This is a genomic window from Candidatus Nanopelagicales bacterium (genome assembly GCA_028687755.1).
In the GTDB taxonomy this organism is placed as follows: Bacteria; Actinomycetota; Actinomycetes; order S36-B12; family S36-B12; genus UBA11398.
Genome location: JAQTZL010000009.1, coordinates 1 through 57671, shown reverse-complemented (window position 1 = coordinate 57671; position 57671 = coordinate 1). Strand labels below are relative to the sequence as shown.

The window sequence follows — 57671 nt, the reverse complement described above, 5'->3', positions numbered from 1 at the left end:
CTGTCGACAGCAGCGATGTGGGTCTGAACTTCTTCTTGACACCATACGCCAAGATCAGCAACATCCGAGGAAAGATTGACCCCGGGAATCAATTGCACGAAGAGCATCCCGAACTGAAGTTCTCCACAAGTACCCTACTGGCTCCTATGGCCGAGCTAGATGATCCCAAGAGGATATGTGAATTGAGCTGAAACTTGAGGCACCGTAGAACGGTTTGTAGCTATACAAATACGCTTCGGAAGAGCTTGAGTTTAAACAGTTCAGTTATGTCCCTCCTCCTCGAAAGAGGTTGAGAAAAACTTCCTTAATTGCAGGAAAAAGCTTAGAGCTTCAAACACCAAGCGTAGGTGGCGACACACACGTGGCCTGAGTAACTATCAGGGTAAGGTAACAGTTTTGAAGATTGCTCAACCTGCAGCCGATCTACTCACCGAGTAGCGGGCTCAACGACTATCGAAAGCACAGCTAAGCTGGAAGCGAGTAGAGTAGAGACCAAGTGGTCTCGAAATAGGAAGCACCCCACCTGTTGATACAGAGGGTGATGACATAGTCTAGACTTCAGGGAAATCCTGAAGCTGCACGTTATGGTGCGGGTCAAGAAGAGAGTGACCGCTGTGAAGCGACACAACGACCTTGACTGAAGATTTCGAGGGTTCATCAGTATCCAGAACGGACATACGATCGCCGCTGATGGCTATCACCAGCCCATCGTCCGAACAGGGTATGAGTATATCATGCCCTACAAAGTTGGTAAGCTCTACTGCGCAAAAGCAGAAGGTGACGGCACTGTCATAGAGAAGACCGACAAACTCATCACCGTTGAATATAAGACAGGCAAGGTGGTGGGCTATCGCATCGGTAACACCTACGGCCGCATGGAAGGCTCTGTCTACAAGCACAGCATCGCCACCACACTGGACAAAGGCAAGAAAGTCTCTAAGGACGACATCATCGCCTACAACACGGGTTTCTTTGAGCCAGACTGGCTGAACCCGTCCAGACTGATCATGAAGTTCAATCAGGCTATCACTGTGGCACTGTCCATGGAAGACTCGGTGTACGAAGACTCGTCAGCTGTGTCCCCCAAGCTCAGCAAAGAAGCTTCTACGTCCTACATCAAGGAGAAGATCTTTGTTCTGGAGTTCCAGAAGAACATCATCAACCTCCTTCCTGAAGGCAGCAAGGTCACACCCAACGACGTGCTCTTTACTGTGGTGGACGAAAACGCTGATTACTCCAACCTCTCTGAATCCAGCATCGAGATGCTGAAGCACCTGTCGAACGTCTCACCCAAAGCCAAGATGGATGGGACTATCTTCAGGTACGAGATGAAGTACAACGGTGAGCTGAGTGACATGTCTCCGACTGTCAAGAAGCTTGCGCAGCAGATGGACAAACAGCTCTACGAAGAGACCAGGCACACCTTCGAGGAGAGCAAGACCAACCGTGAAAACAGCGAGTACCGCTCTGAGGGCAAGAACCTCTTACCTAACACGTTCGAGCTGAAAGTCTTCATCGAGACCAAGCTGACCCAGGCTGTGGCAGACAAGGGTGTCTTCGGATCACAGATGAAGTCTGTGGTGTCCGATGTCTTCAGGTCTGACATCCGCACAGAGTCTGGTGACCCTATCGACGCCAAGTTCAGTTACGTGAGTATCGTGAACCGTGTGACAGAGAGTCCTATCCTGATGGGGCTGGCTGGACGGATCATGAAGAAAGCCTCACGACAGGTGGCAGACATCTACTTCGGTAGTTAAGTAAGACAGATGCACGGGTGCTTGGCACCCGTGCATCTGATCTCTTTTTAAATACATGTATACTTACTGAACATATTCTACTGATCTCACCGCGTTTGACGGTTAGCAGTGGAGGATAAAGGAGTTCAACATGACACAAGGATCGACAACAGCCCCGTTCAACGTCAGTGGAAAATTGATAGTCCGGTCAAATATGGATTCGACAAACGGGCATTCACTGGTCTCCAACCGAGGTGAGCACCAGTTCCTGGACGCAAAAAGTCTGGCTGGTGATCTGACTGCATCCAAAGTGTATCTGGAGAAGCGCACAGACTGTTACAAAAGGTTTGTAGCAGGGTTGAACCTGGTAACAGTGGGTGCGGGAAACGCCATCAAGTTTGAAAATGGCAAGACCGCGCACTTCCTTTTGAACGGGAAGATTGCCCTGGCTGATGCCGACCCAGGCAAGCAGCAGGAACCTCTGGTGTTTCAAACCTGGGAACAGTTTGCGGCATACTACTTGGCCACACACTGGTAAACCGCCAGGAAAGAAGACCGCCCCTGGGTGGTTTTTCTTTTTTGCTAATCGACATTGCTCTCTAGGAGATTTTTTGATTTCTTAACAAAGGACACCCCATGCCAGCCACCTACCCTCTTGACACGTCAGGTGTCAGTCCACTGAACCGTGTGACCAACGAGCTGCACACTGTCTCGGAGGCACAGTTCCGTGACTACCACTTTCTGGTGCCGAACTTTGCCCCGTTCTACGTGGACAACTTTGGCATGAGCCTGATCGTCAACAACGTCGAAACACCTCTGGTGGAAGACGTGGACTTCAGCTTTGCCTTGCCCTATGTGACGGGTACACGGATCACAGGCAAACAGATGTATGGCTCACTGACCCTGCACAACCTGGACGCCAATGGTATCTTGAAGATCACAAGCTACCAGACCGTTGGTGGTGACAAAGTGGTCGATCGCAACTTGGTGCTGACCATGTTGGCTGAGAAGGCCTACAACCCACGTACGACCGTCTTTGACCTGATCGCTAACTTGCCGACGTCTTGGCCTCCCACACCCCACTACCAAGACTACAGTTCGTTCTACGGTCAAGAACAACTGGTGGCAGTTCTGCAAGAGATCGTTAACGCGATCGCCAACAACGCGAGCTTCACCAGTGCCACGATCCAGAACTTCTTGAGCGACTTCAACTCAGGTACATCGACCAACTACATCCGCAAGTCCGGCGACGCCATGCTAGGGCCCTTGGAACTTCCAGGTATGCCTGGTCAACCTGAGCACGCGGTCAACAAAGCCTACGTGGATCAGCTGATCTCCGCAGGGCAAGACGTTGCTTCTTTGTTGGCCAACTACGTGACCAACGATGTTTACCAAAGTGGCATGGATACCAAGCTGGACAAATCCGGCGGTATCATGACAGGAGCACTTTCTGTGGTAAACCCGACCGACAACGCTCACGCTGTCAACTTGGGCAACTTGTCTGCTGCGATGCAAACTCTTCAGGCCCAGATCACCGCCATCGAAGAAGCCGCCGGAACCACAGACGGAGGCTATGTGACCAAGGCACAGTTTGACGCAGCTATCCATGAAATCATGGGCTACGTCTCTGGTAAAGTTCGATAAGACATGCAAACATCCTTACTGTACACGCCGTCTGCTAAACAGCAGCAGCTGATAGCACTCTATTCTGACATGGTCTTGAGTGGTTACACCACAATCAAGGACGTGCACATTAAAACCGTGTTCAGCGACATGGAAATCAGGTTCTTTAAAAAACCAGTGAAAGGTGCTCTGCTGTCGGTAGGCGCGCAGACGCTATTGGACTACGGCTGCGGCGGTAGCAATTATCTAAGTTCTGGATTTCAGGGTGATTTGTCAGCCAAGGAATACTTCGAGCTTAAGGACGTGTATCGTTACGAACCATCGAGAAACATAGACGAGCGACAACCAGCTGACGCTGTAGTTTGTTTTGATGTCTTAGAGCACATTTTTGTCGCTGATATACCCAGGGTAGTGAGAGAGCTTTTCAGTTTGACTAAAAAGCTTTTGATCGTTAACGTGGCGTGTTACAAAGCCGCGGCAACATTACCAAACGGTGAAAACGCGCATATAACCGTGCGACCTCCATTTTGGTGGAAGGGGGTATTTGACACCATAGCCGTTGAATATCCGGACATCGAGGTTAAGTTATGGTGCTCCGAAGCTTGGAGAAAACCAACGTCATTTAAAGCTTACCGAGCTTTGGATTGGGTTGATTCCGCTACGTTTGAGGTTCCTGTAATTTGGTCAAAAAGTTAACCACATCCCCCTTCTGGTCTACCCATGGCCAGAAGGGGGTGGAGGTATTTCAAATCAAGTGGCAGTCATTTAACGCGTATTCTCTTTTTTGTTGTTTTTTACAAGGAGTCATGATGAAACTCACAGCCGGCGATCGACGTGGTCCTCTTTATCTGGAACGGGATCCACTTGTAGCGGCAGAAGCCGCCACGAAAAACTACGTGGACAGCACCGTCTACGCCCACAGCGAGAACACCGCTCTTCACCTGACTCAGACTCAGAAAGACCTGCTGGACAGTCTGAATGTCGATGTGGCTGAGCTGAACTACCTGAACGGCCTGACCGGCAACGTTCAGAGTCAGCTCGATACCAAGCTGAACAAGTCCGGTGGCACCATGACCGGCACCCTGGTCCTGGCAGCTGACCCTCTCAATGACAACGATGCAACAACCAAGGCCTACACCGACGCTGGTTTGGCATTGAAGTTTGACAAAACCGGTGGCACGGTCACCGGTTTCATCACCCTGCACGCCGCTCCCACTAACACCATGCACGCTGCTAACAAGCAGTACGTGGACACAGGTCTGAGTTCTCATGCTACCGACACAGGACTCCATCTGGTTGAAGGTGAGCGTCTTTGGTTGTCCGCCGTTGTCGCGGGCGTGACGTCCACTGAAGTCAACCGACTCGCAGGTGTGACCTCGGGTGTTCAAGAACAACTGGACAGCAAACTGGACAAGTCCGGCGGCACGATGACTGGGTTCGTCACTCTGCATGCTGCTCCCACAGACAACATGCATCCTGCGACCAAGCAGTACACCGACACTGGTCTGAACACCAAGTTCGACAAGTCCGGTGGTAATCTGACTGGCTTTGCCACGCTGCACGCCGATCCGACTGCCAACATGCATGCTGCTACCAAGCAGTACACGGACGCAGGTCTGTCGACTCACGCCGGTGACGACACCCTTCACCTGACCAGTGAACAGAATGCGTTCTTGGACGCTGTGACAGTGTCGGCTACTGAAGTCAACCGTTTGACTGGCGTGACCTCCGATGTCCAAAGCCAGATCGACTCCAAGTTCGACAAGGCTGGTGGCACTATCACCGGTGACGTGACTGTGGCCCCTGGCTACGCCATCTACGTCAGCAAGACCGCTACCTCCAGCAACGAGCTGGTGAACAAGGCCTACGTCGACGCTCTGCAAGTCGGTCAGCGCTGGGAAGACCCGATCGTGGCCGCCAACCTGGTGTCCGCCAACCTGGGCGTTCCGCCTGTTTCCCCTGTCGAAGGCGATGTCTACATCGTGCCTGATAACGGGTCCGGACTTTGGGCCGCTCTGCGTAAGCGTGCTGTTACCTACCGTGACGGCAGCTGGGTGGACATCCTGGGTCGCGACGTGGCCGCCGGTGACCGCTTCGGTGTGGTTTTCTCGACAGCGACCGCGGCCGGTGCCGACCTGAACGGTTCCCAGAAACGCATCATCAAGGTGATGTCGATCGGCGCGGGTCCTACCGAAGTACTGGGTGAAGCTGTTCAGATCAGCTCGACGACACTGGTGTATGCACCGCTGGCACCTAACTTCGGCGTGACATACACCTACAAGTCTGCTGACTCGTGGGCACCCACCAACACCTCTGTGAACATCGCGGCAGGTGATGCGCTGGAACTCACTTCCAACATGCTCCACGTTCGCGTGGGCACTGGTCTGATCATCGGTGACGACAAGGTCCGCATCAATGTTGACAGTGCGTCGGCTGTCATCGTGAACGGTGAGAACCAGCTCTCTCTGGAAGTTGATGAAGCCACGCTGACTCAGTCTGGCGCCTATCTGCATATCGCAGACGCGGTCATGCTGAAGGTCAATGACTCCGTACAGAAGTCTGGTACCAACACGGTGTCTGGCTCCATCACTGTCACCGGTGCCGGCGCGCTGTTGCGTTACACCAACGCTCCTCTGGTCGGTGATGATGTCACCAACAAGACCTACGTTGACACAGCGGTCACTGGTGTGGCTGACGATCTGAGCGCCCTGACGCTCATCGTCGACGCACTCAACACTGACCCCACGACCAAGACCTATGTCGACAATCAGGACGCCCTGAAGGTCAATAAGGCTGGTGACACCCTGACCGGCTTCTTGGTACTGCACGCTGCGCCTGAAAGCGCTATGCACCCCACCAACAAGCAGTACGTGGACACCAATCTGTCTACGCACGCAACCGACACCGATCTGCACATCAGCCCCATCGAACGCAACTGGCTGTCTTCCATCGTCGGTACAGTTACCTCTGACCAAGTGAACTACTTGTCTGGTGTGACATCGGACGTGCAAGACCAGATCGACAGCAAGGTGGCCATCGGTGGTGACACGATGACAGGTCCTCTGTACCTGCACGCCAACCCCACCGGCAACCTGATGGCTGCTCCTAAGCAGTACGTCGACGCTGTTGCTGCACTGAAGTTTGACAAAACCGGCGGTGAAGTCACTGGGTTCATCACCCTGCACGCTGACCCCACGCTGAATCTGCACGCTGTGACCAAGCAGTACGCAGACGCAGCTTTGACCGGCCACGCCTCTGACGACGCCCTGCACTTGACCTCTGGTCAGAACGCTTTCCTGGACGCACTGACGGTTTCTGCCACCGAGGTGAACTACCTGGGTACAGTGTCTTCCAACGTACAGGATCAGCTGGACAGCAAGCTGAACAAAGCCGGTGGCGAGATGTCCGGGTTCATCACCCTGCACGCTGCGCCGACTCTGGATCTGCATGCCTCTACCAAGAAGTACGTGGACGATGCTGCTGCTCTGAAGGTCAACAAAGCTGGCGACACTCTGACTGGCTTCTTGACGCTGCATGCTGCGCCAACTGACGCCATGCACGCCGCCAACAAAGAGTTCGTGGAATCGGCCATCACTGCCGCAGCCGCATCTCTGGGTGGCGATGTGAGCACCAAGGTGTCCAAGTCCGGTGACACGATGACTGGGCCGCTGCTCCTGGCCGCTGATCCTGTTGCAGATCTGGGCGCTGCTACCAAGCAGTTTGTGGAAGCTCAGGTTGACGGTGCACGCGAAGCACTGGAAACCACTATCGGCACTGTGCAGACCAACGTGTCTACGCTCCGCAGTGATGTGGATGGTCTCCTGGTTGACCCAGTGACCAAGACCTACGTTGACTCTCAGGACAACACACGTTTGGCGAAGTCCGGCGGCACCATGACAGGGTACATCACCCTGCACGCCGACCCTTCTTCCGCCATGCACCCCACGACCAAGCAGTATGTGGATGCTGTCGCACAAGGTTTGATCAACAAACCCTCCGTGCGTCTGGCTACCACCGAAGCCTTGGCTGCTACCTACAGCAACGGCACCTCTGGTGTCAACGCCACACTGACCGGTACCGCTAACGGTGGCCTGGTGGTTGACGGCAAGGTGGTCGCAGTCAATGACCGCATCTTGGTGCGTCTGCAAGCTGCAGCTATCCAGAACGGTGACTACACAGTACAACAGACTGGCGACGCTGGCACCCCCTTCATCCTGAAGCGTGTGGTGACTGCCGACGAGTCTTCCGAGATCCCACGCAGCTACTTCTACGTCTTTGACGGCGATACGCTGAAGGGTACTGGTTGGACATTGGTGGTGCAGAACCCCGTGACCTTCACCATCGGCACTGACGACATCAGCGTGAACCAGTTCTCCGGACAAGGTTCCTTGATCGCTGGCAACGGCCTGACCATCTCTGGCAACACCATCCAGATCAACTCGGCCAACACACAGCGCATCATCGTCAACGCTGACAACATCGACCTGGCTACTACTGGTGTCACACCTGGTACTTACACCAAGGTTGTCATCGACGGCTACGGACGCGCCACCGCCGGTTCCAACCCAACCACGCTGGGTGGCTACGGCATCACTGACGCACAAGGACTGAACAGCTTCTTGACAGACATCTCCCTGATGGGTGGTGACGAAGGTGGCGGTGGCTTGATCGCCCTCGACGCTGTCAACATGAAGATGGTTCGTCGCACGCTGTCGACCACCGGCATCGGCATCTCTGTCAGCAACAATGGCACGGGCATCGGTGGTGATCTGTCGATCAGCTCCAACGCTACACCTGCCAACACTGGCAACACTTTGGTCTCTCGTGACAGCAATGGCGACTTTGCTGCGCGCGAAATCACAGCTGCACTGAAGGGCAACGCTGACACAGCTACCAAGTTGGCCACGTCTCGCCAGTTCAGCGCTGACTCTGTCGACATGTCCGCACCGGCTGTCTCGTTCGACGGCTCTGCGAATGTGACGTTGGTTCCGGTGTTGAAGGCAAGCGGCATCACCGCTGGCACCTACACCAAGCTGACGGTCACCAACAAAGGTATCGCCACCGGCGGTGAAAACCCCACCACACTGGCTGGCTACGGGATCACAGACGCTGCAACGATCACTCAGTTGCAAGAAGAAGTGGCTCTGCTCCGTACGCAACTCACTGAGCTGTACAGCTACGTGATGGCTCGCATGTAAAGCAAAATAGAATAGCTCTAGAAGGCCTGTAAAGGCCTTCTAGAGCGTTCTTATCTTATTACCTATACGAAGGTATCAAAAGTCGTTCAAAGCTTCTGTGAGGGCTTTAAATGAGCCACAGAAAAACATCAGCTGCGCAAACAGAGCATTGTAGAACTCGATCAACTGAGCTGTGGTGTGGATGCACTCCATCAGTTCCTTTTTGGCGGTGTTGTTCTTCACCAAGACACCGGACTGGATGTTGTGCTCGATCAGCAGGTCTACCATCTCCACCAACCCACGACTGTCTTTGTCGATCTTCTTCAAACGAGCTTCAGAGAGGACATCATTCAGGTTGCGAAGCTGCTCGTAGATCTTTTCCAGATCGGCAAAAGACTTCAGCACGTCTGAAGGGTTGGTTTTGCTTTTGTTGGACGAAGCCGTGAAGTAAGAAGCCATCTCCTTCTTCACTTTCTCCAGACGCTTCTCTTCGTCTTTGAACTTGTGGTAGCCGTAGATGCTTTCAGCACGTTCATCGCTGTACTCGTTGATGAAGGTAGCCAGGACCATGCGCAGACGCTCTGTGGCTTCATCTGTCATGGCTGAGACAGAGATAGCGGCATCTGTCAAGTCCTTCAGGTAGTCCACATACAAACCGCTGAACGATTCAGGTTTGGAGATGATGACGTGCTTGAAGTTGGCGAATGAGGTTTCCTTGGCTTTAGCCAGTGTTCGGTGCTTGGTGCTGACCGCGTCAAACACCACTTTGTCGGGGGACTGAAGTGTGACCATGTTGGCCAGATTCAGTGCGGTGTCTTTGATCTGTCCCAGAAAGGTGGAGATGCTTTCGGTAGCGAAGACTGCGCCGGTCTTGTGCCGCGCCATGAACTGGGTAGCGGTCAGTGCGGGAACAAGCGGATCGGCTTTGGTGAAGAGTGACATGGTGAGTTTCCTTTGTTGACCCGTGTGACCGGGATAGACGAATCACAAAATCTAAGCCCTTACACCTGTTATGCAGGTGTAAGGGCTAGAGTGGCTTAAGGGTTGCTGAGCAGGTAGCGGAGACGCAACTCGTCGTTGTCGGCAAATGTGCCGAAGGTCAGACCGAAGATGGTGGGTAGCACTGTGCCCGAGTAGACTTGACCGTACGCAGTGCTTGCGGTCACGTACTCCTGCACCTTGATCTGGTAGGTCACTGCCAAATAGTCTTCAGCGTCTGGGTCTTCTTTCACACCCAGATACAACTTCTCATTGTTCACATTGGCTTCACCGGGTACGTAGATCTGTACCTGAACGATACCGCCGTTGGTGGTGATGGTCCCAGAGGTGTTGCTGATGAGTGCAACAGGTCCGTGAGGGTTGTAGAACGACCAATACAGCGTTGTGCCGACAGGATAGTCCGATGTCTCGATCTCGAACATCGCTGACTGACCCTTAACCCAGCTGCACTCAGGAACATCGATCCAGACGTTGCTGAGAAGCTTCTTGCGACTCATGAAGTACAAGAAGGCGTCGTACTGCATCATGCGGTTGCTGGGAAGCACCTTGGGCAACTCTTTGCACCTGAACTGTGAAAGCAGCTCTTCCAAGATGTTCAGCACCAGCTGTGTCTGCCCCAGTGTGATTGCAGACTTGATGCGCTCCAGATAGTCCACCACAGGCTCAAAGCCGTAGATGTCATCCAGCAGATGTCGGTGAACCGTAGGCAGGTAGTCAGCCGGTTTGTTCTTGACGTTTGCCCAGTCGATAGGACGATTGTCCTGCATGACAGTTTGGTACAGGTTTGCGATCGCCGCAGAACTGTGTGCGTAGGGACCACCCAGAGCCTGGTAAGTCACAGTGACATCTGGACCCACCGCTGGGTTCAGAATCAAGATGATCTCAGCGATCTCTTTGCTGTACCGAAGTGTGGCTTCTTGATGCAGCTCAGCAACTTGGTAGTCGATACCACGCTGAAGAACTGTGGCACCAGACTTGACCAGAGGACTGTTAGGACCACAGACAAATGGTCCGTGTCGAGTGGCGACGGCTCGGACAGGTGTAGAGCCGAGTGTGTGAAGCTCATCAGGGATGAGGTTGTTGGGGTTCTGACCTGTGGGGTCAAGATCCAACGGAAAGTTAGCAGGCATAGATATTCCCTTTATCGATACGGATGTACTCGGCCACAGCGCCAGATTGCTTGACCACTTTCTTGACCACCTTATCTGGCGTGATGATGTCGTCCTCGTCCTCGTCGATCACGTTGACAAAGTATCCGATTTCTTCGTAGAAGTTGTGGCACTGCTCAGCACAGTACAGCTCTTCGTCAGAGGTACCGAACTGGAACATGTTCTTGACCATGTCCAACAAACTGTAGTTCTTGCCGAGGTGTTTCAACAACGTGTGGACATTGTTTTTACGCTCTTGAACGTTGGCCCTGTAGAGATAGAAGTTGCCCAGCATCCAGAGCGGCATCATGCGCACTGTGGGAGACGTAGCCTCCACAGCAAAGACCTGATCACCCAGGCGCACAGCAATGGCCGTGTGTGAGTAGGTGGCTTTGAAGAACACCTGGTAAAAGTACAGGAGAAAGGTGAAGATCGAGGTGATCTTGTTGATGCGCCAAGCCAGGAGATCCCCTGTTTGGATATCATCAGCTACCTCGCTGTAGAAGAAGTACTTCTCTACGTTGGGTAGGTTGCTGGAAGCTTTGACCATAAGAGAGACTCCTTGAAAAGTAGATCACAGAATTCCCGGGCTATATTCATGTTCTGATAGTTTTTTACCAAGGACAAACCATGAAACACATCTTGAGTATGCTCCTGCTGACGGTGACTCTGTCGCTGAACGCGTGGGCGGCACCCGATATCCCAGTCAAAGCGTGGGGCTTTGTCCCCATTATCAAACAAGAAGTTACAAATCACTTCCCTGAAATCCCTTACCCAGAATACGTACCGGCTCTGATGGAGAAAGAAAGCTGTATCACCCTTAAACACAGTCGATGTTTCAGTTCCACAGCTCAATTGAAAACCGATCGTGAAAAAGGTGTAGGTGTCGGCCAGATTACCATCGCCTACAACAAAGATGGATCTGTCAGGTTTGACAAGCTGAGTGAGATGACCGAGCGGTACAAGAAAGAGCTACCCAAGATCAACTGGAACAACATCAGAGAGAAACCAGAAGCTCAGGTGAGGATCATGGTTCTGATGCTCAGAGATGACTACAGGGCGCTGTACAACGTAGAAGACGAGTATCAGCGCACAGCCATGATGGACGCAGCTTACAACGGTGGTCGTGGCTCTGTTCACAAAGAAAGACGCATCTGTGGGATGGCCAAGAACTGTGACCCTGATATCTGGTTTGGTCATGTAGAGCGATACTGCTCTAAGAGCAAGAAACCAATGCCAGCTTACGGCAACAGAAGCATCTGTGATATCCATCGAGACCACGTGAAGAGCGTGATGAAGAGCAAACTTCCCAAGTACGTGAGAGCGAAGTTTTTGGACTAAGACATCTACCCTACCAGGATCACTCCTGGTAGGGTAGAGCTTATTTACGCTTTGATGTAGTAGTAGCGGCCCAGACGTTCTTCAGTCTCCAGGTTAGGGAGATAGAAGTTCACGCCAGAGGGGCCGCCGCCGAAGCTAACACCTTCGTAGTAGGGAGAAAGATCTGTCACACCGTTTGCGATAGGTGCGTGGTAGATCTGAGTTTGACCCTCTTGAAGAGAATCTACCCCACCGACCACGTAGAGGTTGTTGTTGGACGCAAACACCATCGGGTCACTCAGCTCTAAGTTGAGGTAGTATTCTTCGGTCCACGTGCCGAGCATGTTGCCAGAAGTAATTTCGCCTGAGCGAATAACGGACTGTGGGTAACCATAGGCGTCCTTACCGCCGATGAGAAACACTTTGTTGTTCAGAACGATAGTGCCAGCATACATGACATCGCTACTGATGTAAGAGTTTTCATCAGCAGGAACCAGTGTCCACGTGCCGACATTGCCGCCGCTGTCAATAGGGGCATTCATGGTGTTGGCGACAACGTCCATCGCGTCGTTCATGCCGCCGACTATATGAACACGATCGCTGAGAACCACCAAATGCCCGCCGCGAATAGGTTGCGCCAGTGGTGATTCGGCGGTCGCTGTGGTAAAGTTGACCACCCCGTCCGAGTCTATCGGGTAAGAGACAACAGTTGCGACGGTGACGTCGTTTACAGACCCGCCGAAGAGGTAGAGCTTAGCGCCGATAACTGCGGCACTGAAATCAACGTAAGTGTTGGGCAAAGTTGCAACTTCTGAGAAAGTTCCGAGAGTGCCGTCTGAGTTGATAGTCGCGGTAGAAACTTTGTTAAGTGCACCCACGGTGCTGTTAAAGCCACCAATCACATAGACCCGACTCTTGGTAAAAACGGACTGTGTGTTGGCGGCCGCATACGGCAGTGTCACGGCTTGAGAGGTGAAGGTGCTAATTTCGCTCACACCGTTGATGGTCGCGCCATATATGGCAGAGGATGGAGTACCGTTCACATACCCACCAAGAGTGTAGACACGATTCTTGGTGACGATGACGGAAGCTGCACTGATGGAAACCGGCAGGGACTCCCCATATGGCGACCACATCTGCCATCCACCGGTGCTTGGACCAGTGTAAATGTCGGACTGCTGCTCCCAGGGTCTGCCGGCGCCAGCGATAGTTGTTCCGGACACTGCTTTGTCACGAACGTAGTAGCTGGAATAGTCGTTTTGACCACCAAGGAACGCTGTTCGATAAATAACGGACGAGTTAGATCCGTTAACAGCGCCGCCAATCGAGTAAACGTAACCTTCTGTGACCGCCACCTGACTATCGACGACCGTGAACGGAAGAGCTGCACCGCTTGCCCAAGAAGACAGTGAGCCATTGGTTTGGATAACCGCGGAATACACGGAGGTACTCGGACCGCCGTCCACGATTCCACCGATGAGATAGACTCGCCCGCGCGTTACAACGGCTTGACCCGCAGCGATGCTTGCAGGAAGAGCAGGGCCAGCCGACCAATTTCCGATAGTGCCGTCTGACCGAATAGGTGCTGAATACGATGTAGGTGTTGCTACGTTGTTGACATACCCGCCGAACAAATAGATGGTGTCATCGATGATAGCGGCTTGAGCTTGATACACCGTCTGAGGAAGATTAGGCGCTGCCTCCCAGGCACCAAGACTGCCATCGGCATTCACCGCAGCTGTTCGCACGTCGGACGTGCGTCCACCGTTGGCATAGCCGCCGATCAAGTAGATGCGGTTTTTGGTTACGACGGCTTGGCTGTGAAACAGAGTAGTTGCCAGAGCGGTTGTCGTTGTCCAGCTGCCGAGTGTGCCGTCTTCGTTGATTTCTGCAAAGTGAACTGCGCCAGAGTGACCACCGTTGACTGCGCCACCCAGCACGTAGATGCGACCACCGCAGGCAACTGCTTGACTGGCCACCACACCAAGCGGAATAGATCCAGCAGATGCCCACGCGCCAATCAGACCCTCAGAGTCAATCGGGGCGCTATAGACATTAGCCGAAAATAATCCGTTAACGTACCCACCTAAGGTAAAGATGCGATTCTTAGTGACCACAACCTGAGACTGGCTGAGCGTAGCCGGAAGATTTCCGTGTGAAACCCAACTACCAAGAGGCAGTGTCTGGTCCGTATTAAAGACGTACTGTTGGCGCCAGGGTTGCCCTGAACCACTGGCGTAAAGTTCACGACTGTCTTCAACGTACTCAGAGTAATCATTCTGTCCGCCATAAATAGTAGCGGTATAAATGGTGTTAACAATAGTTGCCGCCCCGTTAGGACTGCCACCCATCAGGTGGAGTTTGCCAGATGTGGCGACCATGGCTCCCATAACTGACAAAACAGGAATTCCTCCATTGATGGCCCATGTCGAAGTGCGACCGTCAGCAAGGATACGTGCATTGTAGACAGTGTTCAAGTAAGCACTGCCATTGGTGCCACCAATGTAGTACATATGGGTTGCCGTAGAAAAGACTGTGCCAAACCCTCGGCGCTCCACCAGTTCGGGACCAAACTCCCAGTTATCAAGTGATCCGTCAAACCCGAAAGTAGCCGTCAAGACAGTCGCACTAGCGTTTGCGTTCATGGAATCACCGCCACCGATCAGGTGTAAACGGTTTTGCACGACGACCACGCCCATGTTTGTCATACCGACAGGCATAGTGCCGCGAAGAGCCCAGATACCCAATGAGCCGTCTTCGGAAATCTTGGCTCCGTAAACAACAGACGTAACTGATTGACCTCCGGTATTTCCGCCCCCGGCAACATACAGGGTATCGTTGTGTACAAAACTGGCACCACTCTGAATACCAACGTGCATGGTCAAAGTTTCGACGAAAGACCCAAGTGTGCCGTCAGCGGCAACAGCTGCGCGATAGATCTTGTTATCACCGGTGGTACCAGCCATACCGCCAATGATGTATACGTGCCCCTTAGCTGCCACCACGCTGTGATAGAGCGATACAGAACCAGGCATCGTGCCAACGTTCGACCAGCTACCAAAAGAACCATCACTATTGATGGGGGCACTGTAGATGGCCGAAGAAAAAGCGGCACCTGTAAATCCGCCAAATACGTACACCCGATTTTTGATGACAGCTGCTGATGCTCCTGCTAAGTTTACAGGAAGTGTGCCGTTGCTCGCAAAGGTACCAAGGTTGGGACTGGTTTGCAAACGGTTACCCAGTGTCTGATTGAGCCAAGGACGTCCAGCCTCCGTAGGGTAATGCGGAGCATGCAGATCACCGATGGCTGTGAACAGAGCGGCGTTGGTCCCAGAATTCAATACACCGCCGTTGCACCGATAGTGACCAGCGGGCGTTGTTTCAGACGCAAACGCCAGGATATCACCTGTTTCTACGCCTTCTACTTCCCCGCCACCACCAGCGGTAACCAAAGAGTCAACATAACCTTTGGTAACCAAATGAGCAGGATTGGTAAAGGTCACACCAGTGAAAGAAAGTGGTCCTGTCAGAACACGATCCGTGGCAGAGAAAGCGTCGGTGATTCCATAGCCGTCAAGATCACTCGGTCGATCAGCGCTGTATTTGGAAAAGGGAAGAAGACCGGTCAGATCAGACAGTTGCAGACCGCCAGCTGTGCTTACCACACCGCGTGTAAGGACTTGCAACCTGGTGTAGGTTCCGGCCGAGACACGAGTCCTCAGCGACAGAACGCCGGTACCAGCAGTAGACACAAAGTCAGTGTTGGCCAAAATGGATATACCTGGGAGCATCGTTCCGGGAAGGCGACCTTCGCCCGTGATGTCAGAAGCGTCCAGGTAACCGAAGGTGTTGTCAACAAACTGTTTGGTGGCTACTTCGTTGGAAGCAACGGGGTCTTGAGTCAACGTGAATTGTCCGTTGATGAGGTACGAGCGCATGGCAACTCCTGGTGGTAAAAAAGGGATTCACAACATAACTTTCGAGTAGGTGCCGGATCTCCGGCACCTACTCGTTACTTCACCTTAATAAAATAGTTCACATTGAACATCTCAGACTCTTTACGAGTGTAGTCAGGAAGCCCGAAATACTTGTCCGAAGTCAAGTAGTTCAGCTCTCTGTAGTAGTTGGAGTAGTCGCTCAGGCCGCCGGTAAACGGTACCTTATAGACATCGGCGATAGCTGACTCGTCACCGTATCCGTTTTGAGCTTTACCGCCTACATGGTAGAGTGCCGAAGATGTCGCAAACATCGAGCCAGATGCGCATTTGTGCATCATGGTTCCGCCAGATGTCCACGCGCCAAGACTGCCGTCAGGGTTAATTGTCGCCTTATGGATCTCGTCGCTCAGTTCTCCGGTAGAGGACCGACCGCCGAACAGATAGGCCGTCGTATCCGTAACAACAACCTTCGCTTCACTGATTCCGGTGGCAAACGGTGAGACCGCGTAGAAGTTTGATAAGGTACCGTCCGAAAGGATATCAGCTACATGAGTGTCGGTGATGGTGTCGGTCACACTGACTCCGGCTGTTCCGCCGATCAAGTACACCTTGTCAGAAGTGCGAACCATGGACCGACTGCTAATCAACGGTAGGTTCAGATCAGCTGCGCGCCAGTTGCCAAACCTTCCGTCAGGAAGAACATCCGCGACCGACGAGAGGTTACCCTCAACAAAGTTGGCGTCCAGCAGATACAGTTTGCTCTTGGTCAATACGACGTTACCCAGAAACCTGGTTCGAGTCTGCCCTAAGGCGACCCATGCTCCAAGTGTACCGTCGTCCAAAATCTCAGCACTGTAGAGTGTCGGGTTGAGCGGGTCGTCGTGGACGTCACCGCCGATCAAGAATACTGTTTTGTTAACTGCCATTGCTGACAGCAGATAGCGGCGTCCACCAGGACTGGGTACTGTCGTCCAAGAACCAAGCTCACCGGTGACGCTGACGGCCGAACGGTAGATAAGCTGATTAGGGGCACTGGACCCTCCGACTAACGTATACCCGCCTACAACGTATGCATACCCGTTGGTCACAAACGAGGTGTGCAATTGCAGCGGCGGTAAAGTCGTCGGTAAAACTTGAGTCCATGCGCCAAGATCGCCGCTCTGTGTGAGGTTGATACCCACCTGGTTTACCCAAGGTTGACCGTTGCCAGGGATGTCCTGGACCAGTCCAGCAACACTCTCGTCGTAGTAGGGTGTGTAGTCACGCTTACCGCCGCTGAAGTTGGTGTGGTAGGTCATGGTCACAGCGTTAGCGCCGTACACAAAGTTGGCCAATAGGTGCAGCTTCTTGTGCGTTGTCACAATCGACGTACAGGTGATATCAGCGGGAAGGTTTCCGCCCTTCTGAGCAAAGCTCCAGAGCGTTCCGTCGGCCGCTATTGTGGCCCCGTATATCCGAGGCAAGGCGCCCGACATACTTCCGATCACGTACATTTTGTTCTTGACAATCAGCATGTCGGAAGGGAAGTTCACCACAGGCATGGAAACCATCGACTTCTTCCAGACCCCCAGAGAACCATCTGCGTCAAGATCACAGTAGATCACCTTAGATGACCAGCCTGCGTCATCCGCGCCACCCACCAGGTAGAGTTTATCCTTCCAGACCGCCACATGACAGTACTGAATACCAAAAGGCATCGTCGCATGTGCTCTCCAGGCTTCCAGTGTTCCATCAGGAAGAATGCGCGCACGACTGATGCGGTAGGTGAAGCCGTCCACAGATGTCCCGCCAAACACGTAGATGAAGTTCTTGATCACCACCGCTTTGATCTGGTGTGTGCCCACAGGCAAGTTGGCTTCAGCTCTCCAGGTACCAACGCTCCCGTCTGCGTTGATAGGGGCGGACCAGGTTCTGTAGTCAGGATAAGAAGGGTATCCGACGGTAGCATTGGTCAGGCCTCCGATCAGGTAGATGCGTCCACGCGCCACCACCACTTGTCCCCAGGCACTTTGGACAGGCAAAGAGGGTGCTCCGCTCCACGCGCTCAGTGTGCCGTCAGCCAATACGTTCGCCACCCAGACGTTGTCTGTAATGGACCCATCGATCACCCCACCCATGACGTAGACTTTGTTGTTGGTCGCCGCCACGTAAGAGTAGGCTACTGCGGTAGGAAGAGCTTGTCCGGACGCAGTGAAGACAGGATAGCTGTCCAGACCCGCTGTGCCATTGAAATTGCTTTGCATGGTCCATGGCTTGCCAGATGCAAAACCGGTGTCAGCTCCAAACCGATCACCCACTTTACTGTGCAGCTCCGGGTACTCAGCCTTCAAAAGCAGACTTCCGTTACAACGCAAGAATGAGGCGTCGGGACGTACCTCACCCATGTGACGAATGATCGACCCGACCGGCAGTGTTTGAACAGGGGAACTTGCGACCAAGTTGTCCACAAACCCCTTGGTAACCAGGTGATCAGAATTCACAGGCACCGATGAAGAAGTCACCGGGTTGTAGGCCTGGCCGCCGCCACGACCGATCAGTCCGTACAGCCCGTATCCAGCAGCTGTGTTGGGTTTGCCTGTGGTGACCTTGCTCCAAGGTACACCGGGAACATCCGGTGTCTCCAGCTGTCGACCCTCTACAGCGATACCGGAAGCGTTCACGTTCAACCGGGTATAAGTACCTGCGGTTATACCAGAGTCGGACAACACTGTCTCGCTGGCGCCAGCCGCCACAGTGAAAGCTCCTGTGAACCCTGGGAGATTCTCGTGAGTCAACGCGCCAGAAACAAAAGCAGAGCCAGGGATGTTTGCAAACACATTGTCCACGTATTGTTTCGTAACAGCGTGGTTAGGTTGTGTGGGAGCCACCGTCATGAACAGAGGGGCTTGCGCTTGAATAGTCGACATAAAAAACTCCAGTAGAGTGACCCTGAACTAAAGCATTTTTTCTTGCCAGACTCGGGCATGATCTGATCTTACCCTCCTATCTCCCATGAACAACATCCCCACACTCCAGAAGGTCAAGTCCCCTTGTGGGCGGTTGACCTATCTGACAACCTCGGATATCCATCTGGGACATCCCAGAACACCCACAAGCCATATTGCATCTTCTTTTGTCAACACCATACTGACAGAAGAGAACCAGGACATCGATATCCTGTTCATTAACGGTGACCTGTACGACAGATTGCTGACACTGAAATCTGTCTGCGCTCAACAAGCTATCCAGTTCTTTCATCGATTGCTGGACTACTGCTATACCTATCAGATCAAACTGCGTGTCCTGGAAGGTACACCAGACCACGACTGGTATCAGTCAACTGTTCTGGTGAAGCTGAACGACATGCGTCAGCACAAAGTAGATTTGGCCTATCACCGTGTCTTGGACATAGAGTACTTCCCAGAGTACGACAGGCATGTTCTCTATATCCCTGACGTCTGGTGCAAATCCCAAGAAGACCTAGAGCGTCAAGTCAACGAGAAGCTGAGTCAGCATGGGATAACTCAGGTGGACATGGCGATGCTGCACGGTCAGTTCAGCTATCAGGTAGCGCACATGCAAACAAAAGCCTTTACCTACGATGAAGCGTACATGCTTCGCCTGGTCAAGGGCTTTATCCATATAGGTCACTTCCACACCCACACCAGCTTTGACCGTATCGTCGCCAATGGCAGCCTAGAAAGACTGGCGCAAAACGAAGAAGAGCCTAAAGGGTATGTCAAAGTCATCGGTGATCGTTGGACCTTTCATATCAACACTCAAGCCTGGATCTACAAGACTGTCAAGATCACACCCAAGTTCACACTTCAGAAGCTAGACAAACTCATGCAGACTTTTCCAGAAGGCTCTTATGTCCGACTTCTGGTAGAAGAGACTCATGAACTGGCGCTTGTGTTCAAGGAACTGCAGATCAGGTACCAGCATATCAACCTGACTAAAAAGACGCCCAAAGGGGCATCTGAAGACCTTGCAGGCACATATATACCAGATGCCAACGATCTTACGAAAGCTGTGCAGATGTTCACCGAAACCAGCATCTACGACATGCTGGTAACTTCTGTCCAGCAAAAGCACCAACTCACACCCACTGAACATCAGAAGTTTATGAAATTTGCTTCTGTGTTCAAAGCGGACTTTTCCACTGAAACCATGAAAGACTGACACCATGGAAAATGAGGATATCTTCCTTGCCAGAGCCACGTCAGGTTTCCCTGTCAGCATAGGGACCAGCTTGGCCCTAGAGACGATCTTTGATCCGGTCTCCCAGGTCATAGACCCTGACAGAAAACCACCACCCAAGGCCAACCGAGGTAACTACAATGCCTACCTCATCAACCTGAACACCATTGTCCGAAACATCATTCAAGGTGTCAAGACACCCGGTAAGGTGTTCTTTGATGTGGACTCTTACTACAAGGTGTTGACACAAGAGATCGAGTACCTGAAGCATCTGTTCAGCTACGAGAACCTCAACCTGGTGATCTACTCGCACACCTACGAGACACCCAGTAAGAAGCACAGCGACGTCATCCGAACTGTTTCCACAGATCAACAAAAGCTGACACAAGCTATCCAATACAACTGTGTCACACGCGCACAGAAAGAACACGGGTTCACCGTGTACAAAGAACACTTGGAAGTTCCTAAAGGTATGTCAGCTCTGGTGCTGACTCACGTACCGTGGGACCTTCTGAGTCACAGCTCTTTTCTCAGGCTGGATCTCCTGGAGTCACACACAGGTGCGATCAAGACCAGGAAAGACTGGAACACCAAGTACTTCAAAATCAAGGACACAGACATGTCGTTCTTGCCTTTTGTTGAACCCCTCTTGGTGAAGCTGGGTGATAACGTCATGTTCCATCCGTCCCCTGTCAAGGAGCGGATGGAGCTGATCGAATCACTGAAAAAGAAAAACGCTCACCCACTCATGAGTGAGATGACTTACAAACTGTTGACAGCAACTTAAAGGACCCACCATGGCTGATAAAACCACGTACATCGTAGGCTTGCACAAGAGCCAAATAGAACAACTGAGTGCCTTCCAACATCTTCCAGATTCATGGACGGACGCAGAGGGTAATACCTATACAGTTGTCGAAGCTAACGACTGCAAGCTCAACGTCATCAACGGGGAACATTCCTGCGTTTTTGATCTTTATATATCGTTTCTTGGAGATGCGGTTGTTCCAACACGTCGCGACAGCTACGCTGGGATCGAATTCTTCCGGGTTTCCAAAGACCATCAGGCCGCCTTCGTCAACAGGGTGGCAAAACTTGCGCAGTTTACAGACTTCCATCCCATGCGCTCTTGGTCAGAACCGCGTCACGTGTTGACTGATAAGCGGTATCTGGTGCTGAAACCCTCGCTAGGGGCCCGTGGCGTCGGTCAACTGTTTGTGGACACCCACGCGATCAGTCTCTGGAAAGTGCATGAGACTATTCATTTCATGAAGCAAAAAACCGAAGGAGTATTTGATTTCATGCGGGAAAGGCTGGTGACACCCAAAGACGGGAAACCGGCGGCACCCTGCTCCTTTTCAACTGAAGGTGACCGCCCCACAAAGTCTGGGACTGCAGTGCCAGAGGGGGTCAGTTTGTTGATGGGAGACTTTATCATCGAAGAGATGGTTGAGAATGTGGCGCTAGAGTTTCGTGTTTTAACAGATGAACATGGTCACCCTTGGCACATTTCAGAAAGAACAACGGCACCACTGGGCAACTCTTTTGGCGATGACCTGATCCCTCGAAAGGTTGTCACAGGGGGTAACGGTCCTCAGGACTGGATTCACATTAACGGCAAAATCACAGAGGATCAAATCGACAAGATGGCAAACAGAAGCCTGGCTATAGCGCTGTTTATGGATCGGGCAACTGAGTACGTGAACTTGCTTAATTACGCTATGCGAGGTATATCCGCTCTTCAGTTGCCCCTACACAGTGTCGATCTGTTTATCACATCCGACCGGAAGTGGGGTATTTTTGAATTCAGCTGTGAGTTCGGAAAGGGAACAGTTGATCCTAGACACCTAACTGAGTGTGCAAAAAAGTTCATAGCGTATCACTGTCACCAACGCTGATAAACTCTACCTCACCTCGGTTTGTCCGAGGTGAGGTAGAGCATTGGTTTTTAGATCAAAACCTCGGGGATGTCGACAGCGGCCAGCTCGGCTTCTGTGGTGGCTGCGGCGATCTGCGAACGCTTCACTTCAGCTTCAAAGAAGCCGTTGTCGAAAGAGGTCAGGATGGCGGTGGCAATGCCCTTCAGCGTATCGATGTCCGCCAAAGGGAACGGCACTTTGTTCACGTCAAACCAAGCGGGCGGCAGGAAACCGATCGACGAATGCACCGTCAAAGCCTGAGTCACGCGAGAGCGGCTCAGCTCATCAGCGTCGAACATGCGGCCCTCGTGTTCAACAGGGCGATTGATGTGCTGTTCACGCCACTTGGCAAAGCGAACCATGGCGGCAGCCTTCAGGTTGTCCAGGGTCACGGTCACAACAGGCACAGGGATCTGCACCCAAGACTTGCCGACGACTGTGACGTAGTGGTCGGGCAGCGCTTCAGGACGAGGGTCAACTGTGGTGTCGGGAGGAAGGATGGGGTTGCCAGCGGGATCAGTGTCCACAGTGATCTGCTTGACGACGCCACCCACGTTACGGTATGCCTGCATGAGAAACTCCTATAGAGAAGAGGGGGAAAACTTCAAACCATTGAACTCCCCAGAGAGGGGTAAGTAAGTTTATTTAACCAGCTGGCTATGTTCTGATTTTTCAGACGAAGATCCAGCTAACGTCAATTTCATCAACCGGAGTAAACCAGATGTCTGAGCCCAAACCACTTATTTACAAGACCTATTACGACCTGGCCAAAGTCGTTCTGTGGGCTGACAGCCCTGTCGCAGAAGACGGCAAGCGCGCTTCCTTCAAGCTGGGGTTCCGCGATGGCAACCCTCGTTTCACAGTGAACACGGGCATTCAGGGTCGTGAGGGTATGATCACGTTCCCTATGGACATCCCTCACTTTGTGATGGTCATGACCATGCTGGTGGATCTGGCAGAAAAAGGTCAGCCTGGTGATCGTGTCCCTATCACTTCAGAGGCCACCGCCTGGGAAAACAACAAACCCACAGACCGCAAAGAAATCAAAGCTTTGTTGACCATGGGAATCACCGGTGAAGGCATCGTCTACATCGGACTCACTGCCAACGAGAAGCCCAAAATCGTGTTTCCGTTCAAGCCGTCCAAGTACCATGAGGTGCGTGACGGCAATAAGCCTGTGGACCAGAGCGTCGTGTCTCGTACCATGGCAAAAGGTATCGCCAACATGTTCACGACAGCTGTCGGTGTGGCCATGGTGAACTACACCAACGAAGAGTACACCCACGGCATCCGCAAACCCATGCCGCTGGTGACTCCTGGCGAAACTGGTTTCCAGAGTCAGACCAAACCCAAGTCCACGGACAACTTCAGCGATCTCGACAGTTTCAGTCTTTGATGTTTCATGCTCCCTCTTCTTAATCGAAGAGGGAGTACTTGTACCTTGATTCCGCGTCAAACCCATATATAACAACTGTATCAACACAGGAGAAAGCATGCCGAAACAAATCATCAACTATCAAGTCGCAACATCAGACCACGGTCTGACTGTCCTTCAGGTCAGCTGTGAGGGCAAACAGACGATCGAGATCGTTCTCTCTGATTTCCTAAAAGACTTGACACATGCGGCTACGCTGTACGACCAGGTCAACCAGTACCTGGGTGAGTTGTCGGAGTCCACTCAGAACCACGTGTTCGACGTGTTCTCTAAACTCTACCAGACTGAGCAGCCGGTGGACTTCGACAGCCAAGAAACGGTCGAGGCTCTGGAGAGCCGTATCGCTCATGTGACCAGTCTCTTGAACTACGAAAACTTCAAGGTCTGGCTCCGGCATCGGTCAGACAAGATCATCTATCCTGATAACATCCTGCACGACTATGTCTACGACCCGGACATGAACACCACGCAGGAGAAGACGTACATCAAGTCTGAGTACACCGACTTGATCGTGTACATCATCTTTATCCGGATCTTGACACCGTTGTTCCTGGACTACTACACGCACGTCAAACAGGTGACCCAGCACTACCATTACAAGATCTTCATGCTCTTTGCACGGAGTGAGCTGTACGAGTGCCCCGAAGCCACCAAGCTGCGCACCTACATCGATGTCAACCAGAAGACATTGATCGGATCTGGCAAGAACGAAAACCTGATCCTGACTGCGGGTCTCTCCGACGATGACATCCTGGACTCCATGATGTCCGAAGTTCTGTTCAGCAAGATCCTGCCGATCGACTTCTTTCACAAGAAATGTAACATCATTTCATATGTGTTCCAGACCATCCGGTTCAAGGGCAACTTCGCTTCGCCTGATGGCTTGTCCATCAAGAGCCGTGACTCACGCGAGACCAGTGGGTCCAGTGGTCAGGAAGACATGTCGACGTTTGAGAACTATCGCAAGACGTCAGACATGCCCATCGGCACAGTGATGGAGATCCAGAATGCGCTTTCGTCTGTTCGGCACCTGCTGATCGGGTTAGGTCGTCCTGACTTCGATCTGACCGACTACCACGAAGAGATTCGTGGCATCGGTAAATACATCGACTGTGAACTGCAAGACACACAGATGTACATGCTGGGCTGGTTCCTTGGGAAGATCATCAACCCAAGGGCTTTGTTCTACATCGAGCATCGCAAGCTGATCGAGCTGGCTATCTTTGCCAGGACTGTTTTGATCGCTGAAGGTCATCCGTTCATCGCGTTGTTCCTGACGTCGAAAAAGACCAGCAACCACAACTACATGTCCGTGGTGATCCGGAACAGTGTCAATCGTGGCGTGGTAGAAGGTCTCAGCCAGAACTATGGTTTTGTGCAAGAAGAAGGGCGTGCCTCAGTGGTGGAGAAAACCATCTCTGAAGCCGCTAAAGAAATCTCCAACAGCATCTGGACACCCATCAGTCCGCCTGCTCACCTGAAGGACCTGATCAACTCACTGGGATATCTCATCTCTCCGCCTAACGTCAACGAGCTTGTTTTCAAGTTTGTTCAGTACGTGAACTCAGGTCGACCCACCTGAGGCACCAGGAAACATCTGGATCAGATGTATAATAAGAGCCTTCATCAACAACCAAGGAAACACACGTATGTTTGCACCTCCCGCAGTCATGAACAATAACAACCTGCTGGCACCTCTGGCGCACACGCAGTACAAAATTGAGTCGGTGGTCTACTATCCGATGCGGAACTTCAACCCGATGCCCATGCGGCCCTATTTGTTCAGTGTCAAACCGGAAGCTTCTGACAGACTGGCTGAGCGCATGGCTGAAGCCAAAGCTGGCTCGGTGACACCCGGGATGTTGAACGGGATTGCCTCTGGCATCATGGGTACGTCAGCGGTGGCCTACGCCGGCGTCATCAACAGCAGCTGGGTTCAACAACCCAAGTACCTATTCATGATGAAGGTCAGTCATGTGGACTACCTGGGCACACAGATCAACTCGTACTTCTTCGGGTACACCGAGCACGACGGGATGTCATTCTTGTCCGGCAGCGCCACTATCGACACGACCATGCTTCACTGCGTGAACAACGTGATCGAGACCACGACGACCATGATCTCTACACCCATGGGTGTGGTGCGGTCTGAGAAGCTGCTGCGGTTCTACAACGCGGTGTACAACCAGCAGGGCTACGGCAATGCCACGGTGTACACACAGCGTCCGACCGATCTGTACAACGCTGTTCAGGCCACTGAGCTGGCCAACGTGATGACGCAGTATGGTGATCAACACGACTTCACCGCACAGAACGTGCAGTCGATCGTTTCACCTTTTGCTCAACACGCTGTGGTGTCTACCACTGAAAACGGTATCGCCTCTGAGTACTTGGCGAGGGTGTTGACCGGCAGCATTGTGGCTACCAAGTCACGGGAGATCCACGTTAACAGTTACCAGGTGGAAACCGATCAATCCACGATCGGTCAGTTCACCGAGCCCAACATCGCGCAGACCGAGTTCCTTCGGGTTCTCAGCCGAATCTCCGGCAACAATGTCACTCGGCCGATGTTCACCATGGGCGACTTGATGCGGATCGATCCCACGATCTATGACCGGTTCCAGGTGTACCAGTTGACGTCCGATTTCAGCAATCCTATCCTGACCAACACACCTGAAGTGGGCGAGGCTTGGATGGGTCAAGACATCGTGACCACACGGGCTTACAACCTGCTGGAGAACTGCGTGGCCCTTGCCACCAAGTACGGCTTCCAGGACCTGTCCTTCATGGCAAACAACATGGTGTCGGCTGCCGGTGAGTCTGTGTTTCAGATTCTCAACTTCAATTCGTTCCTGAGTCTGGCAGCTCAGGAGTTCAACTACCTTCTGGAGGTGTTCAAGGACAAGTTTTTCTCGGAGATCTTTATCAACGAGACACAGTCCGGCCAGATATCGATCAACATGGAATGCCACGTGAACCTGTTCGGTGGCTCCAAGATCTTTCTCCAGCTGGGCGGTTACCCAGGTGTCTGGTACACAGCACCCACCTTTGCCAGCAGCCTCTACTCGCAGGTGGTCACACCTGACAAAGGCACACTTGATGCCGCGGCACATGCCGTCGCCAGTGTGGTCAACACACTGATGGATTCTCAACCTCGCTACGCGTTCTAAGAAAGGACCAACATGGACAATTCGATCAAGACCTTCTATCTCAGCGTGGCCAATTACGCTGGACTGAAGGAAGACGACAAGGGCAACCTTGTCAACATCAACGAAAAGCTGGGTGCGTTCACGCTGGACGACAAACCCATCGCGCTTCCTCATCATGAGATCCTCAAGAACCCCGAAGGCCGCAACATCTTCCACCCCTTGAACGAGAACTACGCTGTTCCCATCAACAGCCAGTTCAACCTGTTCAAGAGCAAGCTGGTGTTCGAGCTGAACTTGAAGCTGTCCACCATCGTTCTGGCCATGATCCGGATCTGCTCAGACCCCATGCTGCAGCAGCGGGTCAAGACCTCGAAAGCGGTCGAGTTCATCTCCAGTGTCGGTGAGACAGACATGACCACCATCGACAAGTTTGCCAAGCTGCTGAAGGCTTCTCAGACTGCCAACAAGGAAGCCTTTCTGTTCGACATCTTCCTCAAGAAGAACGGTGAACTGAAAGGCGAACCTTACGCGGCCATCGGCAAGCTGAATGTTCACATTCTGACGGAGCTGAAAAAGACCCTGGAGGCTGCGGATGGCAAGTATGCTGTCTATGGGTGTACGCTGCGTAAAAAGGACGTGGTGAGCCTTCTGGCTATCTTCACGGCCCTGTTTCCGTTGCACGATGTACCTGACGAGATGACAGTGGGTACAGACCACAACACCTTCCGCATGTTCAACGCGCTGTTGCTCTCCAGCTTCCAGGTGGCGTCGCGCATGAACGAAGTGGTCGACTTGCTGAATGAAGTTCAAGAGCCGTCTTTGGATCTGGACACAGCTGTATCGGACCTGGCTTGGTCCACCCAACTGGAGGGCATGTACAAACACACTGCGGCAATCCGGCTGATCCCCGATCAAACCAACGTGCGTCTGGAAGGCCACCAGCTCAAGCTGAACGAACCGAAGTCTGAACCACCGGCTATGGTAACACCTCCGACTTTCCAAGCGGCGTCGGTGCCGCCCCCAGTGGCAGCGGCTCAACAACCTCAGCAGCTGCAAGCTGTTCCGTACCCCGGTGCACAGCAGCCTCAGCCGGTCTATCCACAGGTCCCACAGCAACTTTCACCAGAAGAAACTGTTCGGAACATGATGGCTCAGCGGCAGATGGCTGCTTACGGTGGAATGATGCCAGGCGTGGGATACCCCAGCCCAGGTATGGTCGGTCGCCCTATGGCACCTCCGACCTACTTCCCTCAACCTGTGCAGATGCCGCCGCCGGCGACATACATGCCGCCACCGGCTGTCTATATGCCACCTCCAGCGGTATACGGTGCACCGGGCTACCCGCAACCCTACACGCCAGGGGCTCCGTTTTAACCTGATACCGGAAAAGCTGAACAGAGGGAATACGGTGGGATAACTCCCACCTAACCCCTTTCTTTAACTCACTGTCATCGGGATAATAAAATGGACTTTCTGGAGCAAGCGTTTGAAGAGGAACAAGGACGCTTGGACAACACAGTTCGACGTGTGGGGTCACAGACCGACCATCTCGAACCCACAGGCTATTGCCTGAACTGCTATGAAGATGTGGCTGACAACCAACTCTTCTGCAACGGCGCTTGCGCCACGGATTACACCGAAAAGAAAAAGCGACAAAAAGGTCGCTGACTGTACTCACTCTACCGCCGGCTCACAAGGCCTGGCGGTAGAGTGTTCATTTTACCCATCAACAAAGGAAACTCACCGTGTCAAATATCGCACTCCCGCAATCTGTCCAAGAGCGGATGACTGAAGAAGTCTTCAAGGTTTTCATGGAACTGTTTCCGAAAGACAAGCTCGGTGAGCAAATAGCCGAAACGATCGATAAGTACTTCACCTGGAAAGGTTTCTCAGACAAACAAGCTGTGGGTCTGACAGGATTTGAAGCCATGGTCTTCCAGGCATTGGAAGGTTTCATCAAACCCATGATCCTCAAGATCCTGTCTGAAAAGAACCAAGAGTTCCAGAGTCAGCTGAACGAAGCCTTCCTCAAAGAAACCGTGCAGCAGGTTAACCAAGGTGTGGACAATATCACGACCTCACTTGCTATGGCTGTTAGCCGCAACATGGTGTCTCAGGTCATCGAGCAAGCGCACAAATCCGCTATTTCAAGTGTCATTACGGCGGTTGATCAATCGGGCGGATATCACGACCGCTACGGTGCCCTATTGAGCAGTCTGAACACTGCTTATGGAGCTGCCTTCCCTTATGTTCATCCAAAGACTGACACCTGATCACCAGTGACAGCACCTAGGTAGGTTAATCCTACCTAGGTAGACTGTCCTTCATTTTTTGCACCTAAAGGAACAAGAAATGAACACACAGCTTAAGTCGCGTATCTTCACCAGAGCGATTCAGGTCCCTAAACTGGACGGACAAAATTCCCCACTGGACGTCAATGGCAATCTGGTCTGGAAAGACCTAAAAGCCAACTTCGAGGTCAGAGGTACCAGCGGTACCAACAACCCCACATTTGAGCAGTACATACCGGGCTTCTACGGCTATGTCTTCAGTGGCACAACCATGACACAGGTGTGGGTGGACTTCCACTTTGACCATGACATCGCCATGAACACCAAGATCTTTCCGCATGTGCACTGGATGCCCATGACCACCAACACAGGTACAGTACGGTGGGGATTTCAGTACATCGTTGCTAAGGGACACGGACAGTCCATGTTCCCGACGACCTCTGACACCATCTACGTGGACCATCCGATCACACAGAACTCACGGTACATGCACATGGTCACAGAGGTACCCGAAGAGTTAGGTATATTGTCTTCAGAGATAGAACCTGACTCTGTGATCAAGTTTCGTGTGTTCCGAGAAGGAAACATCGACTCACATAACGGCAAGGTACACGCCTGGCAAGCTGACTTACACTACCAGGTGGGTCGTATCGGAACGGTCAGTCGCAGCCCTAACTTCTTTGTGAAAGCGTAAAGATACCTCTAGGAGCGGTTAAACCGCTCCTAGAGGCTCTTATTCAATCAACGATAGGTGGCAGTACCGGAACCTTGAAAACCTGCTTCTTGCCGTCATAGTTCAACGGGTTCAAACAACCGTTCAGCTGCATGGTGTACATGTGAAGCTCTGGTGGTATGGACAGATGGTAAAACAGTCCGTACAGGTTACCTTGAAAACGATCGGCTTCCGTGGGTGTGACAGCGACCTCACGGTAACTGTAGTTGGCATTCACAAAGTCCATGTGAAGCAGGGTCTCGTTGATACGAGTGTAGTCAGGTAGCCCAGGCATGGGTACCATCAGGTGCGAAAGCATACACGTGTCCTTTCATGATCAACAAATTGTTTTCTATGTGAGAATGTTGAGAAACATTTAAGAAGGACAACACACATGCCTTACAGAAACATTTTAGAGAAGCTGAAAGCTTTGTCGCACTGGTTTTTGATCAGTCTGCAGTGGAAGTGGTACATCGAGGAAGAAAAGTATAGCAAGTGTGGAGAGTTGCGTACCAAGACCTACAGATACCATGTTCTTAAACTTCGGTTTATGTGGTACCGTATCGAGTTTAACCTACCTACCAACTGGATACCCAGTGAAAATTCAGAGTTGCACCTGCGCATCGGTCTACAGCCCCGAACACTAGAAAACGCTTGGTTCAGCATAAATTTGAATCTGTTTAACCTGGTAAAATTTGACCTGGATCTTGGAACACCAAAGTTCAGTATCGGCGGATTACTGACTTACTCTGTCAGAACACACTGTCGTTCCAAGCTTGATTTGGATCTTTACTTGGCTTGGATATCTCTGTCGCTAAAGACAGTTGCTCCGAGGCATAAAGCCGAAAACTACTCCGAATACAGATACGGGGTGTACTACAAATCCGAATTTTCTACGCTATTTGCGCGTTGGGGATCCGAACACAGGTGTTACTACAACCCTATCACAGTCACACACTACGTAGGACGGGCTTCGTTTGACGCTTTCAACAACGTTATACGGGTAGAAGGTCAAACACCGTTCACACCAAAAAAGGCAAAACACCTGGGTTTACGGTACAGCCACCGTACCGATAAACCTATTCATCTGGTTACGTTCTCTACAGTGGACGTAGACAGTACGCTTATCGAGAATGCCGCGGCGTACGTCGACCACATCTACCACAAACCTTTTGACGGGTTCCTGGCACGCATAGGGGATATGCTGCCGTTTATATGCTATCGTCGTGTGGAGATGTCTTTCGCAACAGGGGTGGGTGGTAGAAAGCTACGCGGTAAGTCCGGTTGTAGATGTGTCAGTTTTCAGACAAAAGACACGCTGGAAGACGCTGTCGTCCAGTTCCTCCAGAAAGAGGGTGTGAACACACCACCGACCTTTGGGCACACTGAACTCAGTCAAATTGCGCACCTCAAAGAAAGCCTAGGATGAAACCTGAATACAGCCCATGGCTCTCTAGCCTTTCTACCGATGAAGACCACTGGGAGACAGACGCTTTTAACTCAGCGTGCTATATCGACTCCTTGGTTTCTGACCAGGACATGACTACCTTCAACACTGAGCTGGAAATGCTGGCAAAGATGCCGCTTCCGTACATGACTCTCCTGACTGTGACAAGAATGTCTCAAAAGTACAGGGATGTATGCCCAGAGTGGCATACGCTGTTTCATGCAACTGTTAGAGCCATAGAGAAAGCAGGCAAAGATCCGAAGCCTATGCTAAGAGGCCTCTGCCCCGCTACTTGTGCGAGACGACCTTGAGCCACCAACAAGCCACACGACACCTGAGTGTCGTGTGGTCTTTTTACTGTCGTTAAGTCATTCTGAGAAACATGGAGATATCATGGACCTGACACAATTGTCCCGAACTGAACTTATACACCTCATGACCGCTGCCAGACGAGAGCTTCGAGAAAACCGTCGCTGGTTTGAAACATCTCGTCCTGACTGGGATGCCTATTGGAGTTTCATTGCATACGCAGTTTCTCTGCGAGGAGCTTGTGCAAGACGCAAGGTGGGGGTGGTTTTTGTTTCTGAAGACCAGCAACTTTTGTCTACGGGATACAACGGACGCGAACCAGGCGTGACCAACTGCATCGACTCTCCGTGCGACGGAGTAGGTACATACATAGGGCACAAAATGCCATCTTGTCAGGCGACACACGCTGAGGTGAACGCGGAGAAACGCTACCGACAGTTAGGTCCTGGCGCCGCACCCATACATACGGTTTACACCACAGCCACCCCTTGTAGCAACTGCATTCAGGTGCTGCTTAAAACAACCGCTAAGCGTATCGTGTACAGCGATGAGCACGTAGACGCAGGCAACTCAAAAAACGACTGGACGGAGGGTGGACGAGAATGGGTTTACTTCAAAGACTGACCCAGTGGGTCAAACTGAGATTCCGGAAGGGATCTGTCCCTTCTGATACAGGTGCCTGGTCACAGCGTAACTGGTACGCTTTTGACGGAGAGCTGATACGCATCGTTCAAAGAAACCTTACCACAGGAGCGGTGGTCTACGCTTACGCCCATCCCGCTGTCAGAGACAGATACACCTTCTTCAAAACGCCTTCTTCGACCACAAGAGAAGACCTGAAAGGTTTTGCTTACGTGGAGGAGATAGTCAGCCACTCGGCTGATCACAACAGGTACAGATGGGTGCTGGTGGTAGGGCTGTGTTCTGTAGATCTGAAGACTCCGCCGGTGAGTTACCACAGACTCAACCTAAACTGTTCGCCGTTTGATCTGCTTCGGTCAGATCGCACTTTTCTGCGAAGAAAGATACTGGGTCTTTTAGACGCTGAAAAACGCAAGTACCACATTGTCTCATCGGTGGTTAGCTGGTATCCCTATCGTTCCAGGAACCCGATCTGGTAAGGTCATCTGACTCAGGGTCAGGCACATATATAATCACTGCGCAGCCGGTTTATACTGGCTATTCTTTTCATCAACCGAAGGAAATGACACATGGATAATAAGCGAACAGAACTGCGCCACGAGTTTCTGTCCACCGCAGCCGATAACTCATTCGCGGGTAACACGTCGTCACCGCGCGGATGCATGCACTCCAGTCACTTTGCTGGGCGCCATGCGCTGCTGTATCCCGATGAGCGCATCATCAAGACGGGCATCGAGTACGAGTTTGGGAAGACCATTGACGATGTGCGCGCAGATCGCGACTGTATCGTCAAAGCTGTGTTGCCTCGGTATCAAGGTCGTGGCTTTGAATCACCAGGCGGACTGGTGTTTGTGGAGTACATGGAAGAAGGTGAGATCTTTATCGACTTCATCGACACACCCGTGTACAAAGCCAACCACAACTTCTTCGGCTACCGTCTGAAACAAACAGATCTGGCCAGGGAACTGGGGTACAACACGCCACTGATGAAAGGCGATATCCTCTGCCAGACCAACAGCTATGGCGAAGAGGGTGACTACATGTATGGCGTGTCCGCCAACGTGGCCTTCATGTCGCACCCGTCCGTGGCAGACGACGGTGTGGTGGTTTCAGAAAGCTTTGCCAAGCGTTCGGTGTCTGAGAGTTACCTCAAACGCGTGATCTACATCAACAAGTCCACCATACCGCTGAACTTGTACGGCGATGACAAGACGTTCAAGTTTCTGCCGGACATCGGTGAGAAGACTCGTCCAGACGGGTTGCTATGTGCCGTGCGTGAGCGCAATGATTGGTTCTCTCCGGTGGATCTGTCAACCGCTAACTTGCGGGACGCTGACCCCACCTTTGACCAGATGACATACGTCAACACACACTCTGAGGTGGTGGACATCACGGTGATTCGGGGTAACAACCCTAAGCCGGAGTTTGCGTCTCAGATGACGGAACAGCTTGACGAGTACGCCAACTTGTTGGTGGGTTACTACAAGCAAGTGATCCGCACGTACGAGCAGATCCTGGCTGAAAAGAAAACGCTCTACGGAGCAGGCGCCAAGATACGTCAGACACCGAGACTGCATCGGTTCATGTCAGACTGCTACATCAAGGTCAACATGGCCGAGAATGGACGCAACCGCATGTCGTACCGGAAGATACCTATCGATCAGTATCGAGTCGAGGTGATCACACGCAGTCTGGTGGTTCCGAACTACGGCCACAAGCTGAGCGACGGACATGCCTCCAAGTCTGTGATCTGTGCGATCTTGCCCGATGACCACATGCCGGTGGATCAGCTAGGTAACCGTGCCGACATCATCACAGACAGCACCAGCACCATCTCTCGGATGAATCCAGGTCGTGCATACGAGCTGGACATTGGTGCAGCCAGTCGGGATAACCGCGTTCGGTTGATCAACACACTGACACAGCGGTACGGAGCTAACTTCTTGCAAGTCATGCCCCACGAGGGATATGGCTATGCAAGACAGTTCATTCGTGACTTCTATGCATTGTTCAATTCAGACGGTGTGGGGTATATCGACAGTCTGACTGACGATGAGTTCGCGGCTTTCTTGAAGCGAGTGGTGGAAAAGATCCTACCAATCTACTACCCTCCAGATAACGAGCGGGGCGTGGTCGATGTCCTGACTGATCTGGAGAACTCGCCTTACGCGCCACATGAGGGTCCGGTGACCTATGTGTCACCTCTGGGTAACCGCGAAACCACCGTGGACATCATCCGCATCGGTGTCATGTACTTCATCTGGATGGAGAAAGTGGCCAACACCTTCTCTGCTGTCAGCAGCAGTCGTGTCAACAACTTCGGCTTCCCTGTGAAGGGTGCGCCAGTCGACAAAGCCCGGTATCCGCACTCGCAGACACCCGGCCGATTCACCGACGAGACAGGTTCACGGATCATCATGTCGTACATGGGACAGCAGGCTATCGCCGAAATCATGGACGTGGCCTTGAACCCCATCTCACACAAGGCTATCTACCTGAACGCCCTTCAGGGTGACAAGACCTTTGATCAAAACTACGTGGTGGATCGCGAGAGTATCCCTTACGGACAAGGCAAGTCCGTGCAGGTGCTTAAGCACATCATGACCGCAGCCGGTATCGACTTCGTTTATTACAAGGAGAAACAATGAGTCAGTCCACGACGGTGTCAGCAAGAGACATCTTGCAAACCATCGCACCCGCCAGACAGCAAATCTGGGGTATCCAAGGTAAGCGTTTCAACGTGGTCTTCGAGGACGGCCACGTGTCCGAGATGAACAAACAGGCGGTCATCCTTTCTCGGTACTGCTGGGAGCTGCTGCATGTGGTCCCGGCAACGCTCAGCAGAGCCTGCGACATCAGAACCTACATCCCGTCCACCGGGTTCAATGGCGAAGTCCACATCCAGTTCTTAGACGGTATTTTTAAGCACATCTGCCGAGAAAACCATCTCAAGACCTACAACCAGAAGGCACCCTTGTTGAAAATGGTCTACGAGATCGTGGACTTCATCCAAAATGAGATCCTTCTGGGTGTCTGTCCTTGGATGACGACAATCTCTGGCAAAGACCTGATCGGCACAGTGACGCATCCAGACATTGTCAAGATTCACGAAAACCTCAGACCCACACCAGAAGGTATGGATCAAGCCTACCGTGACATCAAGACTTATGTTGTCAACACCAAAGACGCTAACCGGTTTGTTGCCGCTTACCGCTCTAAAGCTGCCAACGACAATCAGTCCAATCAGACGATCGGCCCTCGCGGTTTTGTGACAGATCTGTCGCGGACCGTGTATTCGACACCTATCAAAAATGGGTTCATTCGAGGCATGGGGACTTTGTACGAGCTGATCGCCGAGTCTAACACAGCGGCCAAATCCCTGAACGCCAACGGGACACAGATTGCCACATCACAATACACGTCACGTCGATTCCAGGTGCTGGCGGCTGTGGTGGACAAGATCTGGCAGGGTGACTGTGGAAGTCAGGAGTACACGGCAGCTGAGGTTACCCCGAGTAACATCGATAACCTCAGAGGCAAGTACTTCCTGAACGAAGAAACCAACCAGCTTCAGTGCATCGAAGGAGATGAAAGCTATCTCTACAACAAGCTGATCAAGCTTCGGTCCTCGCTACACTGCAAGCATCCGGACGACAGCAGAATCTGCACCACTTGCCTTGGAGAACTCTCGCAGAACTTTGAGCCAAGCAGCAACCTGGGGTACACCTTCTCGGCTTACGTGATGGAAAAAATCTCTCAGGGTATCCTGGGGACCAAGCACATCACACAGTCGGTCAGGAAGTCAGCTATCATGTTGGAACTTGCGGCTCAGAACTACTTCAGGCCAGACGAGAACGGGTTCCTCTACTTCAAGAAAGGACTGAATCTGAAAGGGTTGCAGCTGGTGTTACCTAACGCCTCTGTGGGGCGGTTAGTGGACGCGCTTAACATGCAACACACCAACATCGGTCTGGCCAAGATCGGTGAACTGGACTCTGTCACCATCCGTGACATGAAGCCCAAGACCCCGACTCAGGAGAAGCTGAACATCTCTTACAAAGATCGCAACTGTATCTTGACTCAGGCTCTGCTGATGCACATCAAAACGTGCACCATGGAGTCTGATCACCGAGGCAACTTTGTGATCCCTCTGGACGACTTCAATCCGAAAGAGCCGGTGTTCTCCAACCCCTTGAAGGAAGCCAACGTGCTGACGCTGGTGAACAGCATCACGTCAATCGTTGAAACCAACAAAGCCAAGATCACTGACCCCGATCAGAAGCTGGGTATGCTGATGCAGGTGGTGGCTGATCGCTTCAAGTGCAACATGAGTGTGCTGGAAGTGCTCATCTATGCCACGACCACATACAACGCCAGTGCCGGCAACTACCGACTGGGGCGTAACTCCCCCACCCCCAGTTGTGCCGGTAAGTTGGAGTTGTTCCGTCACCGAGACTTCGGTGGTCTGGCTATCTATGAGAAACAGTTGGAGGCCATCTTCAAGCACCCTGAGGTGACATTCAGTCGGAGGCTTGACAGACAAGAGCACCCGATGAACGTGTTCATCACGCCACAGGCAGCCTTCATGAACTAAACCGACAGGATAGGCTTTACGCCTATCCTGTCTTATCTTTTTATCAACGGAGCTTAGCGTGACACATACTCACAAACCAGGTAACGCCTTTGTCGAAAAGACAGTTGAGAACGGAAAAACATCCGTTATCTATCAGGGAAAACCTATCGACAGTTACCCTACCGAGGTGCTGAAGATTTTTCAGAGCATCAAACCCGCTGCCACGGACGACCCAGAATTCACGCGGCTTGTCCAAGACGCTATTGCCGAAGAACTCAGTCAACGCGCATTGGCTAAAGATGAGACGTCCTTTATTCTTATCAAAGCCGCCGTTGCGTATGCACTTCTGACAGATCAAGTCCCCGCCCATATGACCAAGGCCTACATGAAAGTGCTCTATGAATGGACCAAAGACTGGGATGTTTCGTCCCATGGCGCAGACTTTGAGTGTCGGGACCCAAATAACCCCCAAGTTGTTCTGTATCTGACAGCTGGAATTTTCCCTGATACATTTCCGACGGCAACTCTGCTGGAGTTCAGAGGACAAGGAGGAGACTACACCAATTTGGCCAATGGGTCGGCTGATTCCGTGATCAGAATGATCGCTGAACTCGGGGTGCCCACGATCATCAACATAGCGCGAATAAGCGCTGCAGCCATACCGACTTTCGTACTAGGAGAAGGAACATGACACCTATTTACAAGGTTTCTGATATCTTTACAGAAACAGAAGACGAGGCAAGAGGTGTGACACTTTTGTATCGGGAAAAGCCAATCACGACCCAGTCCTCGACAGTACTGCATCTGTTGCTGAAGATCAGACCTGGGTCAACTGACAATCCCGAATTAATGTCTCGTGTGGCGCGTGTCATCAATACAGAGCTTGACCGTCGAGCAATGTTGACAGATGAAGCCGGTCTTATCTTTCTGAAAGCGGCCATCGTTTCAGAAATCCAGTCTGGAACGCTATTGTGTCTGAACCCCGACGCCTGTGTTAAAACACTGGAAGAGTGGACAAGAAACTGGGATGTTTCATATGACGGAGGTGACTATGAGTGCAGACTACCTCAGGACCCCACAGCGGTCATGTATCTGACAGCTCGTACTCCGGCAACCAAAGTACCGACAGCCAAGCTGTGTTTTTGGAATAAACAAATGACAGACACTTGGGTTTTGCTTGAAGGTCCGGCAGACTACGTTGTTCGCCAAATCACCGAACTTGGTGTGCCAGCTTTGAAAGCTATCTACAGAAACAACATCGGCTTGCCATCTAACCCACCGCTTCAGAGTCGGTAATTATCTCAGTTCCATATTTAAGGAGTGTAGCCATGAACCAACCAACCAAACCCGAAGAAATGCTTGTCGACGACTGGATCGATGAAGTCTGTCCCACTGACCCACCGGAAGAACTTTATGCCAAGTTTGTTCTGACACATATGCGAATGCCAGCTGTCTTGCAAACGGCCTTTCGCGAATTTACAAAACTGTATATTCTTTATGGAAAGTACAGTGGCAAACCGGTTCGCGTCAATGTGGCTTCGCGCTTGGGCGACATAGGTGTCACCTTCGATCTGAAACGTGAAACAGGCTATGACGTTCGCGTGATGGTTAGCGACATTACCGACTGGTCAAACGTTCCAGGTGAACCTTACCAACCCATGGCTGTCTGGATTCCCACTCGGCTGACCGAGCACTTCAGGTCCTTGCAGACAGAAAGTCGGTCGGGTAAAAATAACAGCCCTATAGCAAAGGTCGTCGCAGAGTCGGTTGTGCCGACAATGACGCGGCAAAAGTAGTACCATGGCCAATGCGTGCCATGGGTTAATTCTATCACCGTTAAATGCGGTAGTTAATCCAAGGAGTCCGCATTGTTCCACGTAACCCTGTATAACCTGTCCGTCCGTATAGATACCAACGTGCAGAATGTGATCAACTTCATTGAGCACTTCATCGCGCAGTTCTATACGTCAAGGGCTATATCGACCGGCTCAGAAGCCACCACACCTGCGGATCGCAAGTTCTACAGCCGGATCGAAAACACAGGAACGTTCTTTCTCCATGTGAATCAGTTCAAACATCTGCTTCATTACGGTCACCAGAGGACGTTCCCTTTTCCACAGATGACCAGAGAGGACAAACGGGCGTACAGATCAGCTGACGAAGACTACCGTGTCAGAGATGGCTGGGTACCTAAGCCTGTCCAGGTACCTATCATAGAGTTCTTGACCACAGATCCTCGAATGTCGAAGATGGTTGCCCTGCAAACAGGTGGCGGCAAAACCTTTGTTAGCCTGTACTCGCTGGCTCAGTTGAAGAAACGCTTTGCTGTCATGGTGCTTTTGGCGTATGGCGAGAAGTGGATCAACGACATCAAGGGCGTCCACACCACCAACGGCAAAGACATCTTCCTTATCCAGGGGGGTGACTCGATACGCAGCGCTGTTAATCTGGCTCTGTCCGGTGAACTGGAGGCCAGGTACCTGGTCTTCTCCATCACCACCCTACAGGACTTTATCAAGCGCTATGAGGCTAACCCAGAGGCCTGTGTCCTGAGGTACGGCATAACACCTATCGAGTTGTTCCCTATCTTGGGTATCAACACGCTGTTGGTGGACGAGACCCATCAGCACTTCCACTCGGTCTTCCGCATACTGCTGCACAGCAACGTGAACTTTCAGATAGGGCTATCAGCCACACTTCTGACAGACGACCCTGTGGTGAAGAGGGTACACGATGTGGTCTACCCCAAGAACTGGGTGTACGATCCAGGTGAGCTGAACAGGTATGCCGATGTTTACGCCTTGACATATTCGATGCCGCCACAAGCGCTGAGAAGTATCAAGACGAGTCACAGAGGCAGTTCGTCGTATTCGCATACGGCGTTCGAGCAGAGCGTCATGGCTGTAACCAACATCAAGCACTTCTACCTGCGGCTGATAGAAGGGGTGTTCCTGGACTTCTTTGTTCAGAAATACGAAGCTGGAGACAAGTGCCTGATCTTTGTCGGTACGGTTAAGATGGCAAGTCTGTTGACCAAGTACCTGACAGAGAAGTTCCCTGAGTACAGCGTCAAGCGCTACTGCGAAGAAGACCCGTTTGACAACCTGCTCACAGCCGACGTATCTGTCAGCACCATCATCTCCGCTGGCACTGCGGTCGACATCCCTGATCTCCGAGTCGTGATACAGACAGTCTCGGTCTCATCGACTGTTGCCAACGTGCAGTCGCTGGGACGTTTGCGTGAACTGAAAAACAAAGACGTCCGATTCTGCTATCTGTTTGCCGAGAACATCAACAAACAAAAAACCTACCACTACAAGCGAAAGGAACTGTTCCGTGACAGAGTTGCAACGCAATCCATCCAGCGCGCCAGGCTTGCCTGACAATGTAGCTGAGCAACTGCTTCGGGCGTTGTCCGGTACCCGGAGCTCTTGTTCCACAGACCCTCTACCTCTGAGTTTCTCCTTTGAATTTTCCCAAACCCGTCAAGAAGGAATTTCATCATGTCGAATGAATACGTCAAAGCCACAGTCGTCAACGAACCCAAAATTGCTTGCATTCAGTGTGGTTCACCGGTTGGCACCTTTGGTCATCTTAAACCGATGACAATAGCCGGCCCTTGGTATTGTCAGAGTTGTGGTCACGGCCACGAAGTCTGGATGACCGAGAGTGGACCTGAGGTGAAGTCGTTTAACTATCGTCAGGTGAAAGTTCTGACGCTTCTGAAGTTGGACAAGACAAATGGACGGTCCGTGTTTCTTGTTCAACAAAGCAGCTCTACCGTACATGTGAACAGTCCGGATGAAGACGCTGTATCAGATAAAGCGCAGAGCAATGACAGGCACTATTACGAGGAACATATGTGTCCCGGCAATGTTCTTAATTGCGAAGTCATGACCTACGCTGGTCCCGACAACATTGATACCGATCCGCACGGTATCCTGCGCCATATCCAAACCGTTTTGCTTCCTAAAGACGCCGTGAGAGGCAAGTTCAGGGTATCCACAGACTACCTTTTTCCTGACGACCCACAGGCATGGTTCCATGTGTTTCCAAAGATGGTTCACCATCTCCCAGCCCCCGTTCCTGAAAGCGAGCAAACTGTGTTAACTCAATCACAAATCCGTACGATCGATCGTCTCTACGGCGAGCTCAACGTCATCTTGGACGCACTGGCTGCCGCGGACGAAGAAGCTGAGGTTCGCCTCATGTCGGTCGATGCCGAAAAGAAGGTCGTTACAGTGGTGGTCGACAGCACCGCCAACCTGTCAGGACTCCCTCAGAAGTACTTGATTTCTATTGCAGACACCCGCACCGTCATCACGTATCAGATGAACTCTGAAAAAGATCCAGCAACAGACACGGCTGTGGAATCACAGAGCCAGCCAATCATTCACGTCCCTGTTTAATCACTGTCAACATCCGCTACGGTCTCACAGACTGTGGCGGACAAAAGGAAACCCATGTCACTCAACATTCCAAAACTCATCCAAGAGCAAGCTAAACTCGAACATCTTGCAAAAACTGTGTATTTTCAAAACGGTGCACGCGATGCCTACGTTTTTGCAAGAGGTCTTCTTGCCACAGGTGCTAACAACGCAAGCGTGGTCACCAGACAACGCATGGCCGCTTTTTGCTCTGCTCGTGTAAGAGAGCGTCTCGGCATCGTTGACTGAGAAGAGGTGGGCCAGATGGCCCACCTCTTCTTTTTTATTTGATTTTTCTTCAGTTACATATATCACACTTGTACACATTGCACCGAACTTCTCACACGTCGTGAGAGCGGTGGAGTGTCGGGAGAAGTTCATGATCAAATGGTACAAAGATATCGAGGGCGTGCCCGGCTACGTCATCGAGCTGTCAAAACAGAAGTGTAACGAGTTTGAGGCTGAGCTGCAGGAGCTCGTCACTAAGTGTGGCGGTATGTGCACCATATACGTTAAGGATAACATCTTCGGGATAGAGGGGTTTACACCCCAATCCTGCGTCTTCCTATTGGAAGAGCTGAGGGATCAACTTAGCGAAGAAGAACTGATGGCGATGATCTATCACGAGGCTGGACACCTTGTGCTGGGTCACGCCGACGCCTTTAAGGATAGTCCTGACGAGATAGTTGACAACGTAGACTGGGAGATTGACGCTGACTCCTATGCTTGTCAGTACACCTCACCTAGCGTGCTCATGCGGGCTCTATACAGCGCTGTCGGAATAATCGCTGACTGGGCGGTAAGAGATCACCCATGTTGTCGCGATGAGGCAATTAAAATAATATCAGAAGACCAGCGTTTCGTAAAGCGGATAGAGGCCCTCACCGCACGCGCTGTTGTCTGATAAGAGAAAAGACCACCGGCGGGTGGCTTTTCTTTTTTCTCTCATCTGAAAAATCTTTAGTTACATATATACAAACTGAACAATCCCATTGAACTCGACTCACTTTGAGTCTGGCAATAGGGGCGGGAGAGTGTTATGAAGATGGTAATGAGCATCGCGATCATCGCGATGTTGCTTGCTGTGGCCTCTGTGGCCACAGCTAAAGAGGCTGGGGCGAAAGCCCCCGCCTCTAAGGGGGCTTCGGCCCCTCACAGCCTCCAAAATTTGGAGGCCATGTGTGCCTCTCGCCACTGGCGTGAGTGTCACACAGATCTCTCACCAGCCAAGTATCGCCGGTGAGAGAGCGTCCTGGAAAGACGGTAAACTTAGCCACCCTCCTATGCCGGCAACGGCCGCCCTGACGTCGCAAGACACTAAAGGGATTAAGCTGAGTTTTTCAGCACCGACTCCGACGGTATTCGGAAAAGGAGATAGTCATGAAGGTAGTGTTTAAGTTGAACCTGGGTCAGCTGGCACGGGCGCGCGCCCAGGTCCTGAAGGTCGAGCGTAGTGTCGATCTCGACCAATTGGACAACTACGAGGGCAACCTCGTGGGCTGGGTCGAGGACCACGGGTTCTCGTACAACAGTAACCAGCGTCTCGATCTTATAGGTGATTGTATCACCTATGTGGGTGAAAGATGCCCGTTTCAACAAGACGGCATGTTCCGTCTCTTAGGGGAGATCCTGACAGGGGAGAAAGACCCTGTTAAAGGGTGGTGGGAAAACCACCACCCAGTGACCTACGAGACGAGTGACACCTGGTTACGGTGGCATGAAACGCTGCACGAATGGCTTTACGCCAGGGCGTCTATCAGCGAGCTGTTGGCGTACATCGCCAAACCCAACAGTCGGTGGGGCGATGTACGTGTTATACCGGCGCTCTGCTCGTCAGTCAAAAACAACGGCGAGCTGCTGACGGCAGTGAAGGCGGTGGCCAACCACCTATACCGCGGTCGTGGAAATGAAAAGACGTTGGCTGCGTCATTCAGTCCAGCGACTCTCAAAGTCGCTACTGTGATAGCGAAAGCTACCCACAGTAGCTGGTTCTGACAAAAAAGAAAAGACCACCTTGGGGTGGCTTTTCTTTTTTCTTTTTCTACCTGGGAATGGTCTGAACTTTCTATCAAGGGAACACCATGTCAGATCGCACCGTCAAGCCATCCTATCCCAAAGCACTTTTCATAGATGGCCCCAACGCTTCAGGTAAAGACTACACCATAGAGCAGCTGGACGCAGCTCTCACAGCCAAGGGTTATCTGGTCAAGCACGCCTGCTGCAAAACACACCTACCCTCATTCATTCAACACAAGCGTTACTTCACCTACAACTTCTTCAATCCGTCACAGATCCATCAGGTGCTCACAGCGCACATGAAAACCATCGACGACGTGGCCACACTGCTTCAAGAGAACAGAAGTCAGGACACAGTGGTTTTGATCAACCGTTCTATCCTGACCGCGCTGATCTACAACTTCGGACTCATCGACGACGAGTCCACACCCAACCGTATCCATCAGTCACAGGAAGCCTTCGAGAAGTTTCGTCAGCACTTCAGGTCTACCCTGAGTGCAGAGACAGGTCTGCTTATCCTTGACAAGTACCACGACTTCAACTACGCACCCTACGGTGAGCGATATGTGACAGAGCTTTGTGAAGAAGTCAAGCATTTCAAACAGAAGATCAGTCAACGCGCCGGCGATGCCGACAAACCTTTTGACGCAGAGTACGTCCGTTACTTGCTCGGATCATACCGTCGACCAGACGTGCAGTTCCTTCGGTTATTCAACCATTGCCTGTTCTCACACTCTGGTGATCTTGCTGCTGTGCTGGAACTCTACTGACCCATGGACCTTACACTCCACGACCCTTATCTGGAAGGGTTTGTCAGCTCCCTGGTCAGATCCAGACACAACACAGTGGGTGTCTACACTCAGTTAACAGATCAAGAGTCTGTCCTGAGAAACTGGCGATCTAAGACACCAGAACCATCTGGCATCATATGTGACGGCAGATACAGGCTCTATCAGCTCTGGGACGTGGATATAGGCATCGTTTCATCGCTGTCAAGGGGTGACATACTCTCGCGTCTTGCAGCGCGTCCTGAGCTCTCTAAAACGCCTGTCTATCTTCGCTATGCTCACGGCAATCTGTTCTCGGTGATACTGCAAGAAGAGTTACCGCAAGAGGTGCTCTACTGTGATGTCACCACGATCGTGGAAGAAGCCGCCACTGGTCTGTTTCACCACGCCAAGATCGGTAAGTACTTTGCGCCTAACAGACTTTTCCATGGCGGACACTATGACGGCATAGACACCACCTTAGAGAAGACTTCCAAGGCTAACGTGTTCAGATGTTACACCATCTTGAACAGAGACAGTCTGTTTCTGCTTGACATGCCATTCTGATCCTACCTCTGCTGGTCTCCCAGCAGAGGTAGGTAAGCATTTTCTACCAGCTCAAGGATAGTATGATCTCAGAAACACAAGGACAAAAACATGGAAGTAAGAGTGGTACTGGGGAAGGTGCTTGCACTGATCTACCGTTGTCGTATCCTGGAAAGTGACGATCACGATGATCTGATCAAGACCGTGCTCCAGACAGTCAGAACAGATGCACCTGGCAACAACTTCGGCAGCGTGAACATCGTGGCGCGCCTGAAGGAGTTCTGCTTAGAGCTCGTAGAGAACAAAGATCTCGTCGTCAAGGAGGTACTGATTCCGAGGCTTCAGTTGACACTGGAGTCTGACGCTAAGTTGCTTGCATCGGTCAGAGAGTCGGTAGAGACCGACCACAGCGAAGCGTCCACCAAACGTATCGTGTCTTCTCTGGTCAAGGTGCTTCACAACTACTACCGTGAACACCAAGCGGTCCTGCTGATCAACAAAGCTCAGTACGACATGACCTTCAACAGAGCCAAGGTCGGTAACTTCACTGACTATCTGCGCAACATGTTGGGTCAACTAGAGCCATTGGCGACAATGTCTACTACCCTGAAAGATCCGGCTGTGGTCAGTGAGGTGGATTTTGATTTGCCTGACGAAGTCACCAAGGTCTTTGAGGAAGTCAGAGACCTGAACAACAACACGGCGGTCTACAAGTTTGGCTGGCAAGCCATGAACCGTATGACGCAAGGCGGAGTCAGACTGGGTGAAACTGTCTATGTGGCGGCACTCCCTCACCGGTACAAGACTGGAACCACGTGCTCCATGTTCGTGGACATCGCTGTCCAGAATGTCCCTATCATTCGTGAGAAAGATGCTGGCAAGAAGATCCTGCTGCTGCGTATCTCGTTTGAAGACAACCTGACCTACAATCTGCAGTTCATGTACCAGTACCTGAAGGCGGCTGAAGGTACACCGGTTAAGCCTGATGAGCTGAGCAATTTGACAGCCTCTGAGATGTCCACGTACATCCGGGCACAGATGACCAGGAACGGTTTCCACATCAAGATGATGCGGGTGGACCCTAACCAGTGGACATACTCGCATCTCTGCAATGAAATCATTTCACTGGAAGCCCAAGGTTATGCCATCCATATATGCATGGTGGACTATCTGTTGCTGCTTCCTACAACTGGGTGTGTCCAGGGACCAGCTGGTACCGACAAACGCGATCTGCTCCGAAGAACACGTAACTTCATGTCAGCTCGTGGCATTGGGTTTATCACACCAGGACAGCTGAACACCGAGGCCAAGCGTTTGATGAGGACACTCCCTGGACACATGTTTCTGGAAGAGATCGCCGAGAAGGGTATGTACGCTGACAGCAGCCAGTTGGACCAAGAGATCGATCTGGAAATCTATGTGCATCTCTTCACACACAAGCGAAGGAAGTACCTGAGCGTGAGGCGCGGAAAGCACAGGCTTGCCACAGTGATCTCTGAGGAGGACAAAGCGTTCATTCTTCCTTTCGCTGGACTGAACATCCCTATCCTTCCAGATATTGGAAAACCAGACTCATCTATGCAGACTCTTCCTAAGAGCTTCGGCTCTGGTGAAACCAACGACTTCTCAGCTGACTTGTTAGGTTAACTGTATCTCCTACTCAGGCGGAGACCTGAGTAGGAGATAGTTCTTTGATTTTTCTTTTTGTCTTTTGACATGTTTCTGATTCTATATATAGACACTGAACATCAACTCATGAAAAAGGAAACCCATGACAGACAAACGTATACTCAAAACCTGTCGTATAACCGACAACCTGCTTCTGGTTTCAGCCAAGAACTCTTTCGGTTCTCAGATGCTGCCAGGCTTTGTAACAGAAGTCGAGGCACGCGTGATCAAGGAGGATGGACAAGTTTTCAAGATCTATCGACCCACCGGGGAGTTTAACACCCCGATCAAGACCATGAGTACCGTCCATTGCGAGGGTGCTTACCGCGGCAACCCCACAGCCGTTCTTCGCGAACTTCTGCTGGAGAACCATTTTCACCCCAAGAACCTGAAAGGCGTGAAACCGCCGACCATGGTTCCGATTGGCAAGGATCTCTGGCGTGTGGTCTACACACTCAACCACGACGAGGTTGTGCCGTTCAGACCGCCGCCCAGTATCACCTATATCCGGGCCCGAGCAGACTCAGTCGCTAACTAACAAAAGGAGAACGTTATGTCGTTCATTTATAACCCGGTGCAATACACCAAAAAGCAAAAACGTTTGTCAAATGCGGAGGTCGATTTCAACAAACTCTGGGGTGACACAGACTCTCTGCCGGTTACAAAAGAAGTACTTGGATACCTTTACAGCGGAGCTATTCACGGCTGGATAGGTGCCGACTTCAGACACTGGGACAAGGTATTGCCATTTGGTAACGGATGTAAGCTGGAGCGAACCATCGCCGGCTTGGCGCTTGACCATAACAAGCTTCCCAAGGACTTCAGCGCATGGCTGACGCCGTATCGTAAACCCAAGCCAGGCCGAAAGCCAACCACGATTCTGGAGCGCGCTATAAGCTTTAATCGCGGGCGCTTCAGTGAGCTTCCCACCGACACAGAGTTCTGGACAAAACAGGTCACGTTACCAGGTGATGAGAAATGGACCACAGCGGCTCACACGGTCTTTCGGAGCAAACAAGATTCGACACCGTTTCCAAACATTGTCGATATCTGGGCCGCAGTTGACGCCGATGGTCTGACAGTGGCGGAGGTTGCCGCAAAGAACAACAGTTTGCCCTATGACTTTTGCCACTGGGGTATCCCTACTTCCACAGGAGAGCATCTGGTATTCACAGCGCTCAAATACGGTAGTCTTGTCCCTAATTTCTCGGACTGGGACATCTGGGACCTGAAGAAAGAGTTCACAGTGGCTTGTTATCTGGCATATAATCGCCGGCATCCGGGGATCAGACAGTGGTCACGCGACTTAACACCCGTGACCCAGCGCTACTATGTGCCGCTTGAACTTATCATTCAGGGAGATCGATTACCAGACCGCTATGGGGTCACACCGATGACGCATTTTGTCGCGGCAGGACTTCGACCATTGGAGTTTATCGGCCCGGGAATCGATTTTCAGAAGGTCGGCCCACAGACTCTCTGCATAGCCGTTTTTACGGGCTGCTTGGTTATCCGCGGGTCGTTTGTCGGGCACAGCTTGGCGACCATGGAAAGCGCTTTACTAACCATGCTGCGCAAAACGGCAATGGCCAAAATCATCAAGGTGCTTAAAATCTGGAGACCTGAACAGGAAACAGTTTTTATCCCTGGCGAAGAAGGCGGCACAACCTACGCAGAGTTAAACGCGCTTCACACAGAGTACACCGAGTTGATTGCGGCGATACGTCGTCCGACATTTCTCCCATGACAACCTTTACCTGGAAGAGACACGGTGGCTACGAGGTGTCCTCGAAAGGAGACACTCGTTTCTCTGCCTTCTATGCCAGACTGTCAGACGGACGCTCGATAGAGTGTCACTACCAGTGTGACGTGAAGTGCTATCAGCCAGGCGGAACCAACTGGCGCTTGGGTAAGGGTAAACCTCCACTGGACACTTCGATAGATCTCTGGACGGAGTACCTGAACCTTTGGCGACAATGGGTGATTATGCCTGGAAACATTCAGCTGCTAGACAGCCTTGCTGAAGTGCTTAAAACGCACTACAACGGCGTTCTGTCAGATTGCTATGCCACGACACCCATCAACCAAGCGCACGCTCTGGCGACGCTTTTAAACGAAAGAAGCGCCTAATGTCAAAAGAACAAATGGTCGACTCTCATACACGACGTCTGGTTGTTCATCTGAAGCAGCTCAAAGCGCCGCCAACCACAGCGTTTTGGTACAATCTTCAGAAGAGCGACATGGAACGTTTTCGACGCATGGCGTACACGGCAGCTAAGCGCGGTTTGCTAGGGGCTGACTTTCCTTTCTGGACCACGGTCGCTAACCCTAGCGACAAAAATCAGTACACGTTAGCGGCTGTGGCTGCGCGATACAACAAGCTACCCAAAGGCTTCTGTGGTTGGAATGTGGCTGTATCTTGCGCGGCCAGGTATGACCCAATCGCAAGCTACTGCGCAAATAAAAACACGTTGCCAGAAGACTTTGATCGGTGGGATCTGTGGTCACACAAGCGAAGAGAACATGTCGCGCACACCATGGCGCGTAAACATAGGCTCCCAGAATCTGCCAACACGCCAGAAATTATGACGCTGACATGTGGACACGGTACCCCAGTTGCACAGACCGCCGCTTTGCTTAAAACTCTTCCGTCTAACTACAGGGACTGGGTTACAGCCTTCCGTGTGGTCTGACAGTGGGTGAGGTCAACGAGTATGCCGAAAAATCGGAGCTGGTTAAACGAAGAAACACCTGGAACGATCTTGATCTTCTTTCTAAACTTGCTCAGGTACGAGCTCGTTTGTTCTCAGTGTACTGACATAATGAACGTGAGGTAAACAATGCAAAAACAAACACACGCAAACAACATGACAAACTTCTATTCGGCGCTACGTAGCTGCGCCAGCAAGATACGTATCACCACCCCAGAGTCCGATGTGGCATCAGCTCACCGGTACGCTGATATTTTTAAAGGTGTGCGTCCGGTTATGGTCTACCTGGAGAACACAACACTGGTTCCAGAGTTCATCGGAACAGTGACGTCTTTCGGTGTAGAAAACGAAGAACTTGTAGGAACGTTCACACCGCGCGCGCGGGGGCGATTAGCTTTCTATTTCTTGTCCATCGATCGTGGTCCTTCCCATTCCTCCGTGGTTAAAATAGAACCCCGCTATGATTCATGGGACAGGGAGTACAGTTTGCTCTGCAAGTACACCAAGCGATATGAGAGTGACTCGTCCCCGGTGATCGAAAACGGCCACAAAAAACTGATCCAATGGGTGAAGGAACACGACGGTCCCATACCTAACCGATTCTGGGACGAGGGTCTATGGGGGGTGGATCACTTCTTCCTTCGATCCGCTGCGTATACAGCGGCCAAGCACGGAAAGCTCGCTCCAGACTTCCCGTTCTGGGTAAGTCCGTCAAACCCTCATACCACTGTTCTTGGGGGTATCAAAAACAGTCTTGCGGCTGTGGCTTTCAGACACAACAAGTTGCCTGAAGGTTTTACCGCTTGGGATATCAAAGACGCCGGCGGCAACACCTTCGCTGAATATGTCGCTAAACTTCAACAACGAAAGGAGCTGAGTCGTGATCAAGATTGAAACTGAGAACTACCAGTTTGTAGGAAAGGACATCTTTTTCCTACTGGTGATTTGCGGCACCTATGGTCTCATGCTCGCGACGCTGTACCTGCTTAGCGGTCTAGCTGCTGAAAGACTTCTCGCTGAATCCAGCGACATAGAAACCTTCCAGAAGGTATGGGCTGTTTTGGTTATAGCCGCTGTTGTTTTGGTACAGTTTCTTACCTCTGCGGTAGGGGCTATTTTCCATCAGTTCAAAAAGAAACCACACGAAAGGTGAACAACATGAATCGCATCACAATCGGTCTTGACTACGACGGCACAGTCACAAGTGACCCAGAAGGCTTTGCGTTGATCGCAAAGCTGCTCAGTTCGAGAGGACATCGCGTCGTGGTAGTCACCATGCGTTACCGAAGTGAGTGTTTGAATGACCCTGCGTTCATGTTGTTTGTACAAAACGTGGACATGTGGGTGGCCACAGGGCGTGAAGCCAAGCGACCCTTCTGTGAGTCGGTCGGTGTCACCGTGCATGTGTGGATCGATGACAACCCAGCCGCTGTCGATAAGTCCGCTACAGAGATTTGGGGGTCGGCCTCTAAAGAAGGAGACCTCGTCATTGAGACCCATGACAACAGCAAGCCCTCGGCTAAAACCACTGTGGTGTTGCCCGAATCACGCGACCCTGACATCCAGCTGAACTCACACCGGGTCAAGATAGGATTTAGGACAGGCTTAGATCCGATTCAAGTCAAATCCTTACTTGACTCAAAGAAGATCGTTTCTGTGACCGCTAAGGCCCTGTGGTCGAACCCAAACGCTGGGTGGATCGCCGCCAACATACTGATGGACGGCATTCCTCTAGACGCTGTGGTTGCAACAGTGGAAGATTTCCAAATCGAAGAAGGTCGATACCTGACCGCCACGTTAAAGCCTGTGTTTAACGGCTTTTATCGGCTGTACGGTGATCGCAGTGACCCCGTACAAAGGACCATGGAAGACAGTTACCAGTACGAAATCATGGCGGCAGTATCCGCGCCGGATAGCTCTTTACCCATGGGTATCTTGGCAATCTTCGTCGATTTTGAAACCAGCACACGGATCTAGCCAATGAAGAAAAAGTAAGTAAAGACCAGGGTTTGTGCCCTGGTCTTTTTCTTTTGTCATATAGGTCGACATGTTCACAATTAGATGATTAACCCTCTGAGAGAGCCAATATGAGCACGAAAGAAATCCACCGTTACCTGGACACACTACCGTCGGATATCCGCAAAAATCTGGAGGTGATTACACCTAAAGACTTGGGACAGGACTTCTTCCTACATCTATCCAGAACACGGATGGACAAGACGGCTTACCGCCCCCGCATTGGGACACGTCAAGCTATCAGCGAAGATCGCATGGTGCCTCGTATCACCGTGGCACCCACACTCTACGGTTGTTACTTGGGACATGGAAGTCTTCACTTTAACACCACGGACTACAAGAATCCGAACATGTACGATTCGGACAACATTAAGCCGGGTCTGTATATCAACAGACTCTCGTTTGAGTACGCACTGAAGCCCACAAAGAAACTGGTCTACGACGCAGATGTCACAGACGAGCACTGGTTAGTGGCGTACAGCAAAGACACAGCTGAATACACGTCTGAAAATATCGGCAAGCTGTTTGTCAGCCAGATGGTTCAGATTCCTGTGGCGGGTCAGCGAACACAGAACTACCTGACGCTGTTTGTGGAACTCACAGATGACAAACCCATTCCGTTGAAATCGGACACGACCCTACCGATTGGTTACCATAAGCTGACAGATGTCCCAGGTCCAGAGAACAAGGACATCTTGAAAGCAAAAATACAGATCAGTCCAATTTCCAGATCTGAGTTCAACGCTGAGAAAAAGGATCGCATTGCGCTCCTGTCTGACTCTGGCTTGGTTTTGAAACCTTGGTGACATTTTTTGACTTATCTTTAGAAAGGACTGTCATCATGCGTTTTCGTTTTGTGTTTCTTGTGCTGGGTTCTCTGTTGGCTGGTCTTGCGGTGTTTCTCACAGACCCCGATGTCAGGTTCATCCAGAACCTCCCCGTCGGTGCTTCGACCATCGCCATGTTTGTCACGCTGACATTTGCGGTGTTCTACGTGGCGTTTCTCCACGTTTCTCGCAAGGGATTGGCGGACTACATTGACTTGCAGATCTGGTTCAACAAAGCGTTCGAGACCCCGCACTCCGCTGGACTTGGGTTGATCGCTGTGGGTTTGATGATGATCGCTATCTCGATCGTGATTCTGGCGTCAGCCATTGCCATGAAAGCTTCTGGCGGATAAAGCGTAAGCACTCCTACTCTGGACCTGTGAGGGTCCAGAGTAGGATGTGTTAGTTTTTGTCAAGTAGAGACAGAGAGTCGTCCAGACAGTTCCACCTTGGATGGATTGTTGGACGTGATCACACGAACAAAGTTAGCCACAAACCTGTACTGCAACAGACTCATGTTGACCACCAAGTTGCTGATGTGTGGTTGTATCTCTACATTCACGTCAGGCATGGCGTGTCTGACCGGGTCTACTTTCAACAGGCTCTTGTACCGAGTCTCGATCAGAGTGTGCACGGTCATATCGTCATACGGCGTTGTGTACAGCGTAGACGGTATCACGCCAGTCAGGATGTCACCGATCAGCTTACAGACCACCGGAGAGTAAACGATGTATGCAGAGCCGATCACGTTGAACTGGTCGATAGCGGGTTCAGGCATCACCATGTTGAAGAGGTTCATGATCTTCGTGTTGGTGGCTTGACTGACTTCAAACAGTCGAACCGTGTCTACTCCCGTGAAAGGTTTCACAGGGATCATGGACTCAGCCACTGTGTAGGGCAGCCCGTTCTGAGCGTGATTCAGTCTCACCACGTTATCAGCTTCAGACCAGTAGATCTGACCCTTGTCCTGCATCAGCCCATCTACAAAGACCGAGTACACCCGATCGTCACGGATGTCGTAGCGCTTGTTGCGAGACAGTGCGCCGTGGTTCACAAAGCCACGCACTTCCAGGTTGTTGATCTTGGAGCTGTCCAGTGTCACACCTGACATGCGAACGTGAACGTTCTGAACAGGTGAGTCTGTGTTCAGGTACTTCTTAGAGGTGATGCAGACGTACGGAAAGTCGATGAAGTACCCCAGACCCTGTGTCAGTCTTCTGTTGTTCAGGAAGACCGCCAAAGACTCTGGAGCCACATCCAGATGGTAGGTCATCATACCCAGACCTCTGTCCTCTTGACAGGTCAAAGGGAAGTAGAGCACACCGTCATCGGTAGACAGCTGTAAGTCGTAGACGTTGGGTTGGTTCATGTAAATGACCTTGGCCTTCTGACCATCTGGAAGACTCAGTGTCACGGTAGACCCCGTCTGCACGGCCGCTGACGTACCCGAGACTTTTGTCCAGGTGGACTGACGCACAGAGCCGTCGAAGTAAGCTGCCAGGATAACGTAGTCGTCCTGAGGGTACAGCAGAGTGAACGTTTCGTCTTTCTCGTAGAGCCGACCAAAGTCAGATGGCGTCTGACCGTACATGAACTCCACGAACCGAACATCCGGTCCAGAACACGTGTAGTAGGGTCCGTTGGTGAGGACCGCTTGACCCTTGAACAGACCATCGTTGTCATACTCAAAAGCCAGGGAGTTACCCTGATAGAGTTCAGCCACTTCGATAGTCAACTCACTACCTCGCTTGACAGGTGTCTGTGCGAAGTAGTGAGAGACACCGTTGTAGCCTACAGCGGCAGTGGCCAGCTCAGGAGTTACCTGAGAAACAGACGAAGCAGATGCCAACCGGAAGTAGTCGCTGTTCTCCAGGTTCTCCACCCGAAGACTGTCCAGGGAGTATCCTGCGCTGGAGATGACATCGCGTTGCGCATCCACAGGCAGTTTGTACAGCTCATGAAGTTTCAGGGCACTGTACTTGAGTTCCATGTCACGACCAGACTTGCGTCGGTACATCACGATGGTCTTGTCGGCCAACCCACCACCTGTCACGTTGCACAGCTCTTGAGCCATGTTGTTCACATAGCTGGACCTCAGGCTGTAGTCTTTGTCGGTCACATTGCGCATGACCGATTCGTGGTGTTTGTAGAAGAACACACCTTTCTTCACGAGACCTGACGACTCTGCGATGTAGATCTCTGTGTCGTCCTGGTACTCTATATAAGAAGCGGTGGTGTCCCTGAACAGCAGGTACTTCACACAGTCGTCCTTGACGGAGTCAAAGGTGCGAAGACCGTTGATAGCGTGCAGCTCAGTCTCGATCACCGATTGGTCATAGACGATCTCCACGTAGCTGCTGTCAGGGATGTTCAGAGTCAGATCAGGTGTCCAGTATCCATTCACGTAGATAAAGACACCGCAGCCTTGGCTTCTTGCGTATGCGATCTGATTCTGAAGCTGTACCTTCTCCAGGTTGTTGGAGACCTGCTGAAAGCTGTGGTCGATACCGATGCGCTCGAAGCTTCCGTGGTATCCAGGCTTATTGAAATACGCATTCGAGTACACATGCATGTACTCAAAGCTGTCCACAGGGTAGGCACCTCTCAGCCACGGTAACGACTCGATAGCGACCAGGAGAGAGTTCTGGTCGATGAACGAGTAGTAGACATGCTGTCTGGGAAACATCACGCCTTGGTCGTTGTAGATCTTCAGGATGTAGTCTCTGAGTTCCATGTCATCAGAAGCTCTTACCCAAACATCCTTGTACCAGTGTTTCTTCTGGGTCAGCAGGTTCAGGATAGAAGGAGGGATGTTTCCCAGCGTGAAGACATGGAAGAACGACGTTTTGTTGGGCAGTTCTTTTCCAGTGTTGTAGACCATCACAGTGCCCTTGGCGGGGTACTGCTTCTTGTTAACCCGAACCATCTTGAAACTGAACTGCCGGTCTTGACCAGGAGCGCAGTAGATGTGGTCGATCGCAAACCGTTGCACATGAAGCATGTTATTCAACCTTATAGTTAGAGGTCAGGAAGGTCAACTCCTTCAGGAAATCATCCCCTGCACCTCGTTTGTTGCGAGCTTCGGTCGTTTTGGCGATGTAGCTGTTGCGGAAAGACTTTTGGGTCAACGAACTGTAGACCAAGGCGATCCATGTGGGTGGGTGACCCAGAGCTGTCATGACCACCTCAGACGCGTTCAGACCAAACCAGTTGTTCGACAACACAGACACCAGAGAAGGGAACTCGAAGCCCTTCAGACGGATGTTGTTGGTCACAGCGAAGCAAGCTTGACAGAAGTCGTCCAGTGTTCCTAGTGTGCCAGCGGCCTTGTAGACCTCATCAACAAGAGCGTCTGTGTAGATCTCTGCTTTCAGCCTAAGCTTCAACTTCATCAGGTCGTCATCAGTGAAACCATCTGTAAACAGATGTGCGTAGTAAATCAAAGCCAAAACTGTCAGTCTGACCTGGTCACCCATGGTCAGACCAAACTTTTTGCTGATGTTGCTTGCCAGCCAGTCACCGAACACCAGGTGTGGGAACGTGAAGCCGTAGACCGCGTCGATCTTTCCCACAGCCCACATACCTGACAGCACAAACCGCTGCACAGCCAGCTGGTACTCGCTGTCGTTACGGATACCCACGGCGGACGATGATCCCATGTCAGCCTGCTTCACAGAAACAGACTGACGGATATCCAGAGCAATCCACTTGTTGTTGAAGTTGACCAGAGGGTGAGCAAAGTGAGGGATGTCCTTCTCTACGGTGGTCAAACCGTACAGCACGACAGGTTTCAGTGTCAGGTGATCACTGGTAAAGTCTCTGAGCTTCAGAAGCTGACCGCTTTCCATATAGCCGTAATCAGAGACAATGTACCGGTCAATTTGACGCATGGTGTCAGGGTTTTTACCGAAGCGAAGCCCGCGGAAATCGGTGGGTTCTTTGAGTATCATGGAGGCTGCCCCTAAGGAAGGTATAGTGTGATTTGACTTCACAGCATGGTTTGGTCAGTCTTTTTCCTCACTTTAGGAGCCCATAATGAACGAGCTTGATAACGCAGCACCTCGGGTTGAAGACCTGGGGATACGCGACATGAGCATGCCAGTTGAGACAGTCAACTCGCTTGCTACCCCCCAGCACATGCCTCTCTTCTGGATCTTTGCGTCCGGCGGAATTGTCGGTCGCCAGTTCATTGATCTGGGTTCGACGACCCTGACCAATGCCTACGGTGATGACACCTTCGATCCCAAGGGCAAGTACTACACCCACCAAACCCCCTACCTGCAACGCGCTGCGGCTAACGGTAACAACTGCGTGGTGCACCGCTTGATGCCTCCCGATGCCAAAGACCGTGCCAACGTGGTGGTCTACATCGACGTGCTGCCCACCCAAGTTCCTCTCTACCAGAAGCAAATCGATGGTTCACTGGTTCTGGACGCCAACGGTGACCCCACCCCTGTGCTCGACGGCAACGGTGTCGCCACCACGGTGGCCGGCTACAAGGTTGCTCTGGTCCCCGACTTCGTTGAAGAAGATCTGGGTCACTACAGCGTGGGTCTGGCAACGGTTCGTCAGGGTATCCAGGTGGACGGCGCTGTTCAATCCACCCAGTACCCCATGTTCGAGGTACCTGCCGAGTTTGCCGGTGAAGATGGCTTGCGTCTGGCTATCCGTGCCTGGGCAGCCATGAAGACCGACCAGAACCCTTTCCCTGCTGGCTACCTCAGCGAAAGCAAGACCTACCCGTACTACTTCCAGCTGATGCGCTTGAAGAACACCACAACTGGTCGCATTGACCCTGTGTTGAACGGCTACGGTGCCCAGTACGCCCGTTTCACTTTCAAAGAAGGTTCTGTTGATCCTGTCAGCGGCGTGATGACCGATCTCCAAGAGATCCTGGAAACCCAGTACACCGACGAGAAGTTGTCGGTCAAAACTGGACTGGGCCCAACCTACGTCTACTTCGACAACATCGCAACCGTGTCTCAGATGTTGTACGACGCTGAAAAGGTGATCTCTGACAGCCACCGCGACACCCAAATCAACAACGCCGAAAACAACATCTTCGCACTGAACCTGTTGTCTTTCACCAGCTCAAATGGTTCGCCCTACCAAGCCATCAAGATGGTCGACGCCACTGGTACGCTGCGTCTGACCAAGAACACCAACGTGTTCTTGAAAGGTGCTTTTGACGGCACGATGACTCTGGCTCTGATGGATGAGCTGGTGGCAGATGACGTCTCTCTGTACAACGACCCCACATCCGAATACAACGACATCGTGGCGCATCCCGCTTCGACGCTGTACGATTCCGGTTTCGCCATGGCGACCAAGCTGGCTTTGCCCAAGATGATTGCGTACCGCAAGGACACGTACGTCAACCTGTCGACCTACGCTTGGAACAACGCCGCCAACCTGTTGGCTGACCAGATCTCGATCGGTGTGGCTCTGAAAACAGCTCTGGAGATGTACCCTGAGTCTGATCACTTTGGTACTTCAGTGGTTCGTGGCACTGTGCTTGTGGGTTCTGGCAAGCTGGCCAACTCGTTGTACAAGAAACGTCTGCCTACCAACTATGAGTTGCTGAACATGGCTTCTCGTTGTATGGGTTCTTCGTCTGGTGTCTGGAACATGAACTTCATGTTTGACAAAACACCGCACAACATCCTGACACAGTTGGTCGATCTGGACACAACCTGGGTCCCCACACCCACGCGTGGGGCCATGTGGAACATCGGTCTGACATTCCCGCTGAACTACCGTGTCAAACAGCAGTTCTTCCCGGCCATCCAAACGGCCTACGAGTACGACACCTCTGTTCTGAACAGCTACTTCGTCATGGTGGCCTGTGCCTATCTGAACAAGATCGCGCACGCGGCTTGGCGCAAGTTCACTGGTGCCATCACGCTGAGTCCTGCTCAGTTGGTGTCTGAAGTGAACAAGTTCGTGGCCGACGAGTGCAATGGTAAGTTTGGCGATGTCTTCAAGATCATCCCGATGGCCAAGGTCACCGAGTACGACGCCATGAAGGGGTATCGCTGGACTCTCCCTATCAAACTGGGTGCCAACAACATGCGGTCGGTGATGACCACATGG

Annotated in this window: 48 protein-coding genes (1 of these 48 running past the window's edge); 39 read left to right on the top strand and 9 right to left on the bottom strand. The window is 51.9% G+C overall.

The features are described from left to right. From PHN51_10335 to PHN51_10310, 6 genes are all read left to right on the top strand, one after another. Positions 1-191, top strand: the final stretch of a protein-coding gene (locus PHN51_10335; GenBank protein ID MDD2819172.1) for a hypothetical protein. The gene continues 3103 nt to the left of window position 1, outside the view; the window shows 191 of its 3294 coding nt (coding positions 3104-3294); its start codon lies off the left edge, out of view; it ends in the stop codon at positions 189-191. Between the two features lie 543 nt (positions 192-734). Further along, complete coding sequence (locus tag PHN51_10330) at positions 735-1757, top strand: hypothetical protein (GenBank protein MDD2819171.1); 1023 nt, start codon at positions 735-737, stop codon at positions 1755-1757. A 130-nt stretch (positions 1758-1887) separates the two neighbouring features. Beyond that, complete coding sequence (locus PHN51_10325) at positions 1888-2274, top strand: hypothetical protein (protein MDD2819170.1); 387 nt, start codon at positions 1888-1890, stop codon at positions 2272-2274. A gap of 98 nt (positions 2275-2372) precedes the next feature. Further along, positions 2373-3380: a hypothetical protein gene (locus tag PHN51_10320; protein MDD2819169.1), complete on the top strand. Its 1008-nt coding sequence runs from the start codon at positions 2373-2375 to the stop codon at positions 3378-3380. 3 nt (positions 3381-3383) lie between these two features. Then, positions 3384-4055 carry a hypothetical protein gene (locus PHN51_10315; protein MDD2819168.1) on the top strand — a complete coding sequence of 224 codons (672 nt, stop codon included), beginning with the start codon at positions 3384-3386 and terminating at the stop codon, positions 4053-4055. 110 nt (positions 4056-4165) lie between these two features. Further along, positions 4166-8557 (top strand): DUF2793 domain-containing protein, encoded by a 4392-nt coding sequence (locus tag PHN51_10310; protein MDD2819167.1) that lies wholly within the window; start codon positions 4166-4168, stop codon positions 8555-8557. Positions 8558-8632: 75 nt separating this feature from the next. On the opposite strand, the gene PHN51_10305 is transcribed toward PHN51_10310, so the two are convergent. The 3 genes from PHN51_10305 to PHN51_10295 form a co-directional block, all read right to left on the bottom strand. Next, on the bottom strand, positions 8633-9478 hold the full coding sequence (locus tag PHN51_10305; protein MDD2819166.1) for a hypothetical protein: 846 nt from the start codon (positions 9476-9478) through the stop codon (positions 8633-8635). A 95-nt stretch (positions 9479-9573) separates the two neighbouring features. Further along, the gene (locus PHN51_10300) at positions 9574-10665 is read right to left on the bottom strand and encodes a hypothetical protein (protein ID MDD2819165.1); all 1092 of its coding nucleotides are present in this window, start codon (positions 10663-10665) and stop codon (positions 9574-9576) included. After that, positions 10655-11233 (bottom strand): hypothetical protein, encoded by a 579-nt coding sequence (locus PHN51_10295; protein ID MDD2819164.1) that lies wholly within the window; start codon positions 11231-11233, stop codon positions 10655-10657. Before PHN51_10295 ends, PHN51_10300 begins: the two co-directional genes overlap by 11 nt. Positions 11234-11313: 80 nt before the next feature. Here PHN51_10295 and PHN51_10290 point away from each other — a divergent pair, with 80 nt between their 5' ends. Beyond that, a complete protein-coding gene (locus PHN51_10290; GenBank protein MDD2819163.1) occupies positions 11314-12024 on the top strand; it encodes a hypothetical protein in 711 nt (236 codons plus the stop codon). A gap of 44 nt (positions 12025-12068) precedes the next feature. Here the strand turns inward: PHN51_10290 and PHN51_10285 are convergent, their stop codons facing one another. Further along, positions 12069-15944, bottom strand: a complete 3876-nt coding sequence (locus PHN51_10285; protein MDD2819162.1) for a tail fiber protein — start codon at positions 15942-15944, stop codon at positions 12069-12071. Between the two features lie 74 nt (positions 15945-16018). After that, positions 16019-18850 carry a tail fiber protein gene (locus PHN51_10280; protein ID MDD2819161.1) on the bottom strand — a complete coding sequence of 944 codons (2832 nt, stop codon included), beginning with the start codon at positions 18848-18850 and terminating at the stop codon, positions 16019-16021. A gap of 85 nt (positions 18851-18935) precedes the next feature. Here PHN51_10280 and PHN51_10275 point away from each other — a divergent pair, with 85 nt between their 5' ends. The 3 genes from PHN51_10275 to PHN51_10265 are packed head-to-tail and all read left to right on the top strand — an operon-like array spanning position 18936 to position 22021. Then, entirely contained in the window at positions 18936-20105 is a 1170-nt protein-coding gene (locus PHN51_10275) for a hypothetical protein (GenBank protein MDD2819160.1), read from the top strand. Positions 20106-20109: 4 nt separating this feature from the next. After that, positions 20110-20910, top strand: coding sequence for a hypothetical protein (locus PHN51_10270; protein ID MDD2819159.1), 801 nt, complete (start codon positions 20110-20112; stop codon positions 20908-20910). Positions 20911-20920: 10 nt separating this feature from the next. Beyond that, complete coding sequence (locus PHN51_10265; protein MDD2819158.1) at positions 20921-22021, top strand: hypothetical protein; 1101 nt, start codon at positions 20921-20923, stop codon at positions 22019-22021. Between the two features lie 50 nt (positions 22022-22071). On the opposite strand, the gene PHN51_10260 is transcribed toward PHN51_10265, so the two are convergent. Further along, positions 22072-22596, bottom strand: coding sequence for a DUF4376 domain-containing protein (locus tag PHN51_10260; GenBank protein ID MDD2819157.1), 525 nt, complete (start codon positions 22594-22596; stop codon positions 22072-22074). Positions 22597-22763: 167 nt separating this feature from the next. Here PHN51_10260 and PHN51_10255 point away from each other — a divergent pair, with 167 nt between their 5' ends. The 6 genes from PHN51_10255 to PHN51_10230 all read left to right on the top strand — a co-directional run bounded on the left by PHN51_10255 (position 22764) and on the right by PHN51_10230 (position 29611). Beyond that, positions 22764-23438, top strand: a complete 675-nt coding sequence (locus tag PHN51_10255) for a hypothetical protein (protein MDD2819156.1) — start codon at positions 22764-22766, stop codon at positions 23436-23438. Between the two features lie 97 nt (positions 23439-23535). Next, on the top strand, positions 23536-25059 hold the full coding sequence (locus tag PHN51_10250) for a hypothetical protein (GenBank protein ID MDD2819155.1): 1524 nt from the start codon (positions 23536-23538) through the stop codon (positions 25057-25059). A gap of 67 nt (positions 25060-25126) precedes the next feature. Next, positions 25127-26647: a hypothetical protein gene (locus PHN51_10245; protein MDD2819154.1), complete on the top strand. Its 1521-nt coding sequence runs from the start codon at positions 25127-25129 to the stop codon at positions 26645-26647. A 12-nt stretch (positions 26648-26659) separates the two neighbouring features. Beyond that, positions 26660-28000, top strand: a complete 1341-nt coding sequence (locus tag PHN51_10240) for a hypothetical protein (protein ID MDD2819153.1) — start codon at positions 26660-26662, stop codon at positions 27998-28000. Between the two features lie 371 nt (positions 28001-28371). Next, positions 28372-28899, top strand: a complete 528-nt coding sequence (locus tag PHN51_10235; GenBank protein ID MDD2819152.1) for a hypothetical protein — start codon at positions 28372-28374, stop codon at positions 28897-28899. A gap of 79 nt (positions 28900-28978) precedes the next feature. Beyond that, positions 28979-29611: a hypothetical protein gene (locus PHN51_10230; protein MDD2819151.1), complete on the top strand. Its 633-nt coding sequence runs from the start codon at positions 28979-28981 to the stop codon at positions 29609-29611. Positions 29612-29654: 43 nt separating this feature from the next. Here the strand turns inward: PHN51_10230 and PHN51_10225 are convergent, their stop codons facing one another. Further along, positions 29655-29948 carry a hypothetical protein gene (locus tag PHN51_10225; GenBank protein MDD2819150.1) on the bottom strand — a complete coding sequence of 98 codons (294 nt, stop codon included), beginning with the start codon at positions 29946-29948 and terminating at the stop codon, positions 29655-29657. Between the two features lie 75 nt (positions 29949-30023). Between PHN51_10225 and PHN51_10220 the strand changes: the two genes are divergently transcribed. The 22 genes from PHN51_10220 (at position 30024) to PHN51_10115 (ending at position 51931) form a co-directional block, all read left to right on the top strand. Further along, on the top strand, positions 30024-31058 hold the full coding sequence (locus PHN51_10220; GenBank protein ID MDD2819149.1) for a hypothetical protein: 1035 nt from the start codon (positions 30024-30026) through the stop codon (positions 31056-31058). Positions 31059-32596: 1538 nt separating this feature from the next. Then, on the top strand, positions 32597-34675 hold the full coding sequence (locus PHN51_10215; protein MDD2819148.1) for a hypothetical protein: 2079 nt from the start codon (positions 32597-32599) through the stop codon (positions 34673-34675). Beyond that, the gene (locus PHN51_10210; GenBank protein MDD2819147.1) at positions 34672-36621 is read left to right on the top strand and encodes a hypothetical protein; all 1950 of its coding nucleotides are present in this window, start codon (positions 34672-34674) and stop codon (positions 36619-36621) included. Before PHN51_10215 ends, PHN51_10210 begins: the two co-directional genes overlap by 4 nt. Positions 36622-36787: 166 nt before the next feature. Further along, positions 36788-37291, top strand: coding sequence for a hypothetical protein (locus PHN51_10205; GenBank protein ID MDD2819146.1), 504 nt, complete (start codon positions 36788-36790; stop codon positions 37289-37291). Beyond that, on the top strand, positions 37288-37896 hold the full coding sequence (locus PHN51_10200) for a hypothetical protein (GenBank protein MDD2819145.1): 609 nt from the start codon (positions 37288-37290) through the stop codon (positions 37894-37896). The genes PHN51_10205 and PHN51_10200 overlap by 4 nt, the downstream gene beginning before the upstream one ends. Before the next feature lie 32 nt (positions 37897-37928). Next, positions 37929-38396: a hypothetical protein gene (locus tag PHN51_10195; protein MDD2819144.1), complete on the top strand. Its 468-nt coding sequence runs from the start codon at positions 37929-37931 to the stop codon at positions 38394-38396. Between the two features lie 72 nt (positions 38397-38468). Then, positions 38469-39983 (top strand): DEAD/DEAH box helicase family protein, encoded by a 1515-nt coding sequence (locus PHN51_10190; GenBank protein MDD2819143.1) that lies wholly within the window; start codon positions 38469-38471, stop codon positions 39981-39983. Between the two features lie 120 nt (positions 39984-40103). Then, positions 40104-41009 (top strand): hypothetical protein, encoded by a 906-nt coding sequence (locus PHN51_10185; GenBank protein ID MDD2819142.1) that lies wholly within the window; start codon positions 40104-40106, stop codon positions 41007-41009. Between the two features lie 54 nt (positions 41010-41063). Continuing rightward, the gene (locus PHN51_10180) at positions 41064-41276 is read left to right on the top strand and encodes a hypothetical protein (GenBank protein ID MDD2819141.1); all 213 of its coding nucleotides are present in this window, start codon (positions 41064-41066) and stop codon (positions 41274-41276) included. 130 nt (positions 41277-41406) lie between these two features. After that, positions 41407-41931 (top strand): M48 family metalloprotease, encoded by a 525-nt coding sequence (locus PHN51_10175; GenBank protein MDD2819140.1) that lies wholly within the window; start codon positions 41407-41409, stop codon positions 41929-41931. Positions 41932-42407: 476 nt separating this feature from the next. Beyond that, on the top strand, positions 42408-43022 hold the full coding sequence (locus tag PHN51_10170; protein ID MDD2819139.1) for a hypothetical protein: 615 nt from the start codon (positions 42408-42410) through the stop codon (positions 43020-43022). Positions 43023-43108: 86 nt separating this feature from the next. Next, the gene (locus PHN51_10165) at positions 43109-43813 is read left to right on the top strand and encodes a hypothetical protein (protein MDD2819138.1); all 705 of its coding nucleotides are present in this window, start codon (positions 43109-43111) and stop codon (positions 43811-43813) included. Positions 43814-43816: 3 nt separating this feature from the next. Next, entirely contained in the window at positions 43817-44377 is a 561-nt protein-coding gene (locus tag PHN51_10160; protein ID MDD2819137.1) for a hypothetical protein, read from the top strand. 90 nt (positions 44378-44467) lie between these two features. Then, the gene (locus PHN51_10155) at positions 44468-46003 is read left to right on the top strand and encodes a hypothetical protein (GenBank protein ID MDD2819136.1); all 1536 of its coding nucleotides are present in this window, start codon (positions 44468-44470) and stop codon (positions 46001-46003) included. 124 nt (positions 46004-46127) lie between these two features. Further along, the gene (locus PHN51_10150) at positions 46128-46562 is read left to right on the top strand and encodes a hypothetical protein (protein MDD2819135.1); all 435 of its coding nucleotides are present in this window, start codon (positions 46128-46130) and stop codon (positions 46560-46562) included. Positions 46563-46577: 15 nt separating this feature from the next. Further along, positions 46578-47771: a hypothetical protein gene (locus PHN51_10145; GenBank protein ID MDD2819134.1), complete on the top strand. Its 1194-nt coding sequence runs from the start codon at positions 46578-46580 to the stop codon at positions 47769-47771. Positions 47772-48153: 382 nt separating this feature from the next. Further along, positions 48154-48717 (top strand): hypothetical protein, encoded by a 564-nt coding sequence (locus PHN51_10140; GenBank protein ID MDD2819133.1) that lies wholly within the window; start codon positions 48154-48156, stop codon positions 48715-48717. Between the two features lie 174 nt (positions 48718-48891). Beyond that, positions 48892-49629 (top strand): hypothetical protein, encoded by a 738-nt coding sequence (locus PHN51_10135; GenBank protein MDD2819132.1) that lies wholly within the window; start codon positions 48892-48894, stop codon positions 49627-49629. Beyond that, positions 49616-49888 (top strand): hypothetical protein, encoded by a 273-nt coding sequence (locus PHN51_10130; GenBank protein ID MDD2819131.1) that lies wholly within the window; start codon positions 49616-49618, stop codon positions 49886-49888. The genes PHN51_10135 and PHN51_10130 overlap by 14 nt, the downstream gene beginning before the upstream one ends. 5 nt (positions 49889-49893) lie before the next feature. Next, the gene (locus PHN51_10125; protein MDD2819130.1) at positions 49894-50712 is read left to right on the top strand and encodes a hypothetical protein; all 819 of its coding nucleotides are present in this window, start codon (positions 49894-49896) and stop codon (positions 50710-50712) included. 110 nt (positions 50713-50822) lie between these two features. After that, on the top strand, positions 50823-51557 hold the full coding sequence (locus PHN51_10120) for a hypothetical protein (protein MDD2819129.1): 735 nt from the start codon (positions 50823-50825) through the stop codon (positions 51555-51557). A 35-nt stretch (positions 51558-51592) separates the two neighbouring features. Then, positions 51593-51931, top strand: a complete 339-nt coding sequence (locus PHN51_10115) for a hypothetical protein (GenBank protein MDD2819128.1) — start codon at positions 51593-51595, stop codon at positions 51929-51931. Positions 51932-51990: 59 nt separating this feature from the next. On the opposite strand, the gene PHN51_10110 is transcribed toward PHN51_10115, so the two are convergent. Together PHN51_10110 and PHN51_10105 are read right to left on the bottom strand one after the other, a co-directional pair. Next, the gene (locus tag PHN51_10110) at positions 51991-54579 is read right to left on the bottom strand and encodes a hypothetical protein (GenBank protein ID MDD2819127.1); all 2589 of its coding nucleotides are present in this window, start codon (positions 54577-54579) and stop codon (positions 51991-51993) included. A 1-nt stretch (position 54580) separates the two neighbouring features. Then, positions 54581-55528, bottom strand: a complete 948-nt coding sequence (locus PHN51_10105) for a hypothetical protein (protein MDD2819126.1) — start codon at positions 55526-55528, stop codon at positions 54581-54583. A gap of 85 nt (positions 55529-55613) precedes the next feature. Between PHN51_10105 and PHN51_10100 the strand changes: the two genes are divergently transcribed. Next, on the top strand, positions 55614-57671 hold a 2058-nt coding region (locus tag PHN51_10100), incomplete at its 3' end, for a hypothetical protein (protein ID MDD2819125.1).

Bases quoted from the DNA above. Each gene is read 5' to 3' on its own strand.
- PHN51_10110 (MDD2819127.1), bottom strand. From the start codon at position 54,579: ATGCTTCATGTGCAACGGTTTGCGATCGACCACATCTACTGCGCTCCT.
- PHN51_10105 (MDD2819126.1), bottom strand. From the start codon at position 55,528: ATGATACTCAAAGAACCCACCGATTTCCGCGGGCTTCGCTTCGGTAAA.
- PHN51_10180 (MDD2819141.1), top strand. From the start codon at position 41,064: ATGTCACTCAACATTCCAAAACTCATCCAAGAGCAAGCTAAACTCGAA.
- PHN51_10280 (MDD2819161.1), bottom strand. From the start codon at position 18,850: ATGTCGACTATTCAAGCGCAAGCCCCTCTGTTCATGACGGTGGCTCCC.
- PHN51_10185 (MDD2819142.1), top strand. From the start codon at position 40,104: ATGTCGAATGAATACGTCAAAGCCACAGTCGTCAACGAACCCAAAATT.
- PHN51_10220 (MDD2819149.1), top strand. From the start codon at position 30,024: ATGCCTTACAGAAACATTTTAGAGAAGCTGAAAGCTTTGTCGCACTGG.
- PHN51_10150 (MDD2819135.1), top strand. From the start codon at position 46,128: ATGACAGACAAACGTATACTCAAAACCTGTCGTATAACCGACAACCTG.
- PHN51_10315 (MDD2819168.1), top strand. From the start codon at position 3,384: ATGCAAACATCCTTACTGTACACGCCGTCTGCTAAACAGCAGCAGCTG.
- PHN51_10200 (MDD2819145.1), top strand. From the start codon at position 37,288: ATGACACCTATTTACAAGGTTTCTGATATCTTTACAGAAACAGAAGAC.
- PHN51_10255 (MDD2819156.1), top strand. From the start codon at position 22,764: ATGTCTGAGCCCAAACCACTTATTTACAAGACCTATTACGACCTGGCC.
- PHN51_10270 (MDD2819159.1), top strand. From the start codon at position 20,110: ATGGAAAATGAGGATATCTTCCTTGCCAGAGCCACGTCAGGTTTCCCT.
- PHN51_10120 (MDD2819129.1), top strand. From the start codon at position 50,823: ATGAGCACGAAAGAAATCCACCGTTACCTGGACACACTACCGTCGGAT.
- PHN51_10140 (MDD2819133.1), top strand. From the start codon at position 48,154: ATGTCAAAAGAACAAATGGTCGACTCTCATACACGACGTCTGGTTGTT.
- PHN51_10125 (MDD2819130.1), top strand. From the start codon at position 49,894: ATGAATCGCATCACAATCGGTCTTGACTACGACGGCACAGTCACAAGT.
- PHN51_10170 (MDD2819139.1), top strand. From the start codon at position 42,408: ATGAAGGTAGTGTTTAAGTTGAACCTGGGTCAGCTGGCACGGGCGCGC.
- PHN51_10250 (MDD2819155.1), top strand. From the start codon at position 23,536: ATGCCGAAACAAATCATCAACTATCAAGTCGCAACATCAGACCACGGT.
- PHN51_10305 (MDD2819166.1), bottom strand. From the start codon at position 9,478: ATGTCACTCTTCACCAAAGCCGATCCGCTTGTTCCCGCACTGACCGCT.
- PHN51_10155 (MDD2819136.1), top strand. From the start codon at position 44,468: ATGGAAGTAAGAGTGGTACTGGGGAAGGTGCTTGCACTGATCTACCGT.
- PHN51_10240 (MDD2819153.1), top strand. From the start codon at position 26,660: ATGGACAATTCGATCAAGACCTTCTATCTCAGCGTGGCCAATTACGCT.
- PHN51_10295 (MDD2819164.1), bottom strand. From the start codon at position 11,233: ATGGTCAAAGCTTCCAGCAACCTACCCAACGTAGAGAAGTACTTCTTC.
- PHN51_10160 (MDD2819137.1), top strand. From the start codon at position 43,817: ATGGACCTTACACTCCACGACCCTTATCTGGAAGGGTTTGTCAGCTCC.
- PHN51_10215 (MDD2819148.1), top strand. From the start codon at position 32,597: ATGGATAATAAGCGAACAGAACTGCGCCACGAGTTTCTGTCCACCGCA.
- PHN51_10320 (MDD2819169.1), top strand. From the start codon at position 2,373: ATGCCAGCCACCTACCCTCTTGACACGTCAGGTGTCAGTCCACTGAAC.
- PHN51_10310 (MDD2819167.1), top strand. From the start codon at position 4,166: ATGATGAAACTCACAGCCGGCGATCGACGTGGTCCTCTTTATCTGGAA.
- PHN51_10330 (MDD2819171.1), top strand. From the start codon at position 735: ATGCCCTACAAAGTTGGTAAGCTCTACTGCGCAAAAGCAGAAGGTGAC.
- PHN51_10230 (MDD2819151.1), top strand. From the start codon at position 28,979: ATGAACACACAGCTTAAGTCGCGTATCTTCACCAGAGCGATTCAGGTC.
- PHN51_10265 (MDD2819158.1), top strand. From the start codon at position 20,921: ATGGCTGATAAAACCACGTACATCGTAGGCTTGCACAAGAGCCAAATA.
- PHN51_10145 (MDD2819134.1), top strand. From the start codon at position 46,578: ATGTCGTTCATTTATAACCCGGTGCAATACACCAAAAAGCAAAAACGT.
- PHN51_10325 (MDD2819170.1), top strand. From the start codon at position 1,888: ATGACACAAGGATCGACAACAGCCCCGTTCAACGTCAGTGGAAAATTG.
- PHN51_10115 (MDD2819128.1), top strand. From the start codon at position 51,593: ATGCGTTTTCGTTTTGTGTTTCTTGTGCTGGGTTCTCTGTTGGCTGGT.
- PHN51_10135 (MDD2819132.1), top strand. From the start codon at position 48,892: ATGACAAACTTCTATTCGGCGCTACGTAGCTGCGCCAGCAAGATACGT.
- PHN51_10285 (MDD2819162.1), bottom strand. From the start codon at position 15,944: ATGCGCTCGTACCTCATCAACGGACAATTCACGTTGACTCAAGACCCC.
- PHN51_10165 (MDD2819138.1), top strand. From the start codon at position 43,109: ATGTCAGATCGCACCGTCAAGCCATCCTATCCCAAAGCACTTTTCATA.
- PHN51_10195 (MDD2819144.1), top strand. From the start codon at position 37,929: ATGAACCAACCAACCAAACCCGAAGAAATGCTTGTCGACGACTGGATC.
- PHN51_10245 (MDD2819154.1), top strand. From the start codon at position 25,127: ATGTTTGCACCTCCCGCAGTCATGAACAATAACAACCTGCTGGCACCT.
- PHN51_10275 (MDD2819160.1), top strand. From the start codon at position 18,936: ATGAACAACATCCCCACACTCCAGAAGGTCAAGTCCCCTTGTGGGCGG.
- PHN51_10300 (MDD2819165.1), bottom strand. From the start codon at position 10,665: ATGCCTGCTAACTTTCCGTTGGATCTTGACCCCACAGGTCAGAACCCC.
- PHN51_10175 (MDD2819140.1), top strand. From the start codon at position 41,407: ATGATCAAATGGTACAAAGATATCGAGGGCGTGCCCGGCTACGTCATC.
- PHN51_10210 (MDD2819147.1), top strand. From the start codon at position 34,672: ATGAGTCAGTCCACGACGGTGTCAGCAAGAGACATCTTGCAAACCATC.
- PHN51_10290 (MDD2819163.1), top strand. From the start codon at position 11,314: ATGAAACACATCTTGAGTATGCTCCTGCTGACGGTGACTCTGTCGCTG.
- PHN51_10225 (MDD2819150.1), bottom strand. From the start codon at position 29,948: ATGCTTTCGCACCTGATGGTACCCATGCCTGGGCTACCTGACTACACT.